This is a genomic window from Cupriavidus sp. SZY C1, from assembly GCF_032190535.1.
In the GTDB taxonomy this organism is placed as follows: Bacteria; Pseudomonadota; Gammaproteobacteria; order Burkholderiales; family Burkholderiaceae; genus Cupriavidus; species Cupriavidus pauculus_C.
Genome location: NZ_JAUANU010000001.1, coordinates 788,315 through 844,768 on the forward strand (window position 1 = coordinate 788,315; position 56,454 = coordinate 844,768).

The window sequence follows — 56,454 nt, forward strand, 5'->3', positions numbered from 1 at the left end:
CACCCCGGAACCCGAAGTGCCGGCCCCGGTGGAAGCGGCCGAACCCGGCGTCGTTGCACCCGATCCCGTCGCAGAACTGCCGCCCGAACCCGCCGCGCCGGCCGACCCGGTGCCCAGCGCCAGCGGCTTCCTGCGCAGCGCGGACCCGGCCGACCCCGAGGCGGAAGCCTGGGCCGCGCAGGCCCGCGACGTGATCGAACACGACCTCGGCGTGACGCCGCGCGACGACACGCCCAGCAGCGTGGCGCGCGAGACCACCACGCGCCGCTGGCTACGCCGGGACGAACCGGCAGCCAGCGCCGGCCCGGTCTTCGCACCCGATTTCCTGCGCCACACCCGCGAGCGCGAACAGGCGCGCGCGCCGCGCCCCAAGGTGACGGTGCCCGGCAGCCAGCGCACGTGGATCCGCGCGGCGGCCGTGGTGCTGGGGCTGGGTATCCTGGTCCAGGGCGTCTTTCTGGCGCGTAGCCAGATTGCCGGCAGCGTGCCGGTGCTGCGGCCGGTACTCGAAGCGGCCTGCGCGCCGTTCGGCTGCGCCGTGCCGCCGTGGCGCGACCTGGAAGCGCTGCGCATCGACAGCTCGCAGTTGCAGAAGCAGGACGAAGGCGCCGACGTCTACCAGTTGGCCGTCACGCTGCGCAACCAGGGCCGCGCCACCACGGCCCTGCCCGCCATCGAACTCGTGATGACCGACCTGCAGGACCAGCTGCTGCTGCGCCGCGTGCTGCAGCCGGGCGAGTACCTGGAGCCGGCCCAGCGCGGCTTTGCCACCTCGGGCCTGCGCGCGGGCAGCGAGCTGCCGGTTCGGGTACGATTCCGGACGCAGCAGGCCGCGGCGAACTACCGCGTGCTGATCTTCTATCCCTGAATTCATCGCCCCCCGCCACGCCGGCCGGCAATGCACCGGACCGGCGGGCCGTACCTTCCTGACAGGAGCAACCATGAGCAACGTGACCCTCGGCGGCAACGCCATCGAAGTTGGCGGCAAGTTTCCCCAGGCTGGCGACAAGGCCCCGGCCTTCTCGCTGGTCGGCAAGGACCTCAAGGACGTGACGCTGGCCGACTTCGCCGGCAAGCGCAAGGTCCTGAACATCGTGCCCAGCCTGGACACGCCCGTGTGCCAGGCGTCGGCACGCAAGTTCAACGAGGCCGCCAGCAGCCTCGACAACACCGTGGTGCTGACGATCTCGGCCGACCTGCCGTTCGCGATGGGCCGCTTCTGCACGGCCGAGGGCCTGGCCAACGTGGTCACGCTGTCGACCATGCGCGGCGCCGATTTCAAGAACGCCTACGGCGTGGACATCAAGTCGGGCCCGCTGGCCGGCGTGTGCGCACGTGCCGTGGTGGTCGTGGACGAGAACGACGCCGTCAAGTACAGCCAGCTCGTGCCCGAGATCAAGCAGGAGCCTGATTACGACGCCGCGCTGGCCGCACTGAAATAATCTGTGCGGTAGCACACGATTTGCGAAGCGCCTCCGCCCGTCATGCACGGGCGGAATTATTTAACGTATCTGTTTCTGCCCGTCATCCCTGGGCCGGAACGCTTGGAGAAAAGATGTCCAGCCTGATCTGCGGCTCCGTCGCCTACGACACCATCATGACGTTCGACGGACGGTTCCGTGAACACATCCTTCCGGACCAGATCCAGATGCTGAACGTCTCGTTCCTGGTGCCCGGCATGCGGCGCGAGTTCGGCGGCTGCGCCGGCAACATCGCCTACACGCTGAAGATGCTGGGCGGCGAACCGGTGGTGATGGCGACGGTGGGCCAGGACGCCGGACCGTACCTGCAGCATCTGCGCGATCTGGGTATCGGCACCGGGCATATCCGTACGCTGCCGGACACGTTCACCGCGCAGGCGATGATCACGACCGACCTCGACAACAACCAGATCACGGCTTTCCACCCGGGCGCCATGGGCCAGTCGCAGCTCAATGCCGTGCAGGACGTGCTGGCGGCCGGCACGCGCCCGGCGCTGGGCATCGTCGCGCCGGACAGCCGCGAGGGCATGCTGCACCATGCGCGGCAGTTCGCCGAGGCCGGCATCCCGTTCATCTTCGACCTGGGCCAGGCCATGCCGCTGTTCAACGGCGAGGACCTGCGCCGGTTCGTTGAACTCGCCAGTTACGTGACGGTCAATGACTACGAAGCGCAGGTCATGCTGTCGCGCACCGCGTGGACCAGTGCCGACGTGGCCGCCAAGGTCCGCGCGTTCATCGTGACGCACGGCGAACGCGGCGCCACGATCTTCGCCGACGGCCAGCAGTACGCCATCCCGGCCGTGCAGGCCGAGCGCGTGGTGGACCCCACCGGCTGCGGCGACGCCTTCCGGGGCGGCCTGCTGCACGGCATCGAGCAGGGCATGGACTGGGAAACCACGGGCCGGCTGGCGTCGCTGATGGGCGCGCTCAAGATCGCCCAGCAGGGCCCCCAGAATCACTGGATTTCGCACGACGAGATCGCCAGCCGGTTCGCGTCGGCATTCGGCTACCAATACGCGTAAGATGGAACGGTGCACCGCGCGCACCGGGTGAGGACGAACGGCGCGGCCAACAGACGGGAGTTGCCATGCATCAGATACTTCGATTCGGCGGCGCGGCGGTACTGGCCGCGGCAGCACTGGTCGGCGGCTGCGCCAATTACTCGAACTCCGGCAGCGTCTACGCGCCCGGCCAGGCCAACCGCGAGCAGACGGTGCGCTACGGCGTGGTGCAGGGCGTACGCGAGGTCATGATCCAGGGCGGCACAACGGGCGCCGGTACCATCGCCGGCGGCGCGCTGGGCGGCGTGGCGGCGGGCAGCACCATCGGCAGCGGTGGCGGATCGGTGGCGGCGGGCCTGCTTGGCGCGGTGCTGGGCGGCATTGCCGGCAGCGCGGCCGAGAACCGCATCACCCAGCGGCGCGGCCTGGAGATCACGGTGCAGCTGGAAGACGGCGACCTGCGCGCCATCACCCAGGAGGCCGACGAGGTGTTCCGCCCTGGCGATCGGGTGCGGCTGCTGTCGTCGGGCGGCGTGACGCGCGTCTCGCACTGACAACATTACACGGCTGCCATGCTGCAACGCCGCGTGCCTTCGGGCCGCGGCGTTTTGCTTTTGGGGAGTCGCCAGCGCGCGGGCATGAAAAAACCCGCCGGGCACGGAGGCCATCGGCGGGTTGGCAAGACTTGCTGTCTTGCTGACCGGATACCGCGTATCCGGTCAATGTGGCACGCGATGCGTGCTCTGGCGATTCCCTGTGGTGACCGCTCGCACGAGGCGAGGCGATTACGGACGGTTGCCCGTCGGGAACGGCCAGGCCGCGGCCGGGTTCAGCGTGGTCTTGGCCGGTGCAGCAGCAGCGGGAGCAACGGCAGGGGCCGCGGCAGGCTTGGCAGCCTTCTTGGCAGCCGGCTTCTTGGCAGCGGCCTTCTTGGCGGCCGGCTTCTTCGCAGCAGCAGCCTTCTTGGCCGGCGCAGCCTTCTTGGCAGCAGCCTTCTTGGCCGGTGCGGCCTTCTTGGCGGCAACCTTCTTCACTGCGGCCTTCTTGGCCGGTGCTGCCTTCTTGGCGGCGACCTTCTTGGTTGCAACCTTCTTGGCGGCAACCTTCTTCACCGCGGCCTTCTTGGCCGGTGCTGCCTTCTTGGCGGCTACCTTCTTGGTGGCGACCTTCTTGGCTGCAACCTTCTTCACAGCGGCCTTCTTGGCTGCCGGCTTCTTGGCGGCGACCTTCTTGGCGGCGACCTTCTTGGTTGCGACCTTCTTGGTTGCAGCCTTCTTGGCGGCCGGCGCTGCCTTCTTGGCGGCGACCTTCTTCACAGCGGCCTTCTTGGCGGCGGGCTTGGCAGCCTTCTTGGCCGCCGGCTTTTTCTTTGCAGCAGTTGCCATGGATAACTCCTTCACTAACGTGAAATATCGAATGACCTAAATGGACGACCCGACCGGCCCGAGGCGCGTTCCTGCCTGGCCCCAACCGAGCGAGCGATTCATCGGCGCACGACACTTCGTCAACCGCACGCTAATGAATTCGGTGACAGGGCACCGGCCGCGACCCGCATGGCGCGGCACGGTGTCTTCACGGCAGCGCAAGATCCGCGCGCGGGCTGCAACGCCAGCGTCCAGGCGGATCTCCGGGGCATGCCGTGCCCTGGAATATTCGATTGGCCCGCGCCGTCCATCGTGGCGACGCGCTGCCTGATAAGAGGAGATATCGGTCAGCTTGCCTGCAGCACGGGCTTGGCCTCGCGCACTGCAGACGGCAATCCTACGGGGGTAGCTCGCCCATCCCGTCACTGGGCTACAGGAGACTGCACGCGTTGTAAGAAGCCTGATCGGCCCGGTCTGCGTCAAAGTTCTGGTGCTCCCTGGCTACCCGCATTCACTGCGCCGAAGCGTCGCGTCATCGTTGCTTCTTGCTTGCCTTCTTGCGACGCCCGCTTCGTCGAATCACGTCGATGCAATGAAGTGAGACTCTTGTCAAGGCGAATCATAATTCGTTTGTTCGATGATGTTAAGAAAAAAGTGCAAAAAAACTTGCGCGCAAGATCGAATCGATCTACTTCACGCGCGCGCTTCGATGACGACACCATCGACACCTACTCTGATGACGACTCTCACGCGTCGATCGAAGTTCCGAAGCGCGTGAGTTTCGATCGCGATCGACGGCGTTGCACACTGTCTCGCGCGGTGCGCGCGCACGTCGCGCACGCATCGTCGGACGACCGCTCGGGTACCGCATCGCACCCGCTCGCCGCCACCATCCGCATACCCGCGCGCTGTCTCGAAAGCCGCATGAACAGTGGCTTTCCGGCCTGCGCACGATCACGCGCACGATGCGCTGCCGCGTCGCTGCGCGTGGCTGCGGCACGCGCGTCCATCGGCGCCCCAACGTGTCCGACGCGCTTCCGCATCGACCACCGATCGGCACGCGCGCGATGCCACCGCGCATCGCGTCGACTGACCGCGCGTGCATCGACACGACAGTTGCGCGAGTACGACGAAAGAGTGATGCGCGCACGCAACGGTCGGTCGCTGCGACACGTGTTTGCATCCGCGTTTGGACATCGATGGCATGCACAACGATGTGTCGACGCACGCGCCGCGCGCACCGGATCGCCCGTCGACCCACCACGCGCATCGCGCGCTTCGTCGACCGTGTCTTGCGATGGCATTCGGGTTCTCACCAATGCATCGGCGGACGCGCGCGCCGACATGCCGACCACCTCCGGCGGCACCGCGTCGCCACCGCAACGCCACTGTTTTAGCCGGCTAGAGGAATGCCTCGGGTCGGCCCCGCGCGGGCGTGTTGCTGCAGGACAAAATCCACGCCAGGCGCCGGCTGGCGGGCGATGCGCGCCGCCCTTGCGCTACGCTCTGGTGCGTACGCAAACGGATGTTGGCCGTTGCGGTGTCCGGGCGGCGCCAGTAGATTGGCGTCGCGCGGCAAAGACGCCGACGGGTGGGCATCGGTGCAGCACCGGCCCGTGCAACCATCCGGGCCGCGTGCGGATATCCTGCTCGCCTTGTACGGCTTGCACGTCAGACCTGCAGAGGCGTCCGCCGCCGTACAGCCGACACCACCCGCGCCGCGACCTGGCGAATCCGCCGTCGCGGAAACACTGAACCTGGAGACTTTCATGCGCATGACCGCCCCCCGCGCCCTGCTTCGCACCACCGCCCGCGCCGCGCTGTTTGCCGCGGCGTTCACCGCCAGCACCTTCGCCATGGCGCAGTCGACGCCGGCCGGCACCTGGCACACGATCGACGACGCCACCGGCAAGCCGCGCGGAGTGATCGAGATTTCGGAGAAGGACGGCGTGTACAGCGGCAAGCTCGTGAAGAGCCTGGTGCCGTCCGAAGGTCCGCCCAAGGTGTGCGACAAATGCAACGACGCGCGCAAGGACCAGCCCATCATCGGCATGACGCTGCTGACCGGGCTGCGCAAGACGGGCGACAACGAGTGGACCGGTGGCGAGATCCTGGACCCGGAGACCGGCAAGCTCTACAAATGCAAGATGTCGATGGCCGACGACGGCAAGAAGCTCAACGTGCGCGGCTTCATCGGCATCAGCCTGATCGGCCGGACCCAGACCTGGGTGCGCCAGCCGTGACGCCGCGCGGGAGCGGGGCCGCTGCCGCCCCGCTGCCCGCTTCCTTTCCCCGCCCACCCGGCCGCGCCTCCGTCCCGACTTTTCCGCCCCTGCCGTCCCCCGGCAGGTCGGCCGCAAGCCACGCCGTCCTACAGCCAACTGACAGGTTCGATCGGTAAGATCGAAAGCCCCGAATGGGCTACGACAAAGACTGGAGACCGATCATGCATTCCCCCCTGCGCTTTTCCCCGCGCCGCCGCACCCTGGCCCTGGCGCTTGCCGCCGCCTCGCTGGTGGCCACCACCGCCCACGCCGCCGATGCCTGGCCCAACCACGTGATCAAGTTCGTCGTGCCGTTCACGGCCGGCGGCGCCAACGACCTCGTGGCGCGGGCCGGCGCCGAGGCAGTGAGCAAGCGCATCGGCCAGCCGGTGGTGATCGAGAACCGTCCCGGTGCCGGCGGCATTGTCGGGGCCGACTACGTGGCCAAGAGCAAGCCCGACGGCTACACGTTCCTGGTGGGCGCCGTGGGCACCGTCACCAACAGCCTGATCCGCACCAAGATGCCGTACCAGCCGGACGACCTCGTGCCGGTGGGCCTGATCGCGGTCAGCCCGTCGGTGATCGTGGCGTCGCCGTCGCTGCCGGTGAACAACGTCAAGGAACTGGTCGAGTACTCGAAGAAGCAGGGTGGCGTGCCGTTTGCCACGGCCGGCAGCGGCAGCACGCCGCACTTCGTCGAAGAAATGCTTAAGGAAAAGGGTGCCCAGCTCACCGTGGTGCCCTACAAGAGCGGGTCGGAAAGCATTACCGCGGTGATTGGTGGACAGGTGGCGGCAACGTCGGAGGCGTCGATCGTGGTGTTGCCCCAGATCAAGGCGGGCAAGCTCAAGGCGCTGGGCGCCACCTGGGACAAGAAGATGCCGGCGGCGCCGAACATCCCGACCACGGCCGAGCAGGGTCTGCCCGAGGTGCGCATTGGCCATTGGGCCGGCATCTTCGCGCCCAAGGGCACCGACCCGGCGATCATCAAGAAGCTCAACGCCGAGCTGACGGCCGGGATGCAGAATCCCGAGATCCGCGACCGGCTGATCCGGAACGGCATCGAGCCGGCCGGCGGTTCGGTCGAGAGCTTTGTGACCTTCATCAAGACCGAGCGCGAACGGCTGGGCCGCATCGCCAAGAACGCCAACATGACGTCCGAGTAAGCCACCGCACCCGGCTTGCCCAGACACTGGCAGACGGCCCGCTCCATGCGGGCCTTTTTGTTGGGCGTCGCCGTATCAGCCGAACTGCTCGGCCAGCGCCTGCCTGGCCTGTTCGATGAACTCGCCCTCCCCGCGCCGCGGGGCCAGTAGATAGAACTCGGCCGACGGCAGCGCCGGCAGCTTCCAGCCGCTCGCGTCGGCGGCGTCCACCGGCATCACGCCGGGCCCGATGGCCGACGTGTTCAGGCACGACACACCGAGCCCGGCCGCCAGCGCCAGATGCAGCCCGGCCACCCCCGACGCCGAATGAGCGATGTCGAACTCGCGCCGGCGGCGCATCAGCAACTGCACCACGAACTGGTGCAGCGAGCACGAGTCGGGCAGCAGCACCAGCGGCAGCGTGGGCTGCGGCGCCTGCGCAATCTCGGGCGCCGCCACCCACGCCAGCGCCTCGCGCCGCAGCACCGTGCCGCCGCGCGCCGCGCCCTCGCGCCGGGCCTCCGGGCCGCGCGCGCCGATCAGCCGCATGCTCAGGCCGATGTCGAACGTGTCCAAGTCGGCCGCCGCCTCGATGGCGGCGCTCTTCATCACCGTGACGTGCAGTTTCAGATAGGGATAGCGGTCGCGCAGCCGGCGCAGCATGCCGGCAATCTCGCCGGGGCGGAAGTAGTCGGTCACGGCCAGCCGCAGCTCGCCATCCAGCGTCTGGCCGCGCAGTTCGGCCATGGCCTGCTCGTTCAGCGACAGGATGCGCCGCGCGTAGTCCAGCAGCCGCGCCCCCGCCGGCGTCAGCGCGGCGCCCCGCTTGCCGCGCGTCAGCAGCGGCACGCCGGCGCGCTCCTCCAGCTTGCGCAACTGCTCGCTGACCGACGATTGCGACAGGAACAGGCGCGGCGCCGCCGCCGACAGGCTGCCGCTTTCCGCCACCGCCACGAACGTCCGGAGCTGGTCTGTCTCGAATCCACGCATGATCGCCGCCTGCCTTTCCGATGTTTCGGATTACCCGATACATGCAATCGTATATTCCCGCTTTTCCGATGGCAAGGAGACGCCTACGATAGCGTTACCGCAGCCGCCAGAGCCCGCCAACGGGCACAGCGGCAACGCGCATCCATCCACCCGAAAGGAGCCCGTCATGCCCCATGTTTCCCTGCAGATTTCCGGCCAGCCCGATACCGACCTGATGCGCCGCGCCGTTGCCACGGTGGGCGAACTGACCCAGCGCGTGCTGGGCAAGGAAGCGCCGGTCATCGCCACGACCGTGACGTTCATCCCGCGCGAGCAGTGGTTCATCGGCGGCCAGCCGCTGTCGGCGCGTGAGACGGGTCGCAACGCGTTCCAGCTCGACATCAGCGTGACCGACGAGACGAACACCAAGGCCGAGAAAGCCGACTACCTGCGGCAGGCGTTCGCGGCGCTGTCCGAGCTGATTGGCGACGTGAACGAGGTCTCGTATATCCACGTCATCGACGCGCGCGCGGCGGCCTACGGCTATGGCGGCCGGACGCAGGAGTACCGGCACCAGCACCGTTGAGCGGGCGGCCGGGGCGCCGGCCATTCCATCGCCCCGGTCAAAAGTGCCGTGCGGGCGGCGTGCTTGTGCCGCGCAGCGATGTTAACTAGTGTGGAGGGCGGATTTCCCGATACCGGAGGCATCGCATGAAGCAAGTCACGCTACCCGGCGGCGAGCGCGTTCCCGCGCTGGGCGTGGGCACCTGGAACATGGGCGACGACCGCGGCACGCGCGCCGAGGAGATCGCCACGCTCCGAATGGGCCTGGACCTGGGCCTGCGGCTGATGGACACGGCCGAGATGTATGGCGAGGGCTTGTCGGAATCGCTGATCGGCGAGGCGCTGGCCGGCCGTCGCGACGAGGCGTTCCTGGTCAGCAAGGTCTATCCGCACAACGCCAGCCGCAAGGGCGCCGTGGCCGCGTGCGAGCGCAGCCTGCGCCGGCTGGGCACCGACCGGCTGGACCTGTACCTGCTGCACTGGCGCGGCGACGTACCGTTCGAGGAGACGATCGAGGCGTTCCAGGCGCTGCAGGCCGCCGGCAAGATCCGGTATTTCGGCGTCAGCAACCTCGACCTCGACGATATGGAAGCTTTTTGCGACGTGCCCGGCGGCGACGCCGTGGCCGTCAACCAGTTGCTCTACAACCTGAGCCGGCGCGGCATCGAGTTCGACCTGCTGCCATGGTTGCGCGAACGCAACGTGCCGGTGATGGCCTACTCGCCCATCGAGCAGGCCCGGCTGTTGCGCAACGCCGGCCTGCGGCGCTTTGCCGAGCGGCACGGCATGACGCCGGCCCAGGCCGCGCTGGCGTGGCTGCTGCGGACCGACGACATCATCGCCATCCCGAAGACCAGACAGCGGGACCGGCTGCGCGAGAACGTCCGGGCGCTGGAAATCACGCTGACTCCCGAGCAACTGGACGAACTGGACGCGCTGTTCCCGCCGCCGCGCCACGCGCAGCCGCTGGCGATGCTGTAATGGATCAGGGGATCAGCGGGGTCAGCGGGGTCAGCGGGGTCAGCGCTGGCCGGCCTTGTAGCGCTCGACCTCGACATAGCGCGTCAGATAGGTACGCGCCTTTTCGCGCGTGTCGGTGGTCACGCGGTCGGCTGCCTGGCGGGCGCTGTTCTGGCCGTGGGCGCTACTCATCTGGGCGGAAAGGTACGACTGGAAGGCGTCGTGCATGACCTTCAGCTGATCCTTGCACGCGTCGATGGCACCGGCGGCCACGTCCTTGGACGTGCCCTTGCCCTTGGCGCCGTCGCTGGCCTTGTCCTGGACGCAATCCATGTACTTGGCGCGCTCGGCCTGCCAACCTGAATTCATCTGGGCCACTTCCTGCTTGGCTTCGGGCGACTCGACGGTCGGGGCCGACCCGCAGGCCGCCAGCAGCAGGGCCGCCAGCGGCGTTACGGCGGCACCGAGGCGCAACCATCGACGGGGACGCTGCGACGCAGCATGCGCGACGGTCGGGGCGGCGGAAGAAATACCAGAAATGTTGGAGCGGGTGGGGATCGTCATGGGGGCGGTTGGCGTTGGCATGCACCAAAGACCGGGCTTGGCAAGCGGGGTTCCTGTCGCGGTTCCCTGATTTTGCAAGAAAGTATGACTATGTCATGTCAGAGCCCCCTCCCCCCCTTGTCAGACAAAATCGCATTTGCGGATGTGGCTTGTCCGCCTATGCTGTAGAGGCGGTTGCAACACATGACCCCCTCCTGGAGGAAATAATGAAACGTCGAACCTTCCTGTCCGCCGGCAGTGCTGGGCTTGTCGGCCTTACTGGTCTTTCTTTGGGCGCGCTGTCGCTGACGGGCTGCAGCGTGACCGGTCCCAAGGACTCTGGCGATAGCGCGTCCAAGCGTCGCGAGATCGATACTGGCGCCACCGATACGCTGAACCGTCTGTATGCGACGGCCAGCGGTGCGCGCGACCTTGGCGCCAAAGCCAAGGGCATCCTGATTTTCCCGAAACTGCTGTCCGCCGGCTTTATCGTCGGGGGCGAGTATGGCGACGGCGTGCTGCGTTCCGGCGGCGCCAACCGTGGCTACTACCGTGCCATTTCCGGCTCCATCGGCTGGCAGATCGGCGCCCAGTCCAAGGCCTTCGTGCTGATGTTCATGACGCAGGAAGCCTACGACAAGTTCGTGCGCAGCAGCGGCTGGCAGGTCGGCGCCGACGCCACGGTGGCCCTGGCCACAATCGGCGCGAATGGCCAGATCGATACCAACACGGCCCAGCAGCCGATCATCGGCTTTGCCATGACCAACGCCGGCGTGATGGCCGGCCTGAGCCTGGAAGGCACGAAGATCTCGAAGCTCGACATCTGACGGCCGGGCCGGCCACCGCGCCGGCCACCGCCACATGGCGTCCCGGGTGCGGCATTCCGATGCCGCATCCGGGACGCCATTTTTTCTTGGCCGCCCACCTGCCGCCCGAGCCGTTAGAATGCGTGCCTTGCCAATTCCAACCGTACGCGAGGCCGAATTCTCATGTGGTTCAAGAATCTCCAGATTCATCGTTTCTCCGCCCCGTGGACGCTTTCCGCCGAAGACGTCGAGGCCAGCCTGGCCAAGCATGCGTTCTACCCCGGCACCAGCCTTGAGATGCAAACCCAGGGCTGGGCATCGCCGCGCGACAACGGCCAGCTCGTGCACTGCGTGAACCGCCAGATGCTGCTGGTGCTGCGCACCGAGAAGAAGCTGCTACCCGCCACCGTGGTCAACCAGGTCACCAAGGCCCGCGCCGCCGAGATCGAGGAGCAGCAAGGCTTCAAGCCCGGCCGCAAGCAGCTCAAGGAACTGAAGGAGCAGGTCACCGAGGAACTGCTGCCCCGCGCCTTCAGCATCCGCCGCGACACGCGCGTCTGGATCGATCCCGTGAACGGCTGGCTTGCCATCGACGCGGCCGGCACCGCCAAGGCCGACGAAGTACGCGGCATGCTGTTCAAGGCGCTGGACCCGCTGCCGGTGGTCGGCCTGCAGGTCAACCTGTCGCCGGTGGCCGCCATGACCGAGTGGCTGGCCACCGATACCGCCCCGGCCGGCTTCACGGTCGACCAGGAGATCGAGCTGCAGTCGAGCAGCGAGAGCAAGGCCACCGTGCGATACGTCCGCCATCCGCTCGACCCGGAGGACCTGCGCCGCCACATCGCCGCCGGCAAGCGCTGCACGCGCCTGGCGATGACGTGGAACGACCGCGTGTCCTTCGTGCTGACCGACGCCCTGGCCGTCAAGCGCGTGAATCCGCTGGACGTGATCAAGGAACAGGCCGACGCCACGCTGCACGACGAGGACGAGCGCTTCGACGCCGACTTCGCGCTGATGGCCGGTGAACTGGCCGGCCTGCTGACCGACCTGACCGACGCCCTGGGCGGCGAGCGCAAGACCGAGTCGGCCATCACCGACGCGCCGCGCAAGGCCGCCTGACCCCGGCCGTCCCGGTCCCAGCCCCGGCCTCACCGCCCCGCCTGATCCCGGCCCGCGCTCACTCCAGCGTCAGCACGACGCGCTGGCCGGTCTCGCCCACGCGCCGCCACGCCGCGGCCACCTCCTGCATGGCCATCTGCTCGGCGTCGACCGACAGGTGGCCCTCGCGCATGCAGCCCAGCACGTCCTCCACCAGCAGCCTCAGGTCTTCCGGGAGCGGATAGCTGGCGGGGCCGCAGCCCATCACCACGGCGCGGGAATCCCGCAGGGCCGACGGCGCCATCAGCACGCTCGGCGCCATGCGACGGTCGGCAACCGTCACGATCCGAGTGCCGTGGTCGCGCGCCGACGCCGGCGGGCCGCCCGCCTGCACCAGCGCCGCCAGCAGCAGCTCAAGCACCTCGCCCCACAGGAAATCCACGACCACGTCGATGCCTTCCAGCGCGAAGCCCGCGAACGCCTGCTGCAGCGTGGCGGGCGGCTGCGCCAGGTCGACCATCGCATCGGCGCCGGTCACGTGGGCCAGGTCGATGCGGTGGCCCACCACGATCACGCGCGCCGCACCCTGCAGCCGTGCGGCCTGCACGGCCAGGCGCGCCGCCAGCCCTGCCGCGCCCAGGATCAGCACGGTCTCACCCGGCGCCAGATCGGCCCGCACCGCCAGCGGCAGCCACGCCTGCACGGCCGGCCCGACCAGCGCGGCCGCGGGGGCCGACTCCACCTCGTCCGGCACCGGCACCGTCCAGTGCGCCGGCACGAACTCGGCCATCGCGCCAAACGGGCTGCGCTCGGCGCGGAAGTAGACGCGCTGGCCGTCCGCCAGGTAGCCCACGCCATCGCTGCCGCAGACATAGGGCAGTTCCAGCGGCATGCACGCGTGCAGGCCGCGCGCAATGGCCAGGTCCGCCGGCCGGATCACGGCGGCGCACACGCGCACCAGCACTTCGCCGGCACGGGGTTCGGGGTCACGGAAGCTCATGAAGCGTGGGGCTTCGCCCATCTGTTGCAGTACGACCGCTCGCATCGGAATGCTCTCCTTCGTTGATGTCCGCAGTCGATCGTAGGGACTCGGCGTCCCACCGTCTTTGAGCCGATTCTGAAAATGGCGCGCGTAGAATCGCGGGGAACGACGCCATGCACAAAGACGTCGCCATTTCGCCAAACAGTTGAGGAGACCCCCTTGAAGTTCTTGCGCCCCCACGCCGGCCTGACGCTGGCCACGCTGCTGCTGGCCGCCGCCGGCACCGCCCACGCAGCCTGGCCCGAGCGGCCCATCAAGCTGATCGTGCCCTTCCCGCCGGGCCAGGCCACCGACATCTTTGCCCGCGCGCTGGCCGAAAAACTCGGCAAACAGCTAGGCCAGTCGATCGTCGTCGAGAACCGCGCCGGGGCCGGCGGCAACATCGGCATGGAAGTCGCCGCCAAGGCGGCCGCCGACGGCTACACGCTGGTCATGGCCGGCAGCGCGATGGCGATCAACCAGACGCTCTACAAGAAGGTCAACTACGATCCGCGCCAGGATTTCGCGCCGGTCTCGGGCGTGTTCTCGGTGCCGCTGGTGTTCCTGGCCACGCCGCAGTCGGGCTTCGGCTCGCTGCGCGACCTGATCGCCAAGGCCAAGGCGGCGCCGGGCAAGTACAGCTACGCCAGCGCCGGCATCGGCGGCACGCAGCACCTGTCGGCCGAGATGCTCAAGGCGCAGACCGGCACCTTCATCGTCCATATCCCCTACAAGGGCAGCGGCCCGGCGCAGGCCGATTTCCTGGGTAACCAGGTGCCGCTGATGGTGGATTCCGTGACGGCCGCCATGCCGCTGATCCAGTCCGGCAAGGCCGTGCCGCTGGCCGTGACCACGGCGCAGCGGGTGCCGCAGCTACAGTCGGTGCCCACCGTGCGCGAGCAGGGGGTACCGGGCTTCGAGGCCCTGGGCTGGGCCGTGATGATGGCCCCGGCCGGCACGCCGCCCGCCATCGTCAGCCAGCTCAACGCGGAAACGGTCAAGGCACTGCAATCGCCGGAGCTGCGCAAGTTCATCACCGACCGCGGCTCGGAACCGATGCCGATGACGCCGGCGGATACCGGCAAGTTTGTGGACAGCGAAATCCGCAAGTGGGCATCGGTGGTGAAGCGGTCGGGAGCGACGGCGGATTGAGCCCGCCGGTGTGGCGCGCTCAGGCCAGCAGGCGCGCCACGGTTTCGTCGATCACCACATGGCGGATGGTGCGCAGCAGCCGCGCTTCACCCGCAAACGTGGCGCGGAGTTCGGGCCGCGCGGCGCCTAGCCGGTCGTTCTCGTCCAGGGTCTCGGCCAGCAGCGCATCGGCGTGCGCCGGGATCATCCGCAGCATGTCGTCGACCTGGCGCGTGGCCGTGGGGCGCGTCAGGCCCAGCGACTGGCCGGCATCGACCAGCAACGTGCGCGTGAACCCGGCATAGCGCCGCTCGCCCGCGATGGGGCTGGTGAATTCGACCAGGTCCGGCCAGCGCTCGCGCGGGCTGTAGGCGCGGGTTTCGTAGGCGCTCTCGGACAACAGGTCGTAGTGCGGCGCCAGCGAGATGCCCTGGCGATCCACCAGGAAGCTCAGGTTCTTGAGGTGCGAATCGCCATTGCCGACCAGGATGCAGAACAGCAGCCAGCGGTAGATCCGCAGCCGCGCCGCGGCGGGCGCCCGGCACGCGTTGGCGAGCCGGGCCAGCGACGCCAGCGACCATGCCGAGTACTTCATGGCCGGCGACAGGTTCAGCAGCTGGCAGCCGTCGATGGCGTGCAGGCGCGTCGTCACGCCATTGGACACGGCCCGGTCGAAACGGCGGATCAGGTACACGGGCGCCGGCACGTAGCGACGCTCGACCTCGGGAACATCCAGTCCCACCCGGCCCGCCAGCCGCATAATGAACCACTCGTTGATCACCGAATACGGATAGTTGTCCGTCTGAGGATGGTCGGGCTTGAGAATGTGGGTCGACACGGCCTGCCCGCTGGGCTCGAACAACTGGCCGTCCCGCAGGACCACGGCCAGCTTGTGCTGCGCGCCTGCCAGGGACATCTTCTTGGGTGCATCGTGCGTCAGCGGGACGGTCGGCAGGTTGCGGATGCGCGTATCGAGTTCGGCGTCGGTGAGCGGCCGCAGCGTGTGGTCGGGCGGCGCGACGTCGTCCGGCCGGCGCAGCGTCAGCGATCCCGCCGATTCGCGTCCGTAGTATTCCAGCAGCGCGAAGGCGTCGTGGATGTCGCGCAGCCCGGCGTCGCGGGCCAGCAATGCCCGGGCGCCCTCTTCCGGCAGCAGATTGTCGAAATACCACTGGACCGCGCGCTCGGTGGCGCCGTCGGCCTGCGGACCGGCCTGCATCGGCAGGTGGGGGCTCAGCATGAACGCGGACGCGTCGGCCATCCACCATGGCGCGTACTCGAAACTCCAGAGATTGCCGTCCTCGCGCAGGGTGCCGACGAGGCTGCCGTCGATCGATGCCAGCAGTTCGCGCCCGGTCATTCGATCTCTCCCGTCGAGGACGCTGGCGCCTGCGGGTCGCCGTCGCGGGTCCGGGCGCGCTGCCGGCGGGCGTCGGCCCGGCGTTCGGCGCGGGCCAGTTGTTCGGCAAGCGCGTCGAGATCGGTGTCCGGGATGTCGACGGTCACCCGCACGCCAAAGCCCTGCAGGATCTGGAACAACTTGCCCCACTGGACGGTTTCCGCGCCCCGCTCGGCTTTGACCATGAACGATTCGCTGACGCCCACGGCGCCGGCGGCGTCGTCCTGGCGCAGGTTGGCCGTCTTGCGCGCGGCGCGAATCACGCCGCCGATGTCCGAGGCTTGCTGGAGGGTGTATTGCATGATGGGGTGCGCCAGACTGTGCGATCGACTAGTTTCAACCAAGATAGCACGGGAACCGACAAAAACTAGTTGATCGCATGGTTTTATTGGCTTCCGCGCGATAAAACCATAAAAACCGTTTGATCGCACGGTTTATGGGACGGTTACCCACTTTTCAACATGAAACCGTGCAGACGCACGGTTTAACCCCCTCCACCCATTCCCACCCCAAAAGAAAAACGGACACCGGGCTCCCCGCCCGATGTCCGTCACACCCGTCCCGGCTGCCCTGGACTGTTCAATGCTTGTCGTTGTTACGCTGCAGCCGACCCTTCAATCGCGTAGCGCATGGTTCGATCAGGTGACCGATCAGTCCCACGACAGCGCGCCGCCGGTCTGGTACTCGATCACGCGCGTTTCGAAGAAGTTGCGTTCCTTCTTCAGGTCGATCATCTCGCTCATCCACGGGAACGGGTTTTCCTCGTTCGGGAACAGCTGGTCCAGGCCGATCTGCTGGCAGCGGCGGTTGCAGATGAACCGCAGGTAGCTCTTGAACATCGGCGCGTTCAGGCCCAGCACGCCGCGCGGCATGGTGTCCTCGGCGTAGCGGTATTCCAGGTCCACGGCCTTCTTGAACAGCTCGGTGATCTCGGCCTTGAACTCGGCCGTCCACAGGTGCGGGTTTTCCAGCTTGATCTGGTTGATCAGGTCGATGCCGAAGTTGCAGTGCAGCGACTCGTCGCGCAGGATGTACTGGTACTGCTCGGCCGCGCCGGTCATCTTGTTCTGGCGGCCCATCGCCAGGATCTGCGTGAAGCCGACGTAGAAGAACAGCCCTTCCATGATGCAGGCAAAGACGATCAGGCTCTTCAGCAGCTTCTGGTCGTTCTCGGGCGTGCCGGTCTTGAACGACGGGTCGGTCAGGGTGTCGATGAACGGGATCAGGAACTCGTCCTTGTCGCGGATCGACTGCACCTCGTGGTACGCGTTGAAGATCTCGGCCTCGTTCAGGCCCAGCGACTCCACGATGTACTGGTAGGCGTGCGTGTGGATGGCTTCCTCGAACGCCTGGCGCAGCAGGTACTGGCGGCATTCAGGCGCCGTGATCTGGCGGTAGGTGCCCAGCACGATGTTGTTGGCGGCCAGCGAGTCGGCCGTCACGAAGAAACCCAGGTTGCGCTTGATGATGCGGCGCTCGTCCTCGGTCAGCCCGTTCGGGTCCTTCCACAGGGCAATGTCGCGCGACATGTTGATTTCCTGCGGCATCCAGTGGTTGGCGCAGCCGGCCAGGTACTTTTCCCACGCCCACTTGTACTTGAACGGCACCAGCTGGTTCACGTCGGTGGCGCCGTTGATCACGCGCTTGTCGGCGGCGTTCACGCGGCGCGTGCTCTGGGCGGCGGCGGCGTTCGGGTTGTTGCCGAGGATGCCGGCCGGGGCCGTGGCGGCCGGCGGCAGCACGCCCATCTGGTCAGCCGTGGCGGCCGGCGCGGGCGGGATGGCGGGTTGCAGGGCAGGCTGGGCCTGCGGGGTGGCTTGAACGTCGTCGTCCCAGCTCAGCATGTTGTGTTCTCCAAGATTCGATTAGGGGCGGCTCAGGCACCGCGCGTCGGCGAGCGATGCGCCGGCCCTCTCCCCCGGCCCCGCGCCCGCATGGCGGGAACGGGGAGCAGTCCGAGGGGGGATGCAATGTGTTACTGGCAGGCTTCGCACTCGTCGAAGCCGGGGTCGCCCGGGCGCATCGTGCATACCGCGCCTTCGGCTTCCGGCATGGCCGGGGCCGACGCGGCTGCCGCGTCGATGGCCGAGCCGCCGGTGGCGCCCGACGACACCGCGTTCAGCGAACCGCGCGTGACCGTGGACTTCTCCACGTGCGTGGCGGCCATCGTGCGCAGGTAGTACGTCGTCTTCAGGCCACGCAGCCAGGCCAGCTTGTACGTGTCGTCCAGCTTCTTGCCCGATGCGCCGGCCATGTAGATGTTCAGCGACTGGGCCTGGTCGATCCACTTCTGGCGGCGGCTCGCGGCCTCCACCAGCCAGGTCGGCTCCACCTCGAACGCCGTCGCGTAGATGTCGCGCAGGTCCTGCGGGATGCGGTCGATGCGGGCCAGCGAGCCGTCAAAGTACTTCAGGTCGGCAACCATCACCTCGTCCCACAGGCCGCGCGCCTTCAGGTCGCGCACCAGGTAGTCGTTCACCACCGTGAACTCGCCCGACAGGTTCGACTTCACGTACAGGTTCTGGAACGTCGGCTCGATGCAGGCGGACACGCCGATGATGTTCGAGATCGTGGCGGTCGGGGCAATCGCGATGCAGTTCGAGTTGCGCATGCCGTGCTGCTTGATGCGGGCGCGCAGGCTGTCCCAGTCCATCGTCGACGACAGGTCCACGTCCAGGTAGCCGCCGCGCTCGTCGGCCAGCAGCTTCAGCGAGTCCTGCGGCAGGATGCCGCGATCCCACAGCGAGCCCTCGTACGAGCTGTAGCGGCCGCGTTCCTCGGCCAGCTCGGTCGACGCCTGGTAGGCGTAGTAGCAGACCGCTTCCATCGACGTGTCGGCAAACTTCACGGCGGCGTCGCTGGCGTACGGCGTGCGCAGCACGTGCAGGCAGTCCTGGAAGCCCATGATGCCCATGCCCACCGGGCGGTGGCGCAGGTTCGAATTGCGCGCCTTGTCCACCGCGTAGTAGTTGATGTCGATCACGTTGTCGAGCATGCGCATCGCCGTGCGGATGGTCTTCTGCAGCTTGGCGTGGTCCAGCACGTGCGTGCCGTCGGCCTGCTGCTTCAGGTGCGCCACCAGGTTCACGGAACCCAGGTTGCACACGGCGATTTCGCTGTCGTTCGTGTTCAGCGTGATTTCCGTGCACAGGTTCGAGCTGTGCACCACGCCCACGTGCTGCTGCGGGCTGCGGATGTTGCACGGGTCCTTGAACGTGATCCACGGGTGGCCGGTCTCGAACAGCATGCCCAGCATCTTGCGCCAGAGCTGCATGGCCGGCACCTTCTTGAACAGCTTCAGCTCGCCGCTGGCGGCCTTGGCCTCGTAGCCCAGGTACGCCTGCTCGAAGGCCTTGCCCACCTTGTCATGCAGGTCCGGGCAGGTGGACGGCGAGAACAGCGTCCATTCGCCGTTTTCCATCACGCGCTTCATGAACAGGTCCGGGATCCAGTTGGCCGTGTTCATGTCGTGGGTGCGGCGGCGGTCGTCGCCGGTGTTCTTGCGCAGTTCCAGGAATTCCTCGATGTCCAGGTGCCACGTCTCCAGGTACGCGCAGACCGCGCCCTTGCGCTTGCCGCCCTGGTTCACGGCCACGGCCGTGTCGTTGACCACCTTCAGGAACGGCACCACGCCCTGGCTCTTGCCGTTGGTGCCCTTGATGTGCGAGCCCAGCGCGCGCACGTTGGTCCAGTCGTTGCCCAGGCCGCCGGCAAACTTCGACAGCAGCGCGTTTTCCTTGAGCGCCTCGTAGATGCCTTCCAGGTCGTCCGAGACCGTGGTCAGGTAGCACGACGAGAGCTGCGAGCGGCGCGTGCCCGAGTTGAACAGCGTCGGCGTGGACGACATGAAGTCGAACGACGACAGGAGCTGGTAGAACTCGATGGCGCGGGCCTCGCGGTCCTTTTCCTCCAGCGCCAGGCCCATGGCCACGCGCATGAAGAACGCCTGCGGCATCTCGATGCGCTGCTCGTCCACGTGCAGGAAGTAGCGGTCGTACAGCGTCTGCAGGCCCAGGTAGTTGAACTGGAAGTCGCGCGACGCGTCCAGCGCGGCGCCCAGGCGGGCCAGGTCATAGGTGGCCAGCTTCTCGTCCAGCAGCTCGGCCTCGATGCCGCGCGCGATGAACTTCGGGAAGTACTCGGCGTACTTGGCCGACATCTCGGCCTGCGTCACCTCGGCGCCCAGGATCTCCTTGCGGATCGTGTGCAGCAGGATGCGGGCGGTCACCTGGCTGTAGGCCGGGTCCTTCTCGATCAGGGTCCGCGCGGCCAGGATGGCCGAATCGTAGACCTGGGTCATCGGCACGCCGTCGTACAGGTTCTTGAGCGTTTCCTTCAGGATCGGCTCGGCGCTCACGGCGCTGCCCAGGCCGCTGCAGGCGTTGTCGATCAGCGCGTGCAGCGCCACCAGGTCCAGCGGGCGCGAGGCGCCGTTGTCGGTCACGTTGAACGACACGCCGGATTCCTGCACGCGGGCCACGGCCTGCGCGTTGGCCTGCGCGCGCTCCTGGGTGCGCTTCTCGCGGTACAGCACGTAGGCACGGGCCACCTCATGCTCGCCCGAGCGCATCAGCGCCAGTTCCACGTGGTCCTGCACGTCCTCGATATGGAACGTGCCGCCGTTCGGGCGGCTGCGCAGCAGCGCGCGCACCACGTCCTGGGTCAGTTGCTCCACGATCTCGCGCACGCGCGCCGAGGCCGCGCCCTGTCCGCCGTTCACGGCCAGGAATGCCTTGGTCATGGCCACGGCGATCTTGTTCGGCTCGAACGACACCACGGCGCCATTGCGGCGGATCAGCTTGTAGTCCTGATACGAAACGCCTGCGGCGGCTGCGCCCTGCTGCGAGCCGGCTGCCGCGCCACCAATGCCGGTGGCGCCGGTTACGCCAGTGGTTTGTTGTTCGTTTTGGGCCGTTTGCATGAGGTAACTCCGGTTTTAACCCTGTAATGAGTGCTGTAGTTCTTCGACTGAGACGACAAAGTCCCTAGCAAAATGCGCTGTCTAAGACACTTGATTCCGGTGCTGCCAAATGCGAACCAAACTGCTCGTACGGACATTTTGCTAGGGACTTTCGGTACTGCGCCGGCCCGGTGGCCTTGCCTGGCCCAGGCGTCGCATCCTGCGGCGGCGCCTGCTGCACTTCCGGGCCGGTTCCCCGGCAGCACCACTAGATATTGTGGTGCCGATCAAAACTGGGCCTAAGTATAGTGAAACGCAAGCGAATGACCAGTCTTGACAAGTGCGTGGCGGCGTCCACGCCGGCGGGTGCGGCGGCGCCACATTCCCGCAAAGCGCGCTGCCTCAAGGCTTGGCGCCGTCACGTTCGGCGGCGCACATAATCCGGAAATAATTTTTATTGGGAATGGATCACCGATAGGCGCCCCGGAATCGGGCGGACAGCGTCCGGCCGGGGGCGCGATTGTAGCGGCGAATGCGCCGGAATGATGCGGCGCGCGGGCCGCTGCACCGCAATTTTTCACCGTGATGACACCCTGCGCCACGTAAGGTCTTCCGGCATCACTCCGGGTGCAAACGGTGCGTGCGGCGTTTGTGCAACACCGGGATAAATCCCTAGTCGGGGTCGTCGCCGGGGTGCCGGTAGGGCAGCAGGCTGTCGGGCAGTCCGGCCAGCCTGGCAAAACGGTCCCAGTCGAAATGGGGCCCCGGATCGGTCTTGCGGCCCGGCGCGATGTCGCTGTGGCCGGCCACGCCCCGGATCGGATAGGCCACCCGCAGCCCCGCCACCAGCGCGGCGGCCGTGTCGTACTGGGCCAGCGTGAACGGCTGGTCATCGGCGCCTTCGATCTCGATGCCAATCGAGAAGTCGTTGCAGCGCGGCCGTCCGCAGTAGTCGGACTGGCCCGCATGCCACGCCCGCAGCCGGCATGGCACGAACTGCACCAGCTCGCCGTCGCGGGCGATCAGGAAGTGTGCCGACACGCGCACGTCGCGGATCGTCTCGAAAAACGGATGCCGCGCCACGTCGAGCCGGTTCTGGAAGAACGCCTCGATGTCGCCCGTGCCGAACTGGCCGGGCGGCAGGCTGATGTTGTGGATGACCACCACGTCCACCGGCTCGCCGTCCGGGCGTGCGTCGTGGTTCGGCGACGGCACGCGGCGCGCGGCCGGCACCCAGCCGTCGGCGTCGGGCAGGAAGGCGTCGGGCGCGCCGGCCGTGTCAGGCATCGCGTCCCTCGCCTTCGGGCAGCGACTCGCCGTCGTCGGTGGCGGCTTGCCCCTCGCGGCCCTCGCGCTCGTCGCGGATGCCGAGCTGCTGGATGCGGTAGCGCAACTGCCGGAAATTGAGCCCCAGCAACGGCGCGGCGGCCGTGCGGTTGAAGCCGGTCTGCCGCAACGCGCGCAGGATCAGCTCGCGCTCCACGGCTTCGAGCCGCGCGGGCAGGTCGATCGGAAACGCGAGGTCTTCCAGCGCCGTGGCCAGCGGGTCGGGCGCCACGGCGGCGCCCGGGGCCGGTTCCGGCACCAGTTCGGGCGGCGGCGCGGCCGGCGCGGCCATGCCGGTCGACGCAGGCCAGCCGGCCGAGGCGCCCCAGGCGTGATAGCCGGCCTGAGCCGGCGCGGGCGCCAGCATCGGCGCTGGCGCACCGGCCTGCCAGAGCGTCGCGCGTTCCATGCCGGCGTCCAGCGGGCCCAGGTCCGCCACGGCGATTTCTTCCGATTCGGCGAACGCATAGGCGCGTTCGAGCAGGTTTTCCAGTTCCCGCACGTTGCCGGGGAACGGGTAGGCGGTCAGCCGCTCCAGCGCCGCGCGCGACAGCCGCTTCGGATGCGCGTCGCCGTAGCGCGTGGCCAGGTGTTCCAGGATGGCGTGGGCCAGCACCGGCACGTCCTCCACGCGCTCGCGCAGCGTCGGCATGCGCAGTTCCAGCACGTTGAGCCGGTAATAAAGATCCTGCCGGAACGATCCGGCCGCCACCATCGCGGCCAGGTCCTTGTGACTGGCGCACATCACGCGCACGTCCACGCTGTCTTCCTTGCTGGCACCGATCTTGCGCACGCGGCGTTCCTGCAGCGCGCGCAGCAGCTTGACCTGCATCGCCAGCGGCAGGTCGGCCACCTCGTCCAGCATCAGCGTGCCGCCATGGGCGGCCTGGAAGAAGCCGCCGCGCTCGGCGTCGGCGCCCGTGAAGGCGCCCTTCACGTGGCCGAAGAACTCGGCCTCCATCAGCGTCTCGGGAATCGCGCCGCAGTTCACGGCCACGAACGAATGCGCCGAGCGCGCGCTGATGGCGTGGATGGCGCGCGCCGCGCGCTCCTTGCCGCTGCCCGATTCGCCGCTGATCACCACCGGCGCCATGCTGCGCGCCAGCCGCGACAGCGATCGCCGCACCTCGTTGATGGCCGCCGACACGCCCGGCAGCAGCCCCGCCGCGCGGTCGGCCAGCTCCGACGCCTCCGCGCCCTGCCCGCCCTCCACCGGCGCGCGCTGCTGGCGCCCCAGCGCGTTCAGGATCAGCGTGCGCAGCTGGTCCAGCGACACCGGCTTGGCGATGTAGTCGAACGCGCCGGCCTTGAGCGCGTCCACGGCGTTGTCGGCGCTGCCGTAGGCCGTGATCACCGCCACCGGCGTGCGTTCGGGCGACGCCGACAACTGCCGCACGATGTCGATGCCCAGCCCGTCGCCCAGCCGCATGTCGGTCAGCACCAGGCTGTAGCGGCGCTCGGCCAGTCGCAGCCGCGCCTCGGCAAGCGAGCCGGCCATCACCACGTCATGGCCCATGCGGCGCAGCGAGATGTCCAGCAGCTCGCGCAGGTCGGCCTCGTCGTCGATGACGAGGATCGGATCGGGAGCGGGCGGTCGGGCTGGCATGGCGGTGTGGGTGTCCGGTTATTGTTGTGCGGTGCGCGGCGGCGTGCGGGCGGGGGCGGCAGTGGCGGTAGCGGGGTGGGAGGCGATGGCCGCGTCGACCACGTCCGGTGCCTGCAGGCGCATCGTCAGCACGAACGCCTTGGCCGGCAGTGTATCGCGCGCCCCGCCGGCCAGCGTGCCGGTGCGCTCCAGCAGCGCGTCCAGCACGATGGCGCCGTAGCGCACCTGCGCGTCATTGGCCCCGCACAGCTCGCGCGCCATGAACAGGCCCAGCCCCGTGCCCTGCGGATTGCTGGTGAAAAATGGCTCGAACAGGCTGCGCTGCTGGTCGCGCGCCACTTCGGCGCCGTCGTTCCAGACGATCAGCTCCGCATGGTGCTGGTCCAGCGCGTGGGCCAGCATGCGGATTGCGCCGGGCAGCCGGCTGCAGTAGCGCCAGGCGTTGTCCAGCAGATTGCCCAGCACCTGCTGCAACTGCGCCACGTCGAAGATCACCGGCCCCTGCAGGTCCACGGTCACGCGGATCGCATTGGCGTTGACCTCGGCGCGGGTGCCGGCGCGCGCGCGCATTTCCAGCCGCCAGCGGTCGACGATCTCGGGCAGCGCCTGCGCCAGGTCCACGGCGCTCTGGTCGGTCCTGGGCCGGCGCGACAGCTGCAGCACGTCGGACACCACCTGGTCCAGCCGCCGCACGTTGTCGCTGATGATCCGTAGCAGCCGCGCGTCGATGTTGCCCTCGCCGCCGCCCGAATCGGCCAGCAGTTCATTGGCCTGGCTGATCGCGGCCAGCGGGTTGCGGATCTGGTGCGCCACGCTGGCTACCAGCCGGCCCATCGCGGCCAGTTTTTCCTGCTGCACCTGCTCGGCGATGCGTTCCCAGCTTTCGATATGCACCAGCACCGTGTCGCGCATCTCGCTGCGCAGCAGCGTCTCGTCCTCGGGGCTCCACGCCATGGCCTCGTTCTGGGCGATGGCCAGCCGCAGCCGCGCCGCGCCCTCGGGCGACATGTCGTGCAGGCCGGCCGTGTCGCCGCCCAGCGTGGACACACCGCCCAGCGTGGCCCGCAGCCCGGCCAGCCCCGGCAGCACGAAGCGCAGCCGCAGCCGCGTGTGCAGCATCGGCGAGCGGCTGGCCGACGGGCGCGATGGCAGCGGCAGCAACTGCAGGATGCGCGGCACGTCGTCCTTGCGATGAATCCAGTCGCGCAGCATTTCCATCAGCGGCTGCAGCCGCGGGATGCGGCGCAGGTCGAACAGCACGTTCTCGCGCTCGCCGGCGCGCACCTGCCCCTGCTTGATCCGCTCGTGCGGCTGCACGCCCAGCAGCACGAACGCGGCCGGGTTGGCCGCCACCACGGCACCGTTGGCGCGCACCAGCATCACGCCGTCCTGCATGTCGTTGACCATCAGCCGGTTCACAAGCTGCTGCAGCCGCAGTTCCTGCTCGCGGGCCAGCGCCAGTTGCTCCTGGGCGATCTGGCGGTTGGCCAGCGTGTACATGACCAGCGCGGCGATCATGAAGACCAGCCCGAACAGCCCCGATCCCAGCAGGTTGGCGTCGGCCTGGCGGGCCAGCAGCGTCTGGGCGAACGGGTTGAACATCACCAGCATCGCCGACACGGCCGCCGTGAACAGCGCGAACAGCAGGCTGGTCAGCGCGCCGGCCTCCAGCGCGGGCAGCAGGAAGATCATCGCCAGCCCTTCGCCGTGGCTGCCGGCGCCGCCGAGCACCAGGTAGATGGCGGCGAGCAGCAGCAGATCGACGATGACCTGGGCGCGCACGCGCAGGTGGAAGTGGCGCCGCCACAGTGTGCCGAGCAGCGTGACCAGCGCGATGCAGAGATACGGCACCACCACGGGGATGGCCGCCGCCGTACGGGCGCTGGTGGCGATGCCGACCATCGACACGGCGCTGCTGCCGCGCTCCAGCGGCAGCCAGGCATAGCCCAGCAGCAGCAGCGCCACGGCGGCGCGGGTCCAGCAGAAGTAGCGCAGCAGGCGCCAGTGGAAGTCGGGCGGCTCGGGCTGGCGCCAGAGCGCCGCAAGCAGGTGCCAGCCGCTCAGCCTGGCCCAGGCCGACGGCCGCCGCGTCATGCGCCGCCCTCGCCGGCGGAATCGGGCAGATGGCTGCGGCGGCAGTAGTGCAGGCCGTGCCAGGCAATGGCGTCGCTGCCCGGCAGGTGCACGCCGCATTGCGCGCACTGGACCATCGGCTCGGACGACCCGTCCGCGTCGTCCGCCCGGGCGGCCTCGCGCCGCGCCTGCGCCTGGGCCTGCTCGTCACCCCTCTGCGCGCTGGCGCGCGCGCGCAGCCACCACAGGATGCCCAGCACGACAGCCAGCAGGAGGAAGATTCTTGCCATGGATTGGAACGGTACGAGAGAAGACGGCGCGCCCGGTCAGGTGATCCGGTGCAGCACCACCTCGATGACGAAGCGGCTGCCGACATAGGCCAGCAGCAGGATGGCGAACGACGCGATGACCCAGCGCAGCGCCGTGCGCCCGCGCCAGCCCCGGAAGCGCCGGCCGACCAGGATGCCGCCGAACATCACCCAGGAGATGACGGCGAACACGGTCTTGTGGTCCACCCGGAACGCGCGGGCGAACAGTTGCTCCGAGAACAGGAAGCCCGACGCGATGGTCAGCGTCAGCAGCACAAAGCCGGCCGCGATCAGCCGGAACAGCAGCTTTTCCAGCGTCAGCAGCGGCGGCAGCAGGTCCAGCCAGCGGCCCAGCCACTGCCCGGACGCCGGCTCGCCCGCGGCCGGCCGGTTGAAGCCGTGCAGCCGGCGCTCGGCCAGCAGCATCAGGAAGGCGTGGAACGCGGCCAGCGTGAACAGCCCGTAGGCCACGTTGGCAATCACGAAGTGGAGCTTGAACAGCGGCCGCGCGGCATAGCCCAGGATCTGCGCGCCCGGAAACGCCAGCGGCATCAGGCTGGCCAGCATCGCCACCGGGAACACGATCAGCCCCAGGCCGGCCAGCGAGAAGAAGAAGCTTTCGATCCAGTAGATGCCCACGCCCAGCCACAGCATGGCCGACAGCGCGAAGGCAAAGCCGAACATCATGTGGTCAGACGGGAAGATGGTCTCGTGCAGCAGCACGCCGTGGCTGACCAGCGCGGCCAGCACCGCCGCGTGCCACCAGGCCGGCTGCCCGGCGGCCGCGTCGCCCGGCACGGGCGCGGGCACCAGCACGGCCATTGCCGCGGCGCGCCCCTGCGGCCCGACCGCTGCCCCGCCGGCGGCCGCCAGTTGCGGGTTGCGCGTCGCCCAGCCGTGGAAGGCCAGGCCGCAGTAGAGAATTGCCGTCAAGGCATACAGTACAATGGCCATTTGCGCAGTTTACCTTAGTGCCATCACGGGTGGTTCTGGCGATGGATTCCCGCCACAACGCCCCCGACATGCCGGCTGCGCCCCCGCATTCCAAGCCGAATCCTCTCCCTTTTCTGCCATGCTGGATAACCTCACACAACGCCTGGCGCGGGTCGTCAAGACCATGCGCGGCGAGGCCCGACTGACCGAGGCCAACACCGCCGAGATGCTGCGCGAAGTGCGCCTTGCCATGCTCGAAGCCGACGTGGCGCTGCCCGTGGTGCGCGAATTTGTCGCACGCGTCAAGGAAAAGGCGCTTGGCGAGGAAGTCGTCACGAGCCTGACGCCGGGCCAGGCGCTGGTGGGCGTGGTGCAGCGCGAGCTGACCGCCATCATCGGCGGCGACGACGCCGTGGCCGACGCCAAGGTCAACGAGCTGAACCTGAACGTCCAGCCGCCCGCCGTGATCCTGATGGCCGGCCTGCAGGGCGCGGGCAAGACCACCACGTCGGGCAAGCTGGCCAAGTGGCTCAAGGAAAACCGCAAGAAGAAGGTGCTGACCGTGTCGTGCGACGTGTACCGTCCCGCGGCCATCGCGCAGCTCAAGACCGTGTCCGAGCAGGTGGGCGCGGACTTCTTCCCGTCGCAGCCTGACCAGAAGCCCGTGGACATCGCCCGGGCCGCGCTGGACTGGGCGCGCAAGCATTACCACGACGTGCTGATCGTCGACACGGCCGGCCGGCTGGGTATCGACGAGGCGATGATGCAGGAGATTGCCGCGCTGCACGCCGAGATCAAGCCCGCCGAGACGCTGTTCGTGGTCGACGCCATGCTGGGCCAGGACGCCGTCAACACCGCCAAGGCGTTCAACGACGCCCTGCCGCTGACCGGCGTGGTGCTGACCAAGCTCGATGGCGACGCGCGCGGCGGCGCCGCGTTGTCCGTGCGCCACATCACGGGCCGTCCGATCAAGTTCGTGGGCGTGGGCGAGAAGCTGGATGGCCTGGAGCCGTTCTATCCCGACCGCATGGCCCAGCGTATCCTGGGCATGGGCGACATCCTCGCGCTGGTGGAGGAAGCCCAGCGCGGCGTGGACATGGAAGCGGCCGAGAAGCTGGCCAAGAAGATCAAGAAGACCGGCGGCTTCGACCTGGAAGACTTCAAGGCCCAGATCGGCCAGATGAAGAAGATGGGCGGCCTGGGCAGCCTGGTCGACAAGCTGCCGGCCCAGTTCGCGCAGCAGGCGCAGGGCGCCAACATGGACCAGGCCGAAAAGCAGGTGCGCCGCATGGAGGGCATCATCAACAGCATGACCCCTGCCGAGCGCGCCAAGCCGGAGCTGATCAAGGCCAGCCGCAAGCGCCGCATCGCGGCCGGCGCCGGCGTGCCGGTGCAGGAGGTGAACCGCCTGCTGAACCAGTTCGACCAGATGCAGGGCATGATGAAGAAGCTGAAGGGCGGCGGCATGATGAAGATGATGCGCCAGATGGGCGGCATGAAGGGCGGCATGAAGGGCCTCTTCAACCGCTGATCCGCCGGCTCCCGCCCCTTTCCGCAAAAAAGACACGTAACAGGACACACCGATCATGATGACCGCCGAACAGGCCCGCGAACTCTGGGCCAGCTCCGAGGAAATCGTCAGCGCCCAGGAGGTGCAGGACTCGCTGGACCGCATGGCCAGCGACATCACGGCGAGCATGGGCGACGCCTTTCCGCTGGTGCTTTCCGTGATGGGTGGCGCCGTGGTGTTCACGGGCATGCTGCTGCCCAAGCTGCAGTTCCCGCTGGAATTCGACTACATCCACCTCTCGCGCTACAACAACAAGACCGTGGGCGGCGAGATGCAGTGGCGCGTGGCGCCGCGCGAATCGGTCAAGGACCGCGTGGTGCTGGTGCTGGATGACATCCTGGACGAAGGCGAGACCATGGCGGCCATCCGCGAGCGCATCATGGACATGGGCGCCAGGGAATTCCACGCCGCCGTGCTGTGCGAAAAGACGCTGACCAAGGCCAAGCCGATGCACCCGGACTTCTGCGGCTTCCAGGTGCCGGACCGCTACGTCTTTGGCTGCGGCATGGACGTCAAGGGCTACTGGCGCAATCTCGGCGCCATCCGCGCGCTGGTCTGACGCGGCGCCGGCGCCCGGCCCCGGGCGTCCGCCACCACTGCCCTGCCCGGCTCAGCCGCCGTGCGGGGCCGCGCCCAGGATCGGCCAGAGCGATGCCAGCAGCAGCAGCGCCATCGTCACGTTGAACGAGCGCAGCACGCGCGGATTGGCCAGCCAGCGGCGCAGGCCGGCGCCGAACACCGCCCAGGTGGTGATGCTCGGCAGGTTCACCATCCCGCACAACACGGCCATCAGCGCCGCGTTGACCCAGATGTTCGGATGCAGCACATAGGCGCTGCACGCCCCCACCGCCATCACCCACGCCTTCGGATTGACCCACTGGAACGCGGCCGCGCGCAGGAATGTCATCGGCCGGCTCACCTCGCGGTCCTGCAGGTCGCCGGCCGTGGCCAGCTTCCACGCCAGCCAGACCAGGTAGGCCGTGGCGGCCACGCGCAGCACGTTCCACGTCCACGGCAGGGCCGTGAAGACCGACCCCAGGCCGAGGCCGACCACCGTGATCATCACCACCATCCCGATCGAGATGCCGAGCAGGTGCGGCACGGTACGGCGCAGGCCGAAATTGACACCCGACGCCAGCAACATCGTGTTGTTCGGGCCGGGCGTGATCGACGACACCAGCAGGAAGGCGCTGTACGCCAGCAGCACGCTGGTGCTGGCAGCAAGTTGGGGCGTGGCGGACAGGGCCATGGCGGACTCCGAAGACTGGAACAGGCACTCAGTCTAGGGACACGTCACGATACAGTACCGGTACAGTTGGGAGGAAAAGCGCCGATACGGGCCCGCCGTCCGGAGGGAGACACCGGGTGACGGGGCCGGCTACCCAGGTTCGATCAGACCTGGCTGCGGTAGGGATGCTCGCGCAGCCACTTGGTGGCAATCCACTTCTCGCCCGATTCCACGGGCAGCCCGGCGTGCAGCGTGCGCTCGTCCAGCGTGCCATCGGCCTGCTTGTAGCGGAAGAACACCGCGTTGCCCTTGACCGGCGCCACTTCGAGGCCCAGCTTCGGGAACGCCGTGGCGCCGCCCGAGGGCGGGCTGTTCAGGTAGATCACCAGCGTTGCCACGCGCTGGCCGCCCACGCGGAGCTGGCGCGCCTCGCCGGCGCGGTTCGGATTGAAGAAGTCGAAATGCGGCTGGTATTCGCCGCCAGGCTTGTAGTTCAGGATCTGCAGCCCTTCGCCGTGGTCGACCGGCAAACCCGTGATAGCCGCGATGCGCGCCTCGATGCGCTGGATCAGCGCGTGCTCGCCCACCTGGAACATCGCGCCCATGCTCGTGCGGGCGTCGATCAGGTTCTCGTCGCCGGTATCGGGATTGACCACCGGCGAGCGGTGCAGGCGGTCGCGCGCCAGCGAGATCAGCGCGTCGCACTCGGTGCCGTCCAGCAGGTTCTGCAGCAGCAGGATGCGCGGCGCTTCCAGCGCGAACAGGATCGGCACGTCGCGGCCGTCGTGGTGGAACGCGTTGCGGCCGGTGGGCGCCTGGGTCTCGGCCGGGGCGGCCGCCGGCGGCTGGGGCACGCCGCGCGGGCCGGTCGGCGCGGGCGCCGGGGCCTGCCGCGCCGGGGCGCGATGGCCCAGGGCCGCGTTGACGGTATCGCGGGCAAACGTGGCGTCGTAGCCCGAGCGCAGCATCGACAGCACCAGCGCCTCGGCATCGAAACCCTGTTCGATATGCCGCGCCAGCCATTGCTCCAGCTCGGGGGACGTCGCGCGATAGCCCGCGCGGGATTCTCGGGTCATGACGGATTGGTCAGCCGCTGCGGCGAAAACGGGTTGCGCGCGGGAGACTCCGGCGGCAGCGTGCGGCGCGCCGGCGCGGTGGCGGCCGGCACGGCGCCGTCCGGATCGCCCGCAATCGTCACCGTGGCCTCGGAATACTGCCAGCGCTTCCAGGCGCCCAGCACCGCGTTCGGGTACTCGGCCCGGCCCCGGCTGCCGTTGTAGCGGCCCAGCGCCAGGTACAGGTCGCCGTTCTCGCGATCAAGGTAATGGCGCAGGATCGTGCAGCCGTACCGCAGGTTGCTCTGCAGGTGGAACAGCTTGCGTGTGTCGCCGTCGCCGATGGTGCGCACCCAGAACGGCATCACCTGCATCAGCCCGCGTGCATCGGCCGAGCTGATCGCGTACTTGCGGAAGCCGCTTTCCACCTGCACCAGGCCCAGCACCAGCGACGGTTCCAGCCCGGCGCGCTTGGCTTCGTAATAGACGGTTTCGATCAGTTCCACGCGCGTCTGCGGGTCAGGCAGCCGCGCTTCCAGCCGGCGCGACATCTCGCCCAGCCATTTCAGGTAGCCGAGCCGCTCGGCGCCCGACGCAAACACCGGCCGGACCGGCCGGTTGTCGGCGATGGCCGCGGCCAGCGCGCCGCGCACGGAATCGGCCAGCGCCTCTTCCTTCTGCGCGCCGGCATGCGCCGCCGTGGCCAGCACGGCACACAGCAGGCCGGCGGCCAGGGCAGCCAGGGGGCGGCGGATGGGGAGAAGCTGGGCGGGCATGGCGCGTGGGCTCGGGGCGGCGGTCAGCTTGCCAGCAGGCCGCGCACGTGCGCCCCCACGTCGGCCACGGCCACCGGGGTGGCCTGGGCGTCGCGGCGGCCCTGGTACTCGACCTTGCCTTCCTTCAGGCCGCGGTCGCCAACCACCACGCGGTGCGGCACGCCAATCAGTTCCCAGTCGGCAAACATCACGCCCGGGCGCTCGCCACGGTCGTCCAGGATCACGTCCACGCCAGCGGCCAGCAGTTCGGCATGGATGCGGTCGGCCTCGGCCTTCACGGCCTCGTTGCGGTCGTAGCCGACCGGGCAGACCACCACGGCGAACGGCGCAATCGCCGCCGGCCAGATGATGCCGCGCTCGTCATAGTTCTGCTCGATGGCGGCGCCCAGGATGCGCGTGACGCCGATGCCATAGCAGCCCATCTGCATCGGCTGGGTCTTGCCGTTTTCGTCCAGGAACACGGCGTTCATCGACTCCGAATAGCGGGTGCCGAGCATGAACACGTGGCCCACCTCGATGCCGCGGCAGATTTCCAGCGTGCCCTTGCCGTCCGGCGAGGCATCGCCGGCCACGACATTGCGCAGGTCCGCCGCCACCGGCTCGGGCAGGTCGCGGCCCCAGTTCACGCCGGTGTAGTGGTAGTCGCGCTCGTTCGCGCCGCAGCAGAAATCGGCCATGTTGGCGACGGTACGGTCCGCCACCACCTTGACCGGTTTCTTCGTGCCGATGGGGCCCAGGTAGCCCGGGGGCGAGCCGAACGTGTCGACGATCTCGGTCTCGGTGGCGAATCGGAATTCGGCCAGGCCGGGCACCTTCGACGCCTTGACCTCGTTCAGTTCGTGGTCGCCGCGGATCAGCAGCAGCCAGATCTGCACGCCGGCGTCGCCGTCGGTGGCCAGCACGATCGACTTGACCGTCCGGGCCAGCGGCATGCCAAGGAATTCGGCCACGTGCTCGCACTTGGCCTTGCCGGGCGTCGACGTCTTCGTCAGGTCCTCGGCCGGCGCGGGCCGCGCGGCGGCCAGCGGCAGGGCCTCGGCGGCTTCCATGTTCGCGGCGTAGTCGGACGTCGGGCAGTAGACGATGGCGTCCTCGCCGGTCTCCGCGATCACGTGAAATTCGTGCGAGCCGGACCCGCCGATGGCGCCGTTGTCGGCCGCCACGGCGCGGAACTGCAGGCCGAACCGCTGGAAGATGCGCACGTAGGCGTCGTACATGCTCTGGTACGACACCTTCAGGCCGTCCACGTCACGGTCGAACGAGTAGGCGTCCTTCATCGTGAACTCGCGGCCGCGCATGATGCCGAAGCGGGGCCGGCGCTCGTCGCGGAACTTGGTCTGGATCTGGTAGAAATTGACCGGAAGCTGCTTGTAGCTGCGGATTTCGGACCGGGCGATGTCCGTGACCACTTCCTCGGACGTCGGCTGGACGGCAAAGTCGCGCTCGTGGCGGTCTTTCAGGCGCAGCAGTTCCGGGCCCATCTTGTCCCAGCGGCCGGTTTCCTGCCACAGCTCGGCCGGCTGGACCACCGGCATCAGCAGTTCCACGGCGCCGGCGCGGTTCATTTCCTCGCGAACGATGTTCTCCACCTTGCGGATCACGCGCAGGCCCACCGGCATGTAGCTGTAGATGCCGGCGCCCAGCTTGCGGATCATGCCGGCCCGCATCATCAGTTTGTGCGACACGATTTCCGCGTCGGCGGGGGCTTCCTTGAGGGTGGAAATGAAGAAATGCGAGGCTTTCATCCGTTGGTTTCTCGTGATGCGGGTCGTGGCGGGCCGTCGGCGGCCGCGCCGCCGGCCGGCGGCAAAGGGCTTCCGGTTCCGGGGAGACGCGCCTGAAACTGCCCATCTGCTCGGGAAAACCAGCATTCCCGGGGTCAGGCCGTTGCGCGCGCATCCCTTATAATCGACGTAATTCTAAAGGATTCGAGGTGCAGTCATGCTCGATCGTGAAGGCTTTCGCCCGAACGTCGGCATCATCCTCATCAACGCACGTAACGAGGTTTTCTGGGGCAAGCGAATCGGCGAACACTCCTGGCAGTTTCCGCAAGGTGGCATCAAGTACGGCGAGACGCCGGAACAGGCCATGTATCGGGAGCTGCAAGAAGAAGTCGGCCTGCTTCCGGAGCATGTCAGGATTGTCGGTCGCACGCGCGACTGGCTGCGTTATGAGGTGCCGGACAAGTTCATCCGCCGCGAGATCCGCGGCCATTACAAGGGCCAGAAGCAGATCTGGTTCCTGCTGCGCATGGTTTGCCGCGACTGCGACATCCACCTGCGCGCATCGGACCATCCCGAATTCGACGCCTGGCGCTGGAGCGAATACTGGGTGCCGCTCGACGCCGTCATCGAGTTCAAGCGCGAGGTCTACCAGTTGGCGCTGACCGAGCTGTCGCGCTTCCTGAACCGCGCCCGCGTGCCACTGAGCCCCTACGGGCACCACCACGTCGGGCACGCCCGGCACGGCGACGGCGCGCGGCCGGCCAGGCAGGCGGCGGGCATGCCGGCCATCGAGGCCACCGCCTCGGCCGGGCCCGTGGCCAGCGGCGGCGCGGCCAGTGCGCAGGAATCTTCTCTTACGCCGGATTCGCCGGCGACCACCAACCGGAGTCATGGATGACTAGTTTCAGCGGCCGGAGCCTGTGCTCCGGCCTGTTGCTGGCAGCGGCGTGCCTGGCGCTTGCCGGCTGCAAGACCACGGCCAAGGGCTTGCCCGAGGAAGAGGAAAAGGCGGCCGACAGCGGCTTCCTGAACCCGTTCGAGGACCGGCCGTTCAAGGAAGCCGAGGCGGCCCTGCCCGCCCTGCCGCGCGACGAGGACCTGATCCCGTTCTCGGTCAACGATTCGTCGGACTTCCGCTTTGCCGTGGATCCGAAGTCGATCTCGGTCGGCGTCGACCGCGTGGTGCGTTACACGGTGGTCATCACCAGCGCCGGCGGCGGCCGCAACGTCAGCTACGAGGGCCTGCGCTGCGACGCCTTCGAGCGTCGCATCTACGCCACGCTGCCCAAGGGCGCCACGGCCTGGGTGCCGAACCTGGGCGAGTCGCGCGACATGTGGATCCGGATGCAGAACCGCGCCCGCAACGCCTACGCGGCGACGCTGGCGACCGATTACTTCTGCGAAGGCCGCACCGTGGCGGGCAAGCCGGAACAGATCATCCGCGACCTGAAGGCGTACGCGCCGAGCCGCTGATCCGATCCTGGCGCCCCAACGCAAAACGGCGAGCCCCCTGCGGGACTCGCCGTTTTTTCTTGCGCGGGCCGGTATCAGACCAGTACGAGGTTGTCGCGGTGAATCAGCTCGGGCTCGTTCAGGTGGCCCAGCACCGATTCAATTTCCGACGACGGCTTGCGGGCGATGAGCCGCGTCTCCGCGCTCGAATAGTTGGTGATGCCGCGCGCGACCTCGCGCCCGGCGGTATCGACGCAGGCCACCACCTCGCCGCGCGCGAATTCGCCCTGCACCTCGGTCACGCCGATCGGCAGCAGCGACTTGCCGCCGCCCGTCAGCTTTTCCACCGCGCCGGCATCGATCACCACGCGGCCGCGCAGTTGCAGGTGGTCGGCCATCCATTGCTTGCGGGCCGTGAGCCGCCCGGTGGGCGCCAGCAACTGGGTGCCGATGGCCTCGCCGGCGGCCAGCCGGCCCAGCACGTCGGCCTCGCGGCCCGACGCGATCGTCGTGTGCGCGCCGGACTTGGCCGCCCGCTTGGCCGCCAGGATCTTGGTCAGCATGCCACCGCGGCCGATGGACGTGCCCGCGCCGCCCGCCATCGCCTCCAGCTCGGGCGTGCCGGCCAGCGCCTCGTGCACGAACTCGGCGTTCGGGTCCTTGCGCGGATCGGCCGTGTACAGGCCGCGCTGGTCGGTCAGGATCACCAGCGCGTCGCCTTCGATCAGGTTCGTGACCAGGGCGCCCAGCGTGTCGTTGTCGCCGAACTTGATTTCGTCGGTGACCACGGTGTCGTTCTCATTGATGATCGGCACCACGCCCAGCGACAGCAGCGTCAGCAGCGTGGAGCGCGCATTGAGGTAGCGCTCGCGGTCGGCCAGGTCGGCGTGGGTCAGCAGCACCTGCGCGGTGCGGATGCCGTAGCGGCCGAACTGGCTCTCGTAGACCTGCGCCAGGCCCATCTGGCCCACCGCCGCCGCGGCCTGGAGTTCGTGGATTTCCTTCGGCCGGCGCGCCCAGCCCAGCCGCTGCATGCCCTCGGCGATGGCGCCCGAGCTGACCAGCACCACCTCCTTGCCCGTGCCGCGCAGCTTGGCGATCTGGGCCGCCCAGCGCGCGATGGCGTCGTGGTCCAGCCCCTTGCCGTCGTTGGTGACCAGGCTGGAGCCCACTTTGACGACGATACGTTTAGCCTGCGCGATGACCGATTGCATGGCGGGGTTCCTGTCTCCGAGCCGTGGTTGTTGTAGGGGAGCCGGGCAGCTTACGCCTGTTCGCCGCCCCGGTCGACGTTGTGCAGGCGGTCGTCGAGCCGGATGTCCGGTTCGGCCAGCGCGGCGGCTTCCTCGGCCTTGATCGCGGCCAGGTGGTCCTTGATCGCGTAGATCAGTTCGCGGCAGCCTTCACCGGTCAGGGCCGAGATATGGAACACCGGCCCCTTCCACTTGAAGCGCTTGATGAAGTCCTTCACGCGGGCCGCGCGCTCCTCGTCGGGCACCATGTCCACCTTGTTCAGCACCAGCCAGCGCGGCTTGTCGAACAGGGTTTCGTCGTACTTCTTCAGCTCGCCGACGATGGCCTTGGCCTCCGCCACCGGGTCGACGTTCTCGTCGAACGGCGCGATGTCGACGATATGGAGCAGCAGGCCGGTGCGCTGCAGGTGGCGCAGGAACTGGTGGCCCAGCCCGGCGCCTTCGGCGGCACCCTCGATCAGGCCGGGGATGTCCGCCACCACGAACGACTGCTCGTGGTCCACGCGCACCACGCCCAGGTTCGGGTGCAGCGTCGTGAACGGGTAGTCCGCCACCTTGGGGCGGGCATTCGACACCTGCGTGATGAACGTCGACTTGCCGGCGTTCGGCATGCCGAGCAGGCCCACGTCGGCCAGCACCTTGAGCTCCAGCTTGAGCATGCGGCGCTCGCCGGGCTTGCCGTCGACCTGCTGGCGCGGCGCGCGGTTGGTGCTCGACTTGAAGTGCAGGTTGCCCCAGCCGCCTATGCCGCCCTCGGCCAGGCACACGCGCTGGCCATGCTCGGTCAGGTCGGCGATGACCTCGCCGGTGTCCATGTCGGTAATCAGCGTGCCCACGGGCATGCGCAGCGTGACGTCCTCGCCAGCGGCGCCGTAGCAGTCCGAGCCACGGCCGTTCTCGCCGTTGCGCGCCACGTGCTTCTTGGCGTAGCGGTAGTCGATCAGCGTATTGATATTGCGGTCGGCCTGCGCGAACACGCTGCCGCCACGGCCGCCGTCACCGCCGTCGGGGCCACCGAAGGGCACAAATTTCTCGCGCCGGAACGAAGCGCTCCCGTTGCCGCCATTGCCGGCGATCGCTTCGATACGGGCTTCGTCAATGAACTTCATGTTGGGTATCCGAGGTGGGTGCGGCGGCGGACGCCGGCCAGCGAGGCTGGCGCCATTCTATCGCGCCACAAAAGAAAAAGCCCCGCATGTGCTGCGGGGCCTTTCGTGCTGCAAAGGCTGTATCAGGCCGCCGGAACGACGCTGACTTGCTGCTTCTTGGCAGGGCCCTTGACGGCGAACTGCACGTGGCCGTCCACCAGCGCGAACAGGGTGTGATCCTTGCCCACGCCGACGTTGTCACCAGCGTGCACGCGGGTGCCGCGTTGACGGACGATGATGCCGCCGGCGTTGATGGCCTGGCCACCGTACACCTTCACGCCCAGACGCTTCGATTCCGAATCACGGCCGTTCCGCGTGGAACCGCCGCCTTTTTTCTGTGCCATGTCTTAACTCCAGTTGACCTAGTGCGATGAAACGGGTGTCCGAGCCGGAGCTCAGGCCACGATGGCTTCGATACGCAGTTCGGTGTAATTCTGACGATGGCCCTGACGCTTCTGGTAGTGCTTGCGACGGCGCATCTTGAAGATCTTCACCTTGTCGTGACGACCCTGGGCGATAACGGTAGCCTTGACGGAAGCCCCGCTCACCAGCGGCGTACCAAACTTGATTTGGTCGCCAGCGCCCACTGCGAGCACCTGGTCCAGCGTGATTTCTGCGCCAATGTCAGCCGGTATCTGTTCTACTTTCAGTTTTTCGCCAGCAGCAACCTTGTATTGCTTGCCGCCGGTTTTTACGACCGCGTACATTGTCGAACCTCTCGATGTTGATTGAAACGATGAATGCTGCCCCGGGGAGCCCCGGAGCCGGCGCCGTTTCGTGCGCCGCAGACGGTTTGCGCGTGAAACGCAACCGAAGGAACCGGCGATTATAGACCGGTTTACGGAAAAGCGCAAAGAAAACAACGAGATAGCCCGCCGGGCGATGGCTGCGGCGGGCGGCGCACTTCGTGAAGCGCGCGAGGCGTCAGGTCAGGTCGGCCAGCAGGAACCCGGCCAGGGCAGCAAACGCCACCCACCAGGCGGTGCGGCGGACATGCCGTCGTGAGGCTTGGGGCTTGTCCATGGCGGCATTATAGGTGCGGCACGGCGCGGCGCGCCCTCCTGACATTCCCTTCCACCGCGATGCAGGCTTCGGCCATGGTACATGCGCATCGCATATAATCCACCGGTTTTGGTGCGACACGCACACTCGTGTCCGGGTAGCTCCAACGTAAGGAGCATCGACCTTTCGTTGAGACAAGGGGAAAGCCTCGGCCTGAACCGTCCAATCTCAACCATTTCTTGCTTTGACAAGCCCAGCCGCAAGGTTGGAGCGAGTCCATGTGTTGCGGCAAGGCCAGCGTATCGGCTAAATCGCAGCTTGCTATTTGCTGGATGGATTTCCAGCCATTGCCCAAAGGCGGGGACGCTTGCCTTTGGGCAGGTGTCTTTGCAGTACGCGCTCTCCCCGGAGGGTGCGGATGGACATGCAGCGGCAGTTTCGCTGCGTGTTCGCTACATAGCATTTAAGCCGACCCAATAGGGTCGGCGCTACGTTCTTTGGGACACAGGCCATGCGCTCGTAAGAGCCCGTCTGTTGTCAAGCGCCTGCCAGCACGGAGGCACTGAAGTAATGAAGTGAGGTTTCCCGGAGCGTATAGCTCTGCGCGTTATGGTTCGGTCGAATACACCCGCGAGGGTGCCTCGATAGAGAACCTGCTATGCGACTAGCAGTAGCCTAGGGAGACATGCGTCACTGGTAACGGTGGGGTGTGAAGCTCTTCTGACAACGCTGCCCCCGTAAGGGTGCGTCCATGCCGTGAGGCGGGGATGTAAAGGCTCCAAGCAGCAAAGGGGTCGAGGTGCGGGCTGGCTGGTATGGGTAACGCAGTGAACTGCTGATAAACGTCGTAAGGATTGCGGTGCCAAAGCTGCTGATAGGCACTAACCAAAAGGTACGTGGTCGGATGCCCCGCTCAAAACTCGGGACACGTCGCTAGTATGACCACCGGCGGAGAGGCAGGCCCTAACCCAGTCGTGTAATGCGCAGGGAACGTGGTAAGCCCGTATGGCTGCCGGAGTGCAGTTTGACTCAGGCAGGCGAACCGTAAGGAACGCTGTTGGCTGTGCGGGCATGGGAGGTTGGAGAAAGCGAACGCCAGGCTGTAATGGTCCGGATAGGGATTGAAACATCATCCCACGCGAAAGCGAGCAGACTTCCAACTGGTCTTTCGTCGCAAGGCGGCTGACTGAACTCGCTTGTTTAATTTTCTTCCCTTGGGGGGTGACATGCCCCCAAGGGGGCATGTTGTCTCTGCTGTTTGGGGAAGTCCTCAAGATAGGAGAGCAGCATGGAAGCATTGATCCGAGAGGATGAATCTGCGCCCTCCGGCATCCCGCAACGATGGGGCGACATCAATTGGCGCCGCGTTGATCGGAATGTTCGGGCAATGCAGATTCGAATTGCGAAGGCAACACAGGAAGGGGATTGGCGCCGGGTGAAAGCCCTGCAACGATCCCTGACCCGCTCGTTTTCCGCCAAAGCATCGGCGGTAAGGCGAGTGGCGATGAACCAAGGTGCGCGGACGGCAGGAGTCGACCGCGAAAAGTGGAAATCGCCTGAAGCCCGATGGGAAGCCATTGGGCGGTTGAAGCGCCGGGGGTATCGGCCCATGCCATTACGGCGGGTCTTTATCCCCAAAGCCAACGGGAAGGAACGCCCTCTGGGTATTCCGACCATGTTGGACAGAGCCATGCAGGCGTTGTATCTGCTGGCGCTGGAACCAGTGTCCGAAGGGACGAGCGATCCGAACTCCTATGGGTTCCGGATCAATCGATCCACGGCGGATGCCATGTCCCAGCTATTCGTCAACTTATCCAGAAAGGCTTCGGCCCAATGGATCCTAGAAGCGGATATCAAAGGGTGTTTCGACCATATCAGCCACGACTGGCTGGAACGCAATGTCCCTATGGACAAAGCAATCCTGCGGAAGTGGTTGAAAGCTGGCGTGGTATTTCAAGGCCAGTTTCAGGCGACCGACGCTGGAACACCACAGGGGGGCATCATTTCCCCGACCTTGGCTAACGTGGCACTGAATGGGTTGGAACAACAACTGGTCGAGTCCCTACGGGCAAAGCTGGGAGTAACCAATACTAAGAAGTTGAAAGTGAATGTCGTACGGTATGCGGATGACTTCGTGATCACCGGCTACACGCCGGCAGTCCTAGAAAACGAAGTGAAGCCGTGGGTGGAACAGTTCCTAGCAACAAGGGGGCTTTCGCTGTCCACGGAGAAAACGCGAATCGTCAACATCGCTGAAGGCTTTGACTTCCTTGGGTGGAATTTCCGGAAGTACTCGGGAACCCTGCTCATCAAACCGAGCAAGAAGAACGCACAAACGTTTTATTGCAAGGTGAAGGAGGTCATCAGTGCTCACAGCGGGCGAAAGCAGGCGGACCTAGTCCAAACGCTGAACCCGATGCTTAGGGGCTGGGCGCAGTATCACAGCCCAGTGGTTGCGAAGGCGACGTTCACCAGAATGGAGCACCTGATTTTTAGGGCTCTGTGGCGGTGGGCAAAACGGCGACATCGAAGAAAGAAAGTTGACTGGGTGCGAAAGAAATATTTCGCATCAATCGATGATCGGAATTGGGTGTTCGGTTCCACGGAAGTGAACAAGGCTGGCGAACGCTACTGGAAAGGACTGTATTCGATCCCGAGTACGCCAATCCGGAGGCACAAGAAGGTGCGGGGGGACTACAACCCTTTCGACCCAGCGCAGGAAATGTATGGCGAAACGCTGCGACAGGAACGCATGGCAGAAAGCATGGCGTACCGGAAGCAGTGGGCAAAGCTGTTCATGTCCCAGCGAGGCTTGTGCGCGGTGTGTCACAGCGCGATAAGCAAAGAGACCGGGTGGCATGACCATCACATCGAACCCAGAGTAGTAGGTGGGTCCGACGCTCTAAGCAATCGTGTACTGGTACATCCCGACTGCCATGTCCAGGTTCATCACTACGGAAGAGTCGCAGTGAAGCCGGTGTTTGAATAACTCATACATTTTGTAGAGGCTTGAGCCGTATGCGGGGAAACTCGCACGTACGGTTCTTAGGGGGGAGGGGTCTAGCAATGGGCTCCTCCTACCCTCCCGAAACGGTGATCTCATCTTGTCCCAGTCTTCCGCCACTGCCTTGCTTGCCCCGGTCGCTGCCGACATGCGCGCCGTTGACGCCGTCATCCGCCGGCGCCTGTCGTCGGAAGTCCCGCTGGTCGAGCAGATCGGCGAATACATCATCAGCGCGGGCGGCAAGCGCCTGCGCCCGGTGATCCTGCTGCTGTCGGCCCGCGCGTTCGGCTACGAGGGCCACCGCCACCACGAGCTGGCCGCCGTGGTCGAATTCATCCACACCGCCACGCTGCTGCACGACGACGTGGTCGACGAATCGGAACTGCGCCGCGGCCGCCAGACGGCCAACGCCGTGTTCGGCAACGCCGCCAGCGTGCTGGTGGGCGACTTCCTGTACTCGCGCGCCTTCCAGATGATGGTGGACGCCGGCAGCATGCGCATCATGGAGATTCTCTCCAACGCCACGAACGTGATTGCCGAGGGCGAGGTGCTGCAGCTGCTGAACATGCACGACCCCGACGTCACCGTCGAGCGCTACCTGCAGGTCATCCGCTACAAGACCGCCAAGCTGTTCGAGGCATCGGCCCAGTTGGGCGCCGTGCTGGCCGGCGCGGACGCCGCGATGGAGGAAGCCGCCGCCGAGTACGGCCGGCGCATCGGCACCGCGTTCCAGCTCATCGACGACATGCTCGACTACACGGCCAGCGCCGAGCAGATGGGCAAGAACGCCGGCGACGACCTGCGCGAAGGCAAGCCCACCCTGCCGCTGCTGCACCTGCTGGAGCACGGCACGGCCGAGCAGCGCGAACTGGCGCGCGACGCCATCGTGCAGGGCGGCACCGAGCACTTCGACGCCGTGTTCTCGGCCATCCACGCCAGCGGCGCGCTGGAGGTGACGTTCGCCGCCGCCCGCCACGAGGCCGAGGCCGCCGAGCGCGCCGCGATGCAATTCCCCGATTCGCCGCTCAAGAACACGCTGATCGAACTGTGCGCGTTCTCGCTCCAGCGCCAGAGCTGACGGCGATCGGTCGATTTTCTTGAGAAAGGCGCTTGCCAACCTCAGGAAACGCCGCTAGAATTTTGTTCTTTGCTGCTGACAACGCACCGTCGGCACGGCAAAGGAAGCAACAGAAATCGGGGTGTAGCTTAGCCTGGTAGAGCGCTACGTTCGGGACGTAGAGGCCGGAGGTTCGAATCCTCTCACCCCGACCAGATTTCGATGCACGGCACCGCCGGGCATCGCCAGTATCAGCAGAAAGCCGCACAGTCATGTGCGGCTTTTTTGCTTTCCGGCCGCCGTCGCGCGCGCCCGTTCCCACGCCATTCCCCTCCCCCCGCGCAAGTAGGGTTGCAGCCGTGTCGCGCAAACGCCAACGCGCGCGCGGGCTGGCTTTACAAAAAGTGACCCCGGCGGCAAACTGCCCCGATCCGGGAGCTCCGGCCTGTGCCGTCCCGCCGCAGTCAACCGCGCCGCCCGCCGTTTTCCCACCAGCCTTCGGCAGCCTGCGCCCCTTGCACCGTATTTCGCCATGACACTAGGTCTTGCGCTTGCCCAGAGCCGGCGGATCGCGCCCGCGCTGCTCGCCCAGCTGGAGCAATCGGCACGGGAGAAGAAAACGCAGCTGATCGACGAGATCATCGGCAGCGGCACGATGTCCGCGCACGACGTGGCAATCTTCGCGGCAGACAAGTACCAGTTGCCGCTGCTGGACCTGTCCCAGTACAACCTCAACCGCGTGCCACCGGCGCTGGCCGGCAACCGGGAATTCCACGCCCACCGGCTGCTGCCGCTGGGCCGGCGCGAGAACCGGGTGATCGTGGCGATGTCGGACCCGGCCAACCAGGCCGGCGTCGAGGCCATCCGCCAGAAGCTGAACCTGCCCGTGGAAACGGTCGTGGTGGAGCACGACAAGCTGATGAAGCACGTGCGGGCGGCCGGCGAGGCGCTGGGCACCATGAAGAACATCTCGCCGGTCACGCCCACCGCGCAGAAGATGATCGAATACGATCCGTCGGCCGCGGCCGCCGCCCGCAAGGGGCCGGGCAACGAGATCGACGACGCGCCGGTCGTGCGGTTCCTGCAGAAGCTGCTGACCGAGGCGTTCAACCGCGGCGCCTCCGACCTGCATTTCGAACCGTTCGAGTTCTTCTACCGCATCCGCTTCCGCGTGGACGGCGTGCTGCAGGAAGTGGCGCGCCCCCCGCTGGACATCCGCGACAAGATCGCCACCCGCATCAAGGTGCTGTCGCGGCTGGACATCTCGGAAAAGCGCGTGCCGCAGGACGGCCGGATGAAGCTGCTGATTGCCGTGCCGAAGGACAAGGACGGCAAGGAGACGACCGACAAGGCCATCGACTTCCGCGTCTCGACGCTGCCGACGCTGTTCGGCGAGAAGATCGTGATGCGGATCCTGGATTCGTCGACCGACAAGCTCGACATCGACCAGCTTGGCTACGAGCCCAGGCAGAAGGAACTGCTGATGGAAGTGATCAAGCGCCCCTACGGGATGGTGCTGGTCACGGGCCCCACGGGTAGCGGCAAGACCGTGTCGCTCTACACGTTCCTGAACATGCTGAACCAGGGCGACATCAATATCTCCACGGCCGAGGACCCGGCCGAAATCCAGTTGCCCGGCATCAACCAGGTGAACGTCAACGACAAGGCCGGGCTGACGTTTGCCGCCGCGCTGAAGTCGTTCCTGCGGCAGGATCCGGACATCATCATGGTTGGCGAAATCCGGGACCTGGAAACCGCCGACATCTCGATCAAGGCTGCGCAGACCGGCCACCTGGTGCTGTCCACGCTGCACACCAACGACGCCCCGACCACGCTGACCCGCCTGATGAACATGGGCGTGGCGCCGTTCAACATCGCGTCGTCGGTGCTGATGATTACCGCCCAGCGGCTGGCGCGCCGGCTCTGCTCGTGCAAGCGCGAGGGCGACCTGGCGCCGCAGGTGCTGCTGGACGCGGGCTTTACCGAGGCCGACATCGACGGCTCCTGGAAGCCCTACCACCCGGTGGGCTGCGAGCGCTGCAATGGCAGCGGCTACAAGGGGCGCTGCGGCATCTACCAGGTCATGCCGATTTCCGAGGCGATGCAGCAGATCATCCTGGCGCACGGCACGGCGCTGCAGATCGCCGAGCAGGCGCGCAAGGAGGGCGTGCTATCGTTGCGCGACGCCGGGCTGCAGAAGGTCAAGCAGGGCATCACGTCGCTGGAGGAAGTGCTGGCGACCACGAACAACTGACGGGTTGGAACGGGACAGCCGGGCGCGCGGCCGGGCAGTCCTTGCGTTGGGCAGGCCGCGCACATGGCGCACGCACCCGGTGCGGCGCCGCAAAACAATAGCAATAGCAAGACATCGGGGGTCATATCATGGCGACGCGCGCACCAGCGGCGGGCGCCCGGACGGCAGCGCCGTCGCGGGCCAAGACAGGGCGAAAGGCGCCCACGCAGTACATCTTCGAATGGGAAGCCAAGGACCGCAAGGGCAAGGGCTTCAAGGGCGAGCAGCGGGCCGAGAGCCAGGCCGAGGTGACCGCCACCCTGCGCAAGCAGGGGCTGACCGTCGTCAAGATGAAGAAGCGCAAGGCGGCGCGCGGCAAGAAGATCACCGAGAAGGACATCGCGTACTTCACGCGCCAGCTGTCGACGATGCTCAAGGCGGGCATTCCGCTGCTGCAGTCGATCGACATCATCGCGCGCGGCCATGCCAACCCGAATTTCACGCAACTGCTGAACGACATCCGCTTCGACATCGAGTCTGGCAGCAGCATGGCGCAGGCGTTCCGCCGGCAACCCCGGTACTTCGACACACTCTACTGCAACCTCATCGACGCCGGCGAACAGGGCGGTATCCTCGATGCGCTGCTGGAGCGGCTGTCGCTGTACATGGAAAAGAGCATCGCGCTGAAAAGCCAGATCAAGTCCGCGATGATCTACCCGATCGCCGTGCTGACCGTGGCGTTCGCGGTGACCGTGGTGCTGATGCTGTTCGTGATTCCGGCGTTCAAGGGCGTGTTCTCCAGCTTTGGCGCCGCCCTGCCCGCCCCGACCCAGGTGGTGATCGGCATCTCGGACTTCTTCGTCGAGTACTGGTACCTGATCGTCGGGGGGCCGATCCTGTCGATCATCGGCTACTTCCGGGCGCGCAAGACATCGGAAAAGGTGCAGCGCTGGCACGACAAGGCGCTGCTCAAGATGCCGATCTTCGGCAGCCTGTTCCGCAAGGCCGTGGTGGCCCGCTGGACCCGCACGCTGGCCACGATGTTCGCGGCCGGCACGCCGCTGGTGGAGTCGATGGAATCGGTAGCGGGCGCGGCTGGCAACTGGATTTACTACGATGCCACGCGCGAGATCGAGCAGGCCGTGCGGATCGGTACCAGCCTGACCAACGCCATGCAGGCCACGCACGTGTTCGACAACATGGTGCTGCAGATGACGCAGATCGGCGAGGAATCGGGCGCGCTGGACAACATGCTGCTGAAGGTGGCCGAGTTCTACGAGCGCGAGGTGGACGACGCCGTGGCGGCCATCTCCAGCCTGATCGAGCCGCTGATCATCGTCATCCTCGGGGTGCTGATCGGTGGCATGGTCGTGGCCATGTACCTGCCGATCTTCAAGCTGGGCCAGGTGGTCTGAGGACGGCGCAACGACAGGTGTAACGCAATGCAAGCTGCATTTGGCCCGGGTGGCGTCGCCACGCTGGCATCGCTGGCGGCCTGGCCGCCGGTCTTCCTGATCGCGGTGGCCGGCCTGCTCGGCCTGCTGGTTGGGAGTTTTCTCAACGTGGTGATCCATCGCCTGCCCCGGATGATGGATCGCGAGGAAGCCAACTACATCGCGGAGGTGCGCGGCGAGCCGCTGCCGCACCCCGACCGGTACAACCTGATGGTGCCGCGCTCGGCCTGCCCGCATTGCGGGCACAAGATCGCGGCATGGGAGAACGTGCCGGTCGTGAGCTGGCTGTTCCTGCGCGGCAAGTGCTCGGCGTGCAAGGCGCCGATCAGCGTCCGCTATCCGCTGGTGGAGGCGGTGACGGGCGTCCTCACCGCGCTGGCGGCCTGGCACTTCGGGCCGTCGGTGCAGGCGCTGGCGGCCATCGTCATGGTCTGGGCCGTGGTGGCGCTGTTCATGATCGATGCCGACACGATGCTGCTGCCGGACCAGATCACGCTGCCGCTGCTGTGGCTGGGCCTGCTGCTGAACCTGCAGGGCTACTTCGCGCTGCTGGCGGACGCCGTGATCGGCGCGGCGGCCGGCTACCTGGTGCTCTGGCTGGTCAACCTCGTCTACGCGCTGGTCCGTGGCCACGACGGCATGGGTCACGGCGACTTCAAGCTGATGGCGGCGCTGGGCGCGTGGTTTGGCTGGCAGGCGCTGCCGGCGCTGATCCTGACGTCGTCCATCGTCGGCGCCGTGATTGGCGGGCTGATGCTGCTGGTCCAGCGCAAGGGCCGGGAGACGCCGTTCCCGTACGGGCCGTACATTGCCGGCGCGGGGCTGGTCGTGATGTTCCTCGGGCGCGACCTGCTGCCGCTGGACCTGCTGGCCGGCCTGTAGCGGCCAGCCGGCGCCCGCAAAGCTGGTATCGTGGGCGCCATCCCCACCGAAGGATTTCGCTCCATGCTGGAAATCGGCCTGACCGGCGGCATCGGCTCCGGCAAGACGCGCGTCGCGGACCTGTTTGCCGCCCGCGGCGCCGCACTGATCGATACCGACCTGCTCGCCCACGAGATCACCGCGCCCGGCGGCCTGGCCATCGCGCCGCTGGTGGAAGCCTTTGGCCCGCGCTGCCTGCGTGCCGACGGCGCGATGGACCGCGACGCCATGCGCGGGCTGGTGTTCTCGGACCCGTCCGCCAAGGCCCGGCTCGAAGCCATCACTCATCCGCTGATCCGCCAGCTCACCGCGTCGCGCGCCGCCGCGATCCGGGCGGCCGGCCAGCATCCGTACCTGATCTACGTCGTGCCGCTGCTGGTGGAATCGGGCACGTGGCGCGCGCGGGTTGGCCGCGTGCTGGTGGTGGACTGCCAGGAAGAGACGCAGGTGGCGCGCGTCATGGCCCGCAACGGGTTCACGCGCGAACAGGTACAGGCCATCATGAACCGGCAGGCCACGCGCGCGGCGCGGCTGGCCGTGGCCGACGACGTGGTCGACAACGACGGCCCGCCCGAAGCCCTGGCACCGCAGGTGGCGCGGCTCGACACGCTGTACCGGTCGCTGTCGGCCAGCGCGTAGCCCGGCCACGTTTGTTACGGGCCACCTTGGGAACATTCGATTTGTCCTCGGGCGCCGACTCGCATAGAATGCGCTGAAACATGCCGGAGATGGCGCGCCAAGTGACGGCTGACGGCCTTTGCGCCGCCTCGGACCTCCCTCAAGCGTGCGCGGCGGCACCGGCTGGCCTGCGGGCGCCCTCGACTGAAACCACCGCCATTCGGCGCGCAGCACGGATACCGACTTGATCCTGTACGAATATCCTTTCAACGAACGCATCAGGACGCTCCTGCGCCTGGAAGACCTGTTCGATCGGCTGGATTATTTCCTTGGGCAGGAACATCCGCTGCAGCACCACGTTGCCATCACGACGATCTTCGAGATCATCGACGTGGCCGGCCGCGCCGATCTCAAGACTGACCTGATCAAGGAACTGGAGCGCCAGCGCCAGGCCCTGGCGCCGCTGCGGGCCAACCCGCAGATCGACCAGGACGCGCTGGTCAGCGTCATTTCCGAGATCGAACAGGGCATCGCGGCGCTGAACCAGACCGTGGGCAAGGCCGGCCAGTTGCTGACCGACAACGAGTGGCTCACCAGCATCCGCAGCCGCGCGATCATTCCGGGCGGCACCTGCGAGTTCGACCTGCCCGCCTATTTCGCGTGGCAACACCGTCCCGCCGAGGACCGCCGCGCCGATATCCTGAAGTGGGCGCGCCCGCTGGCGTCGCTGCGCATGGGCGCCACCATCGTGCTGCGCCTGCTGCGCGAGTCGGGCCAGAGCGGCAAGGTCATCGCCACGGGCGGCAGCTATCAGCAGATGCTGTCCGGCCGCAGCTACCAGTTGATGCAGGTCTACCTGGACGAGTCGCTGCTGGCCTTCATCCCGGAAATGAGCGCCAACAAGTACATGCTCTGGGTGCGCTTTACCCAGCAGGACGGCGACATGCGGCCGCGCTCCGTCGATGCGGACATCCCGTTCCTGCTCAAGCTCTGCAATTTCTGAAGTTCACCACGATGCCAGCCGTCGTCAAATGTCCCACCTGCGGCAAGGATGTTGCCTGGGTGCCGGAAAACAAGTTCCGCCCGTTCTGCTCCGATCGCTGCAAGCAGATCGACCTGGGCGCATGGGCGTCCGAAAAATACGTGATCGGCGGCAAGCCCGGCGATTCGTCGCCCGAGCTGCCCGAGGATCCGGACGACTGACCCCCGGGCCGCCCTGGCCGGCCGCCACCGGCGTGGCAGCCGGCGCGACGCTCAGCGGGCCGCCATCACCCGCCGCCAGAACCCCGCGCAGACCAGCACGAACGCCGCCAGCCCGAGCCACTGCGCCGTGACGGCAAACCCTTCGCCCACCAGCGCCAGCGGGGCTTCCTTGCCGGACAGCCCGATCATGGCCGCCAGCGCCACGCCCACCAGGCTCTCGCCGACGATCAGCCCCGACGCCAGCAGCGTGCCGCGCCGCTCGGCGTGCGCCAGCACGGCCTGCACATCGTCGCCGCGCGCCTCTGCCCGGCGCCGCTGCGCGCGGTTCAGCGCCCAGGCCAGCACCGCGCCCACCACCAGCGCCGAACTGATCGTCGGCGGCAGGTAGATGCCGATGCCCACGGCCAGCACGGGCAGCCGCGCCGTGCCGCCGCGCCGCCGCAGCATTTCGTCGATGGCGATCAGCACCACGCCCAGCCCCACCCCGATCAGGATTATCGTCCAGTTGAGCTGGTGCGTGAAAATGCCGGTGGCGATGGCTGTCATCAGCGTGGCCTGCGGCGCGGCCAGCGCGGCGTTCGGGTCCATGTCCGCCCGCGGCAGCGCGCCCGCAAAGCCGTACGCGTGGTACAGCAGCTCCAGCACGGGCGGGATCACGGCGGCGCCCACGGCGCAGCCGATCAGCAGCGCCACCTGCTGGCGCCACGGCGTGGCACCCACCAGCCAGCCAGTCTTCAGGTCCTGCAGGTTGTCGTTCGAGATCGACGCCACGGCCACCACGGCCGAGGTGGTGAAGATGGCCAGCGCAATCGCGAACTTGCCGCCCTCGGGCGTGTCCAGCAGCCCGTCCAGTGTGCCCAGCCCCAGGATCAGCAGCGACACCAGGATGACCGCGATGATGCCGATGCCCGAGATCGGGCTGGCCGACGAGCCGACCAGGCCGGCCATGTAGCCGCAGGCCGCCGCCACCAGGAATCCGAACACGAACGCGAACAGCACCGCGCAGGCCACCAGCTTCCACATCGCGGCGCGGTCCAGCGGCGCGGGGGCAAGGAAGTAGCCGAACGTGACGGCCAGCACCGCCAGCAGCACCAGCGTCACGATGCCGATCCACACCGCCGGCATGTCGCGCTGCGTGCGCGGCACCTGCCCGCCGTTGGCCGCCGCGCCGCCGCGCAGCGCGCCCATCGACGCGCGCACGCCCTCCACCATCGGCTTGAACAGCGTGCCGAGCGTCCAGATCGCCGCGATGCCGATCGTCCCGGCGCCGATAAAGCGCGCCTGCGTGCTCCAGATCGACGTGCCAAAGCTCTGCAGCGTGGCGCCGGCCGGCATTGGCGTGATGGCCGTCAGCCACGGCACCGCCACGCCCCACGTCAGCACCAGCCCCAGCAGCATCGCCAGCCCGCCGACGATGCCGACCAGGTAGCCGGCACCCACCAGCGCCAGCGAGAACCCCATCGACAGCCGGACGACCGACGCGCCCGCCGCCAGCCACGCATTGGCGCCCTCGGCCAGCACGCGCAACCCGCCCGCCGCAAAGCTGAACAGCCCCGCCGCCACGCCGCCGGCCATCAGGTCCGCCAGCCCGGTGCCCTGCTGCCGCCCGCCCGCGGCCTGGCTGGCGCTGCCCACGCGCAGGATTTCAGCCGCGGCCACGCCTTCGGGATACGGCAGGTCGCTCTGCACCACCATGGCGTGGCGCAGCGGGATGCTGAAGATCACGCCCAGCATGCCGCCGGCCGCGCAGATGGCCAGCGTCTGCCAGAACGGAAAGCCCTGCCAGTGGCCCAGCATGACCAGCCCGGGCAGGATGAAGATGATTGAAGACAGCGTGCCCGCGGCCGAAGCCTGCGTCTGCACCATGTTGTTTTCGAGGATGTTGGCGTGCGGAAACAGCCGCAGCACGGCCATCGATATCACGGCGGCCGGGATGGCCGACGAGAACGTGAGCCCCACCTTCAGCCCCAGGTAGATGTTGGACGCGGTGAACACCACGGTGATCAGCGCACCGAGGATGATGCCGCGCAGTGTCAGTTCGGGCAGCGAGACCGCGTCATCGATACGATCGACACGTTGCATGAAGCCTCCTGATTCGTCTTGTGGATGGTTAACGAAAATGCCCGGCTTGTGGCCGGGCATGAATTATCTGCGTAGTCAGCAGTGGCGGGACTCTTCCGCCAGCCAGTCGACCACCGGGATGGTGGCCGGCAGTAACGGCCCAACGTCCACGGGCACGGCCTGCCAGGCAAACGCCTGCCCCTCCCGGCCAACCGGCTCGCCGCGCCAGTCGGTGATCTTGCAGAAATACAGCCGCACATAGGCGTGCGGATAATCGTGTTCCAGGGTGTGCCAGCGCTCGCTGCGCACGATGTCGAGCCCCAGTTCCTCGTGCAGCTCGCGCGCCAGCGCGGCCTCCACGGTCTCGCCGGGTTCCAGCTTGCCGCCCGGGAATTCCCAATAGCCTTCGTACGGCTTGCCGGCCGGCCGCTGCGCCAGCAGGAAGCGGCCGTCGGGCTGGATCATCACGCCCACGGCCACCTCGGTGACCTTTCGCGTCTGCCCGTCGGGCGTCGTCACGGTTTCCGCGTGTCCCGTCATGCCCGCTTACGCCTTGTCCGCCACGAACGGCTTGCCGTGCTTGCCGCCCCAGTCGCGCGCAAACTGCCACGCCACGCGCCCCGAGCGCGAGCCGCGCTCCAGCGCCCAGACCAGCGCGTCGCCACGGGCCGCCTCGATGTCGGCCGGCGTGCAGCCAAAATGCGACAGCCAGTGGCCGACGATGGCCAGGTACTCGTCCTGCTTCGGGGGATAGAACGACAGCCAGAGCCCGAACCGCTCGGACAGCGAGATTTTCTCCTCCACCACCTCGCCCGGATGGATCTCGCCATCGGCCGTGTGCTGGTAGGTCTCGTTGTCCTTCATGTACTCGGGCAGCAGGTGGCGACGGTTCGACGTGGCGTAGATCAGCACGTTGTCCGACTGCGCGGCCACCGAGCCGTCCAGCGCCGACTTCAGCGACTTGTAGCCCGACTCGCCCTCCTCGAACGACAGGTCGTCGCAGAAGATCACAAAACGCTCGGCGCGCGACGCCAGCTTCTCGACGATGTCGCCCAGGTCGCCCAGGTCGTCCTTGTCCACCTCCACCAGCCGCAGGCCGTGCTGCACGTACTCGTTCAGGCACGCCTTGATCAGCGACGACTTGCCGGTGCCGCGCGCGCCGGTCAGCAGCACGTTGTTGGCCGGCAGGCGGTTCACGAACTGGCGCGTGTTGGCCACGATGGCGTCTTTCTGGCGGTCGATGTTCTTGAGGTCGTCCAGATGGATCGGCGGCAGCTGGCGGATGGCCTGCAGGTAGCCGATGTTGCCGAACAGGCTCTGCCGCTTGCGCCAGCGAAACGCCACGGCCTCCTGCCAGTCCGCATCGGTCAGTTCGGGCGGCAGCCATTGTTCAAGGCGGGCGAGGAAGCCATCGAGGCGGGCGGCGAGGTCGGACATGGGGCGCTTCTTCCAGGGCGAAAACGAAAAGGGTCGGCTTAGGAACGGTAGTCGGCGTTGATCGACACGTAGTCGTGGGACAGGTCGCAGGTCCACACCGTGGCCTCGGCCTGGCCACGGCCCAGCGCGATGCGCACCGTGATCTCGGCCTGCTTCATCACGCGCTGGCCGTCTTCCTCGCGGTACTCGGGGTTGCGGCCGCCGTTGCGGGCCACCAGCACGTCGTCGAGCCAGAGGTTCACGCCGCCCACGTCCAGGTCATCCACGCCGGCATAGCCCACGGCGGCCAGGATACGGCCCAGGTTGGGGTCCGACGCGTAGAACGCGGTCTTGACCAGCGGCGAATGGGCCACGGCGTAGGCGATCTGGCGGCACTCGGCCACGTCCTTGCCGCCTTCCACGCGGATCGTCATCAGCTTGGTGGCGCCCTCGCCGTCGCGCACGATCATCTGGGCCAGTTCCTGGGCCAGCGACGTCACGGCGTCGCGCAGCGCCTGGAAGGCCGGGCCGTCGGTGCGGTCCACGGTCACGCCGGCCTGGCCGGACGCGATCAGCACGAACGAGTCATTGGTCGACGTATCGCCATCAATGGTGATGCTGTTAAACGAGTGGTCGGCCGCGTGCGTCACCAGCTGCTGCAGCACCGGCTGCGGCACGGCTGCGTCCATGGCGATGAAGCCCAGCATCGTCGCCATGTTTGGGCGGATCATGCCGGCGCCCTTGCTGATGCCGGACATCGTCACGGTCTTGCCGTCGATCTGGACCGTGCGCGACGCCGCCTTGGGCTGCGTGTCGGTGGTCATGATCGCCTCGGCGGCGGCCAGCCAGTTGTCGGTGCGCAGGTTGGCGATGGCCGGCGTCAGCGCGGCGGTCAGGCGGTCCAGCGGCAGTTGTTCCAGGATCACGCCGGTCGAGAACGGCAGCACCTGGTTCGCGCCAATCGCGAACAGGCTGGCCACGGCGTTGCAAGTGGCGCGCGCGGCGGCCAGGCCCGGCTCGCCGGTACCGGCGTTGGCGTTGCCCGTATTGACCACCAGCGCGCGGATGCCGGCGCCCGCGGCCAGATGCTCGCGGCACACCTGCACCGGCGCGGCGCAGAAGCGGTTGCGCGTGAACACGCCCGCGACCGTGCTGCCCTCGGCCAGCTTCACCACCAGCACGTCCTTGCGATTGGCCTTGCGGATGCCACCCTCGGCCCAGCCGAGCTCGACACCAGCGACGGATTTCAGGTTCTCTGCCAGCGGCAGGGGCAAGTTCACGGGCATGTGCGTTTCCTCAAAATCTTCGATGCTTCTGACGAACATGCCCGCTTGAGCACGGACTCAAGCGGGCATGTCTCTCTATCACTGCGGGGCGTGCGGCGGGCTCAGCTCAGCTTGCCGTGGCACTGCTTGAACTTCTTGCCCGATCCGCACGGGCAGGGGTCGTTGCGGCCCACCTTCGGCATGCCGGCCAGCGCGACGTCGCCACCCATGGCCGCCATGGCCGCCGCCGAGGCACCGCTGCGTACCGGCGACTGCTCCACCGGCTCGCGGCCTTCGGCGAATTCGTCGTGCTTGTACTGGACGTTCTCCAGGTGCGACAGCCCTTCCTCGATCTCCTCGGACGCCTGCTCCAGTTGCTCCGGCGACTGGATCATCACGTTGAACACCACGCGCGTGACCTCGCTCTTGATCACGTCCAGCAGGCGGGCGAACAGTTCGAACGACTCGCGCTTGTATTCCTGCTTCGGGTCCTTCTGGGCGTAGCCGCGCAGGTGGATGCCCTGGCGCAGGTGGTCCAGCGCGGCCAGGTGCTCGCGCCAGTGCGTGTCGATGCTCTGCAGCATGACCGAGCGCTCGAAGCCGGCGAACGACTCGCGGCCCACCTGGGCCACCTTGGCGTCGTACCTGTCGCGCGCCGCGCCCAGCACCAGGTTCAGCAGCTCGTCGTCCTCGATGCTCTGCGCGCCCTCGATGGTCTTGGCCAGCGGCACGTCCAGGTTCCAGTCCTCGCGCAGGCGCTGTTCCAGTCCGGCGATGTCCCACTGCTCTTCCATCGTCTCGGCCGGCACGTGGTCGCGGAACAGCTCGATCAGCACGCTCTCGCGCAGGTTGGCCACCATGTCGCCCACGTCCCGCGCTTCCAGCACGTCGTTGCGCAGCTTGTAGATTTCCTTGCGCTGGTCGTTGGCAACGTCGTCGTACTGCAGCAGTTGCTTGCGGATGTCGAAGTTGCGGCCTTCCACCTTGCGCTGCGCCGATTCGATCGAGCGCGTGACGATGCCGGCCTCGATCGGCTCGCCCTCGGGCATCTTCAGCCGCTCCATGATCGCGCGGACGCGGTCGCCGGCGAAGATCCGCAGCAACTGGTCGTCCAGCGACAGGTAGAAGCGCGACGAACCGGGGTCGCCCTGGCGGCCAGCACGGCCACGCAGCTGGTTGTCGATCCGGCGCGATTCATGCCGCTCGGTGCCGACGATGTGCAGGCCGCCCGACGCCTTGACCTGCTCGTGCAGCGACTGCCATTCGCCCTTGAGCTGCTCGATCTTCGACGCCTTCTCGGCGTCGGACAGGCTCGCGTCGGCCTCGATGAAGCCGGACTGCTTCTCGACGTTGCCGCCCAGCACGATGTCGGTACCGCGGCCGGCCATGTTGGTCGCGATCGTGATCATCTTGGGCCGCCCGGCCTGCGCCACGATCTCGGCCTCGCGCTCGTGCTGCTTGGCGTTCAGCACCTGGTGCGGCAGCTTTTCCTTGTTCAGCAGGTCCGACAGGTACTCGGACGTCTCGATCGACGTCGTGCCCACCAGCACCGGCTGGCCGCGCTCGTAGCAGTCACGGATGTCGCGCACCACGGCGTCGTAGCGTTCCTTGGACGTCTTGTAGATCTGGTCCTGGAAATCCTTGCGCTGGGCCTGGCGGTTGGTCGGGATGACGACCACTTCGAGGCCGTAGATTTCCTGGAACTCGTACGCCTCGGTATCGGCCGTGCCGGTCATGCCGGCCAGCTTCTCGTACATCCGGAAGTAGTTCTGGAACGTGATCGTCGCCAGCGTCTGGTTTTCCTGCTGGATCGACACGCCTTCCTTGGCTTCCACGGCCTGGTGCAGGCCGTCGGACCAGCGGCGGCCCGTCATCAGGCGGCCCGTGAATTCGTCGACGATGACCACCTCGTCGTTCTGCACCACGTAGTGCTGGTCGCGGTGGAACAGGCTGTGCGCGCGCAGCGCGGCGTACAGGTGGTGCATCAGCGTGATGTTCTGCGGCGCGTAGAGCGACTCGCCCTCGCCGATCAGGCCCTGGGCGGCCAGGATCTGCTCGGCCTTCTCGTGGCCGGCTTCGGTCAGGTAGACCTGGTGGCCCTTCTCGTCCACGTAGTAGTCGCCGGGCTTCTCCACGCCGGTGCCGTCGGCCTTTTCCTCGCCGACCTGGCGCTCCAGCAGCTTCGGAATGCCGTTCATGCGCTGGTAGAGGTCGGTCTGGTTCTCGGCCTGGCCCGAGATGATCAGCGGCGTGCGCGCCTCGTCGATCAGGATCGAGTCCACCTCGTCGACGATCGCGTAGTGCAGCGGGCGCTGCACGCGCTGCGACGGGTCGTAGACCATGTTGTCGCGCAGGTAGTCGAAGCCGAACTCGTTGTTGGTGCCGTACGTGATGTCCGCGTTGTAGGCCACCTGCTTCTGGTCATGCGGCATCTGCGACAGGTTCACGCCCACCGACAGGCCCAGGAAGTTGTACAGGCGCCCCATCCACTCGGCGTCGCGCTGGGCGAGGTAGTCGTTGACGGTCACCACGTGCACGCCCTTGCCCGTCAGCGCATTCAGGTACACGGCCAGCGTGGCGGTCAGCGTCTTGCCCTCGCCGGTGCGCATTTCGGCAATCTTGTTGTCGTTCAGCACCATGCCGCCGATCATCTGCACGTCGAAGTGACGCATCTTCATGACGCGCTTGCTGGCCTCGCGGCAGACCGCGAACGCCTCGGGCAGCAGGGAATCGAGCGACTCGCCGCCGGCATGGCGCTGGCGGAACGTCTCCGTCATGCCGCGCAGTTCGTCGTCCGAAAGCGCCTCGTACTTCGGCTCGAGCGCGTTGATTTGCGCGACCGTGCGGCGATATTGTTTGATCAGCCGTTCGTTGCGGCTGCCGAAGACTTTCTTGAGAAGGCCCGTGATCATCGAGTGCTTTCACCTGCCCCGCAGTCCGGCGTACGTCCGGCCAGATCCGCGCGGGCAATGGGTAGATTGGCGCAAAACGCCGAGTTTATCATGTGCCGAAGTCCTGACCGGGCCTGTGGCAGGCGCAGATTCTGCACGGACCGACAGCCGGGCGCGAACGCGTCGGCGACCCGTCCAGCAGGTTGGGACTGGCGCGGCCACCGCAATGTT

At 67.3% G+C, this 56,454-nt stretch carries 49 protein-coding genes and 1 tRNA gene (1 of these 50 running past the window's edge); 24 read left to right on the forward strand and 26 right to left on the reverse strand.

Going from position 1 to position 56,454, the window contains the following annotated elements; genetic code table 11:
- The 4 genes from QTN24_RS03710 to QTN24_RS03725 all read left to right on the forward strand — a co-directional run.
- On the forward strand, window positions 1-868 hold the 3' portion of the coding sequence (locus QTN24_RS03710) for a DUF3426 domain-containing protein (RefSeq protein WP_313835331.1). It extends 842 nt beyond the left edge of the window; the window shows 868 of its 1,710 coding nt (coding positions 843-1,710); its start codon lies beyond the left edge, outside the window; the stop codon is at window positions 866-868.
- 73 nt (window positions 869-941) lie between these two features.
- Window positions 942-1,442: a thiol peroxidase gene (gene tpx / locus QTN24_RS03715; protein WP_124683252.1), complete on the forward strand. Its 501-nt coding sequence runs from the start codon at window positions 942-944 to the stop codon at window positions 1,440-1,442.
- A gap of 113 nt (window positions 1,443-1,555) precedes the next feature.
- Window positions 1,556-2,503: a carbohydrate kinase family protein gene (locus QTN24_RS03720; RefSeq protein ID WP_124683251.1), complete on the forward strand. Its 948-nt coding sequence runs from the start codon at window positions 1,556-1,558 to the stop codon at window positions 2,501-2,503.
- Between the two features lie 65 nt (window positions 2,504-2,568).
- Window positions 2,569-3,036 (forward strand): hypothetical protein, encoded by a 468-nt coding sequence (locus tag QTN24_RS03725; RefSeq protein ID WP_124683250.1) that lies wholly within the window; start codon window positions 2,569-2,571, stop codon window positions 3,034-3,036.
- Window positions 3,037-3,267: 231 nt separating this feature from the next.
- Here the strand turns inward: QTN24_RS03725 and QTN24_RS03730 are convergent, their stop codons facing one another.
- A complete protein-coding gene (locus QTN24_RS03730; protein ID WP_124683249.1) occupies window positions 3,268-3,867 on the reverse strand; it encodes a histone H1-like DNA-binding protein in 600 nt (199 codons plus the stop codon).
- A gap of 1,748 nt (window positions 3,868-5,615) precedes the next feature.
- Here QTN24_RS03730 and QTN24_RS03735 point away from each other — a divergent pair.
- Both QTN24_RS03735 and QTN24_RS03740 read left to right on the forward strand, forming a co-directional pair.
- Window positions 5,616-6,089, forward strand: coding sequence for a DUF2147 domain-containing protein (locus tag QTN24_RS03735; RefSeq protein WP_124683248.1), 474 nt, complete (start codon window positions 5,616-5,618; stop codon window positions 6,087-6,089).
- 203 nt (window positions 6,090-6,292) lie between these two features.
- Window positions 6,293-7,276 (forward strand): Bug family tripartite tricarboxylate transporter substrate binding protein, encoded by a 984-nt coding sequence (locus QTN24_RS03740; protein ID WP_409558972.1) that lies wholly within the window; start codon window positions 6,293-6,295, stop codon window positions 7,274-7,276.
- A gap of 75 nt (window positions 7,277-7,351) precedes the next feature.
- Here the strand turns inward: QTN24_RS03740 and QTN24_RS03745 are convergent, their stop codons facing one another.
- Window positions 7,352-8,245 carry a LysR family transcriptional regulator gene (locus QTN24_RS03745; protein WP_313835332.1) on the reverse strand — a complete coding sequence of 298 codons (894 nt, stop codon included), beginning with the start codon at window positions 8,243-8,245 and terminating at the stop codon, window positions 7,352-7,354.
- Between the two features lie 166 nt (window positions 8,246-8,411).
- On the opposite strand from QTN24_RS03745, the gene QTN24_RS03750 reads away from it, so the two are divergent.
- Both QTN24_RS03750 and QTN24_RS03755 read left to right on the forward strand, forming a co-directional pair.
- Window positions 8,412-8,810: a tautomerase family protein gene (locus QTN24_RS03750; protein WP_124683246.1), complete on the forward strand. Its 399-nt coding sequence runs from the start codon at window positions 8,412-8,414 to the stop codon at window positions 8,808-8,810.
- 125 nt (window positions 8,811-8,935) lie between these two features.
- The gene (locus QTN24_RS03755; protein ID WP_313835333.1) at window positions 8,936-9,769 is read left to right on the forward strand and encodes an aldo/keto reductase; all 834 of its coding nucleotides are present in this window, start codon (window positions 8,936-8,938) and stop codon (window positions 9,767-9,769) included.
- 39 nt (window positions 9,770-9,808) lie between these two features.
- Here QTN24_RS03755 and QTN24_RS03760 read toward each other — a convergent pair whose 3' ends face one another.
- Window positions 9,809-10,222 carry a hypothetical protein gene (locus QTN24_RS03760; RefSeq protein ID WP_313835334.1) on the reverse strand — a complete coding sequence of 138 codons (414 nt, stop codon included), beginning with the start codon at window positions 10,220-10,222 and terminating at the stop codon, window positions 9,809-9,811.
- A 296-nt stretch (window positions 10,223-10,518) separates the two neighbouring features.
- On the opposite strand from QTN24_RS03760, the gene QTN24_RS03765 reads away from it, so the two are divergent.
- Together QTN24_RS03765 and QTN24_RS03770 are read left to right on the forward strand one after the other, a co-directional pair.
- Window positions 10,519-11,118: a YSC84-related protein gene (locus tag QTN24_RS03765; protein ID WP_124683244.1), complete on the forward strand. Its 600-nt coding sequence runs from the start codon at window positions 10,519-10,521 to the stop codon at window positions 11,116-11,118.
- Between the two features lie 162 nt (window positions 11,119-11,280).
- Entirely contained in the window at window positions 11,281-12,216 is a 936-nt protein-coding gene (locus tag QTN24_RS03770) for a recombination-associated protein RdgC (protein WP_124683243.1), read from the forward strand.
- Between the two features lie 58 nt (window positions 12,217-12,274).
- Here QTN24_RS03770 and QTN24_RS03775 read toward each other — a convergent pair whose 3' ends face one another.
- Entirely contained in the window at window positions 12,275-13,240 is a 966-nt protein-coding gene (locus QTN24_RS03775; RefSeq protein WP_124683242.1) for a zinc-binding alcohol dehydrogenase family protein, read from the reverse strand.
- A gap of 156 nt (window positions 13,241-13,396) precedes the next feature.
- Here QTN24_RS03775 and QTN24_RS03780 point away from each other — a divergent pair, with 156 nt between their 5' ends.
- Complete coding sequence (locus QTN24_RS03780) at window positions 13,397-14,368, forward strand: tripartite tricarboxylate transporter substrate binding protein (RefSeq protein ID WP_409558973.1); 972 nt, start codon at window positions 13,397-13,399, stop codon at window positions 14,366-14,368.
- A 19-nt stretch (window positions 14,369-14,387) separates the two neighbouring features.
- On the opposite strand, the gene QTN24_RS03785 is transcribed toward QTN24_RS03780, so the two are convergent.
- The 9 genes from QTN24_RS03785 to QTN24_RS03825 form a co-directional block, all read right to left on the reverse strand.
- A complete protein-coding gene (locus QTN24_RS03785; RefSeq protein WP_313835335.1) occupies window positions 14,388-15,707 on the reverse strand; it encodes a HipA domain-containing protein in 1,320 nt (439 codons plus the stop codon).
- Entirely contained in the window at window positions 15,704-16,048 is a 345-nt protein-coding gene (locus QTN24_RS03790) for a helix-turn-helix domain-containing protein (RefSeq protein WP_313835336.1), read from the reverse strand. Before QTN24_RS03790 ends, QTN24_RS03785 begins: the two co-directional genes overlap by 4 nt.
- Before the next feature lie 348 nt (window positions 16,049-16,396).
- Window positions 16,397-17,590 (reverse strand): ribonucleotide-diphosphate reductase subunit beta, encoded by a 1,194-nt coding sequence (locus QTN24_RS03795; protein ID WP_124683239.1) that lies wholly within the window; start codon window positions 17,588-17,590, stop codon window positions 16,397-16,399.
- Window positions 17,591-17,721: 131 nt separating this feature from the next.
- Window positions 17,722-20,667, reverse strand: coding sequence for a ribonucleoside-diphosphate reductase subunit alpha (locus QTN24_RS03800; RefSeq protein WP_124683238.1), 2,946 nt, complete (start codon window positions 20,665-20,667; stop codon window positions 17,722-17,724).
- 651 nt (window positions 20,668-21,318) lie between these two features.
- Entirely contained in the window at window positions 21,319-21,933 is a 615-nt protein-coding gene (gene ampD, locus QTN24_RS03805) for a 1,6-anhydro-N-acetylmuramyl-L-alanine amidase AmpD (RefSeq protein WP_313835337.1), read from the reverse strand.
- A complete protein-coding gene (locus QTN24_RS03810) occupies window positions 21,926-23,578 on the reverse strand; it encodes a sigma-54 dependent transcriptional regulator (protein WP_313835338.1) in 1,653 nt (550 codons plus the stop codon). The genes ampD and QTN24_RS03810 overlap by 8 nt, the downstream gene beginning before the upstream one ends.
- A gap of 18 nt (window positions 23,579-23,596) precedes the next feature.
- A complete protein-coding gene (locus QTN24_RS03815) occupies window positions 23,597-25,672 on the reverse strand; it encodes a histidine kinase dimerization/phospho-acceptor domain-containing protein (RefSeq protein ID WP_313835339.1) in 2,076 nt (691 codons plus the stop codon).
- Window positions 25,669-25,941 carry a PP0621 family protein gene (locus tag QTN24_RS03820; protein ID WP_313835340.1) on the reverse strand — a complete coding sequence of 91 codons (273 nt, stop codon included), beginning with the start codon at window positions 25,939-25,941 and terminating at the stop codon, window positions 25,669-25,671. Before QTN24_RS03820 ends, QTN24_RS03815 begins: the two co-directional genes overlap by 4 nt.
- A 36-nt stretch (window positions 25,942-25,977) precedes the next feature.
- Window positions 25,978-26,913 (reverse strand): inner membrane protein YpjD, encoded by a 936-nt coding sequence (locus tag QTN24_RS03825; protein ID WP_124683233.1) that lies wholly within the window; start codon window positions 26,911-26,913, stop codon window positions 25,978-25,980.
- Window positions 26,914-27,031: 118 nt separating this feature from the next.
- On the opposite strand from QTN24_RS03825, the gene ffh reads away from it, so the two are divergent.
- Window positions 27,032-28,423 (forward strand): signal recognition particle protein, encoded by a 1,392-nt coding sequence (gene ffh / locus QTN24_RS03830; RefSeq protein ID WP_124683232.1) that lies wholly within the window; start codon window positions 27,032-27,034, stop codon window positions 28,421-28,423.
- Window positions 28,424-28,478: 55 nt separating this feature from the next.
- Window positions 28,479-29,021 (forward strand): hypoxanthine-guanine phosphoribosyltransferase, encoded by a 543-nt coding sequence (locus QTN24_RS03835; RefSeq protein ID WP_313835341.1) that lies wholly within the window; start codon window positions 28,479-28,481, stop codon window positions 29,019-29,021.
- A 51-nt stretch (window positions 29,022-29,072) separates the two neighbouring features.
- Here QTN24_RS03835 and QTN24_RS03840 read toward each other — a convergent pair whose 3' ends face one another.
- The 4 genes from QTN24_RS03840 to QTN24_RS03855 all read right to left on the reverse strand — a co-directional run bounded on the left by QTN24_RS03840 (window position 29,073) and on the right by QTN24_RS03855 (window position 33,266).
- A complete protein-coding gene (locus QTN24_RS03840; RefSeq protein WP_313835342.1) occupies window positions 29,073-29,711 on the reverse strand; it encodes a LysE family translocator in 639 nt (212 codons plus the stop codon).
- 143 nt (window positions 29,712-29,854) lie between these two features.
- Complete coding sequence (locus QTN24_RS03845) at window positions 29,855-30,766, reverse strand: 2OG-Fe(II) oxygenase (protein WP_313835343.1); 912 nt, start codon at window positions 30,764-30,766, stop codon at window positions 29,855-29,857.
- Window positions 30,763-31,521 carry a lytic transglycosylase domain-containing protein gene (locus QTN24_RS03850; protein WP_124683228.1) on the reverse strand — a complete coding sequence of 253 codons (759 nt, stop codon included), beginning with the start codon at window positions 31,519-31,521 and terminating at the stop codon, window positions 30,763-30,765. The genes QTN24_RS03845 and QTN24_RS03850 overlap by 4 nt, the downstream gene beginning before the upstream one ends.
- 23 nt (window positions 31,522-31,544) lie before the next feature.
- On the reverse strand, window positions 31,545-33,266 hold the full coding sequence (locus QTN24_RS03855; protein WP_313835344.1) for a proline--tRNA ligase: 1,722 nt from the start codon (window positions 33,264-33,266) through the stop codon (window positions 31,545-31,547).
- 196 nt (window positions 33,267-33,462) lie between these two features.
- Between QTN24_RS03855 and QTN24_RS03860 the strand changes: the two genes are divergently transcribed.
- Both QTN24_RS03860 and QTN24_RS03865 read left to right on the forward strand, forming a co-directional pair.
- On the forward strand, window positions 33,463-34,143 hold the full coding sequence (locus QTN24_RS03860; protein WP_253699996.1) for an RNA pyrophosphohydrolase: 681 nt from the start codon (window positions 33,463-33,465) through the stop codon (window positions 34,141-34,143).
- The gene (locus QTN24_RS03865) at window positions 34,140-34,718 is read left to right on the forward strand and encodes a CNP1-like family protein (RefSeq protein WP_124683226.1); all 579 of its coding nucleotides are present in this window, start codon (window positions 34,140-34,142) and stop codon (window positions 34,716-34,718) included. The genes QTN24_RS03860 and QTN24_RS03865 overlap by 4 nt, the downstream gene beginning before the upstream one ends.
- Before the next feature lie 74 nt (window positions 34,719-34,792).
- Here QTN24_RS03865 and proB read toward each other — a convergent pair whose 3' ends face one another.
- The 4 genes from proB to rplU form a co-directional block, all read right to left on the reverse strand.
- The gene (proB, locus tag QTN24_RS03870) at window positions 34,793-35,911 is read right to left on the reverse strand and encodes a glutamate 5-kinase (protein ID WP_313835345.1); all 1,119 of its coding nucleotides are present in this window, start codon (window positions 35,909-35,911) and stop codon (window positions 34,793-34,795) included.
- Window positions 35,912-35,961: 50 nt separating this feature from the next.
- Entirely contained in the window at window positions 35,962-37,059 is a 1,098-nt protein-coding gene (gene obgE / locus QTN24_RS03875; protein ID WP_313835346.1) for an Obg family GTPase CgtA, read from the reverse strand.
- Between the two features lie 122 nt (window positions 37,060-37,181).
- A complete protein-coding gene (rpmA, locus tag QTN24_RS03880; RefSeq protein ID WP_124683223.1) occupies window positions 37,182-37,442 on the reverse strand; it encodes a 50S ribosomal protein L27 in 261 nt (86 codons plus the stop codon).
- Between the two features lie 51 nt (window positions 37,443-37,493).
- Window positions 37,494-37,805, reverse strand: a complete 312-nt coding sequence (gene rplU, locus QTN24_RS03885) for a 50S ribosomal protein L21 (protein ID WP_008647259.1) — start codon at window positions 37,803-37,805, stop codon at window positions 37,494-37,496.
- A gap of 1,583 nt (window positions 37,806-39,388) precedes the next feature.
- On the opposite strand from rplU, the gene ltrA reads away from it, so the two are divergent.
- The 9 genes from ltrA (at window position 39,389) to QTN24_RS03930 (ending at window position 48,590) form a co-directional block, all read left to right on the forward strand.
- Complete coding sequence (ltrA, locus tag QTN24_RS03890) at window positions 39,389-41,089, forward strand: group II intron reverse transcriptase/maturase (RefSeq protein ID WP_313835347.1); 1,701 nt, start codon at window positions 39,389-39,391, stop codon at window positions 41,087-41,089.
- Window positions 41,090-41,252: 163 nt separating this feature from the next.
- Window positions 41,253-42,182, forward strand: a complete 930-nt coding sequence (gene ispB, locus QTN24_RS03895) for an octaprenyl diphosphate synthase (RefSeq protein ID WP_153947425.1) — start codon at window positions 41,253-41,255, stop codon at window positions 42,180-42,182.
- A gap of 117 nt (window positions 42,183-42,299) precedes the next feature.
- Window positions 42,300-42,376, forward strand: a tRNA-Pro gene (locus QTN24_RS03900).
- A 317-nt stretch (window positions 42,377-42,693) separates the two neighbouring features.
- Entirely contained in the window at window positions 42,694-44,415 is a 1,722-nt protein-coding gene (gene pilB, locus QTN24_RS03905) for a type IV-A pilus assembly ATPase PilB (protein ID WP_124683221.1), read from the forward strand.
- A 128-nt stretch (window positions 44,416-44,543) separates the two neighbouring features.
- Window positions 44,544-45,809, forward strand: coding sequence for a type II secretion system F family protein (locus tag QTN24_RS03910; RefSeq protein ID WP_124683220.1), 1,266 nt, complete (start codon window positions 44,544-44,546; stop codon window positions 45,807-45,809).
- A 27-nt stretch (window positions 45,810-45,836) separates the two neighbouring features.
- Entirely contained in the window at window positions 45,837-46,730 is an 894-nt protein-coding gene (locus tag QTN24_RS03915) for an A24 family peptidase (protein ID WP_313835348.1), read from the forward strand.
- Window positions 46,731-46,793: 63 nt separating this feature from the next.
- Window positions 46,794-47,408: a dephospho-CoA kinase gene (gene coaE, locus QTN24_RS03920; RefSeq protein ID WP_313835349.1), complete on the forward strand. Its 615-nt coding sequence runs from the start codon at window positions 46,794-46,796 to the stop codon at window positions 47,406-47,408.
- A 223-nt stretch (window positions 47,409-47,631) separates the two neighbouring features.
- Window positions 47,632-48,390 (forward strand): cell division protein ZapD, encoded by a 759-nt coding sequence (gene zapD / locus QTN24_RS03925; RefSeq protein WP_124683217.1) that lies wholly within the window; start codon window positions 47,632-47,634, stop codon window positions 48,388-48,390.
- Window positions 48,391-48,401: 11 nt separating this feature from the next.
- Window positions 48,402-48,590 (forward strand): DNA gyrase inhibitor YacG, encoded by a 189-nt coding sequence (locus tag QTN24_RS03930; protein ID WP_313835350.1) that lies wholly within the window; start codon window positions 48,402-48,404, stop codon window positions 48,588-48,590.
- A 51-nt stretch (window positions 48,591-48,641) separates the two neighbouring features.
- On the opposite strand, the gene QTN24_RS03935 is transcribed toward QTN24_RS03930, so the two are convergent.
- The 5 genes from QTN24_RS03935 to secA form a co-directional block, all read right to left on the reverse strand.
- Window positions 48,642-50,672, reverse strand: coding sequence for an OPT family oligopeptide transporter (locus QTN24_RS03935; protein WP_313835351.1), 2,031 nt, complete (start codon window positions 50,670-50,672; stop codon window positions 48,642-48,644).
- Window positions 50,673-50,747: 75 nt separating this feature from the next.
- Window positions 50,748-51,191, reverse strand: coding sequence for an NUDIX domain-containing protein (locus QTN24_RS03940; RefSeq protein WP_313835352.1), 444 nt, complete (start codon window positions 51,189-51,191; stop codon window positions 50,748-50,750).
- 6 nt (window positions 51,192-51,197) lie between these two features.
- Window positions 51,198-52,088, reverse strand: a complete 891-nt coding sequence (locus tag QTN24_RS03945; RefSeq protein WP_313835353.1) for an ATP-binding protein — start codon at window positions 52,086-52,088, stop codon at window positions 51,198-51,200.
- A 38-nt stretch (window positions 52,089-52,126) separates the two neighbouring features.
- Entirely contained in the window at window positions 52,127-53,353 is a 1,227-nt protein-coding gene (gene argJ, locus QTN24_RS03950; RefSeq protein ID WP_124683212.1) for a bifunctional glutamate N-acetyltransferase/amino-acid acetyltransferase ArgJ, read from the reverse strand.
- 101 nt (window positions 53,354-53,454) lie between these two features.
- Window positions 53,455-56,244: a preprotein translocase subunit SecA gene (gene secA, locus QTN24_RS03955; protein WP_313835354.1), complete on the reverse strand. Its 2,790-nt coding sequence runs from the start codon at window positions 56,242-56,244 to the stop codon at window positions 53,455-53,457.
- Between the last annotated feature and the right edge of the window lie 210 nt (window positions 56,245-56,454).

What these genes read in the sequence shown, in the direction of transcription:
- tpx (WP_124683252.1), top strand. Translation starts at nt 942, where the DNA reads ATGAGCAACGTGACCCTCGGCGGCAACGCCATCGAAGTTGGCGGCAAG.
- QTN24_RS03720 (WP_124683251.1), top strand. Translation starts at nt 1,556, where the DNA reads ATGTCCAGCCTGATCTGCGGCTCCGTCGCCTACGACACCATCATGACG.
- QTN24_RS03725 (WP_124683250.1), top strand. Translation starts at nt 2,569, where the DNA reads ATGCATCAGATACTTCGATTCGGCGGCGCGGCGGTACTGGCCGCGGCA.
- QTN24_RS03730 (WP_124683249.1), bottom strand. Translation starts at nt 3,867, where the DNA reads ATGGCAACTGCTGCAAAGAAAAAGCCGGCGGCCAAGAAGGCTGCCAAG.
- QTN24_RS03735 (WP_124683248.1), top strand. Translation starts at nt 5,616, where the DNA reads ATGCGCATGACCGCCCCCCGCGCCCTGCTTCGCACCACCGCCCGCGCC.
- QTN24_RS03740 (WP_409558972.1), top strand. Translation starts at nt 6,293, where the DNA reads ATGCATTCCCCCCTGCGCTTTTCCCCGCGCCGCCGCACCCTGGCCCTG.
- QTN24_RS03745 (WP_313835332.1), bottom strand. Translation starts at nt 8,245, where the DNA reads ATGCGTGGATTCGAGACAGACCAGCTCCGGACGTTCGTGGCGGTGGCG.
- QTN24_RS03750 (WP_124683246.1), top strand. Translation starts at nt 8,412, where the DNA reads ATGCCCCATGTTTCCCTGCAGATTTCCGGCCAGCCCGATACCGACCTG.
- QTN24_RS03755 (WP_313835333.1), top strand. Translation starts at nt 8,936, where the DNA reads ATGAAGCAAGTCACGCTACCCGGCGGCGAGCGCGTTCCCGCGCTGGGC.
- QTN24_RS03765 (WP_124683244.1), top strand. Translation starts at nt 10,519, where the DNA reads ATGAAACGTCGAACCTTCCTGTCCGCCGGCAGTGCTGGGCTTGTCGGC.
- QTN24_RS03770 (WP_124683243.1), top strand. Translation starts at nt 11,281, where the DNA reads ATGTGGTTCAAGAATCTCCAGATTCATCGTTTCTCCGCCCCGTGGACG.
- QTN24_RS03775 (WP_124683242.1), bottom strand. Translation starts at nt 13,240, where the DNA reads ATGCGAGCGGTCGTACTGCAACAGATGGGCGAAGCCCCACGCTTCATG.
- QTN24_RS03785 (WP_313835335.1), bottom strand. Translation starts at nt 15,707, where the DNA reads ATGACCGGGCGCGAACTGCTGGCATCGATCGACGGCAGCCTCGTCGGC.
- QTN24_RS03790 (WP_313835336.1), bottom strand. Translation starts at nt 16,048, where the DNA reads ATGCAATACACCCTCCAGCAAGCCTCGGACATCGGCGGCGTGATTCGC.
- QTN24_RS03795 (WP_124683239.1), bottom strand. Translation starts at nt 17,590, where the DNA reads ATGCTGAGCTGGGACGACGACGTTCAAGCCACCCCGCAGGCCCAGCCT.
- QTN24_RS03800 (WP_124683238.1), bottom strand. Translation starts at nt 20,667, where the DNA reads ATGCAAACGGCCCAAAACGAACAACAAACCACTGGCGTAACCGGCGCC.
- ampD (WP_313835337.1), bottom strand. Translation starts at nt 21,933, where the DNA reads ATGCCTGACACGGCCGGCGCGCCCGACGCCTTCCTGCCCGACGCCGAC.
- QTN24_RS03810 (WP_313835338.1), bottom strand. Translation starts at nt 23,578, where the DNA reads ATGCCAGCCCGACCGCCCGCTCCCGATCCGATCCTCGTCATCGACGAC.
- QTN24_RS03815 (WP_313835339.1), bottom strand. Translation starts at nt 25,672, where the DNA reads ATGACGCGGCGGCCGTCGGCCTGGGCCAGGCTGAGCGGCTGGCACCTG.
- QTN24_RS03820 (WP_313835340.1), bottom strand. Translation starts at nt 25,941, where the DNA reads ATGGCAAGAATCTTCCTCCTGCTGGCTGTCGTGCTGGGCATCCTGTGG.
- QTN24_RS03825 (WP_124683233.1), bottom strand. Translation starts at nt 26,913, where the DNA reads ATGGCCATTGTACTGTATGCCTTGACGGCAATTCTCTACTGCGGCCTG.
- ffh (WP_124683232.1), top strand. Translation starts at nt 27,032, where the DNA reads ATGCTGGATAACCTCACACAACGCCTGGCGCGGGTCGTCAAGACCATG.
- QTN24_RS03835 (WP_313835341.1), top strand. Translation starts at nt 28,479, where the DNA reads ATGATGACCGCCGAACAGGCCCGCGAACTCTGGGCCAGCTCCGAGGAA.
- QTN24_RS03840 (WP_313835342.1), bottom strand. Translation starts at nt 29,711, where the DNA reads ATGGCCCTGTCCGCCACGCCCCAACTTGCTGCCAGCACCAGCGTGCTG.
- QTN24_RS03845 (WP_313835343.1), bottom strand. Translation starts at nt 30,766, where the DNA reads ATGACCCGAGAATCCCGCGCGGGCTATCGCGCGACGTCCCCCGAGCTG.
- QTN24_RS03850 (WP_124683228.1), bottom strand. Translation starts at nt 31,521, where the DNA reads ATGCCCGCCCAGCTTCTCCCCATCCGCCGCCCCCTGGCTGCCCTGGCC.
- QTN24_RS03855 (WP_313835344.1), bottom strand. Translation starts at nt 33,266, where the DNA reads ATGAAAGCCTCGCATTTCTTCATTTCCACCCTCAAGGAAGCCCCCGCC.
- QTN24_RS03860 (WP_253699996.1), top strand. Translation starts at nt 33,463, where the DNA reads ATGCTCGATCGTGAAGGCTTTCGCCCGAACGTCGGCATCATCCTCATC.
- QTN24_RS03865 (WP_124683226.1), top strand. Translation starts at nt 34,140, where the DNA reads ATGACTAGTTTCAGCGGCCGGAGCCTGTGCTCCGGCCTGTTGCTGGCA.
- proB (WP_313835345.1), bottom strand. Translation starts at nt 35,911, where the DNA reads ATGCAATCGGTCATCGCGCAGGCTAAACGTATCGTCGTCAAAGTGGGC.
- obgE (WP_313835346.1), bottom strand. Translation starts at nt 37,059, where the DNA reads ATGAAGTTCATTGACGAAGCCCGTATCGAAGCGATCGCCGGCAATGGC.
- rpmA (WP_124683223.1), bottom strand. Translation starts at nt 37,442, where the DNA reads ATGGCACAGAAAAAAGGCGGCGGTTCCACGCGGAACGGCCGTGATTCG.
- rplU (WP_008647259.1), bottom strand. Translation starts at nt 37,805, where the DNA reads ATGTACGCGGTCGTAAAAACCGGCGGCAAGCAATACAAGGTTGCTGCT.
- ltrA (WP_313835347.1), top strand. Translation starts at nt 39,389, where the DNA reads ATGGAAGCATTGATCCGAGAGGATGAATCTGCGCCCTCCGGCATCCCG.
- ispB (WP_153947425.1), top strand. Translation starts at nt 41,253, where the DNA reads ATGCGCGCCGTTGACGCCGTCATCCGCCGGCGCCTGTCGTCGGAAGTC.
- pilB (WP_124683221.1), top strand. Translation starts at nt 42,694, where the DNA reads ATGACACTAGGTCTTGCGCTTGCCCAGAGCCGGCGGATCGCGCCCGCG.
- QTN24_RS03910 (WP_124683220.1), top strand. Translation starts at nt 44,544, where the DNA reads ATGGCGACGCGCGCACCAGCGGCGGGCGCCCGGACGGCAGCGCCGTCG.
- QTN24_RS03915 (WP_313835348.1), top strand. Translation starts at nt 45,837, where the DNA reads ATGCAAGCTGCATTTGGCCCGGGTGGCGTCGCCACGCTGGCATCGCTG.
- coaE (WP_313835349.1), top strand. Translation starts at nt 46,794, where the DNA reads ATGCTGGAAATCGGCCTGACCGGCGGCATCGGCTCCGGCAAGACGCGC.
- QTN24_RS03930 (WP_313835350.1), top strand. Translation starts at nt 48,402, where the DNA reads ATGCCAGCCGTCGTCAAATGTCCCACCTGCGGCAAGGATGTTGCCTGG.
- QTN24_RS03935 (WP_313835351.1), bottom strand. Translation starts at nt 50,672, where the DNA reads ATGCAACGTGTCGATCGTATCGATGACGCGGTCTCGCTGCCCGAACTG.
- QTN24_RS03940 (WP_313835352.1), bottom strand. Translation starts at nt 51,191, where the DNA reads ATGACGGGACACGCGGAAACCGTGACGACGCCCGACGGGCAGACGCGA.
- QTN24_RS03945 (WP_313835353.1), bottom strand. Translation starts at nt 52,088, where the DNA reads ATGTCCGACCTCGCCGCCCGCCTCGATGGCTTCCTCGCCCGCCTTGAA.
- argJ (WP_124683212.1), bottom strand. Translation starts at nt 53,353, where the DNA reads ATGCCCGTGAACTTGCCCCTGCCGCTGGCAGAGAACCTGAAATCCGTC.
- secA (WP_313835354.1), bottom strand. Translation starts at nt 56,244, where the DNA reads ATGATCACGGGCCTTCTCAAGAAAGTCTTCGGCAGCCGCAACGAACGG.